Origin of the sequence: Allobosea lathyri, from assembly GCF_900108245.1 — a bacterium.
GTDB lineage: Bacteria > Pseudomonadota > Alphaproteobacteria > Rhizobiales > Beijerinckiaceae > Allobosea > Allobosea lathyri.
This window is the reverse complement of the sequence record NZ_FNUY01000007.1, coordinates 1-53857: the sequence shown is the minus strand read 5'-3', so window position 1 is coordinate 53857 and position 53857 is coordinate 1. Positions and strand designations below refer to the sequence as shown.

Annotated in this window: 58 protein-coding genes (1 of these 58 cut by a window edge); 24 read left to right on the top strand and 34 right to left on the bottom strand. The window is 65.8% G+C overall.

Annotated elements, in window-relative coordinates:
• Together C4S73_RS16780 and C4S73_RS16775 are read left to right on the top strand one after the other, a co-directional pair.
• A protein-coding gene (locus C4S73_RS16780) for a methyl-accepting chemotaxis protein (RefSeq protein WP_103873677.1) crosses the window boundary here: on the top strand, nt 1–1694 show its 3' portion. The gene continues 325 nt to the left of window position 1, outside the view; only the last 1694 of its 2019 coding nucleotides appear in the window; its start codon lies beyond the left edge, outside the window; the stop codon is at nt 1692–1694.
• Nucleotides 1691–2050 (top strand): tRNA-binding protein, encoded by a 360-nt coding sequence (locus tag C4S73_RS16775; protein ID WP_103873676.1) that lies wholly within the window; start codon nt 1691–1693, stop codon nt 2048–2050. Before C4S73_RS16780 ends, C4S73_RS16775 begins: the two co-directional genes overlap by 4 nt.
• Before the next feature lie 159 nt (nt 2051–2209).
• Here C4S73_RS16775 and C4S73_RS16770 read toward each other — a convergent pair whose 3' ends face one another.
• Together C4S73_RS16770 and C4S73_RS16765 are read right to left on the bottom strand one after the other, a co-directional pair.
• Nucleotides 2210–3151, bottom strand: coding sequence for a pyridoxamine 5'-phosphate oxidase family protein (locus tag C4S73_RS16770; RefSeq protein ID WP_103873675.1), 942 nt, complete (start codon nt 3149–3151; stop codon nt 2210–2212).
• Complete coding sequence (locus tag C4S73_RS16765; protein ID WP_103873674.1) at nt 3144–3779, bottom strand: glutathione S-transferase; 636 nt, start codon at nt 3777–3779, stop codon at nt 3144–3146. The genes C4S73_RS16770 and C4S73_RS16765 overlap by 8 nt, the downstream gene beginning before the upstream one ends.
• 100 nt (nt 3780–3879) lie before the next feature.
• On the opposite strand from C4S73_RS16765, the gene C4S73_RS16760 reads away from it, so the two are divergent.
• Nucleotides 3880–4779, top strand: coding sequence for a LysR family transcriptional regulator (locus C4S73_RS16760; protein ID WP_103873673.1), 900 nt, complete (start codon nt 3880–3882; stop codon nt 4777–4779).
• 18 nt (nt 4780–4797) lie between these two features.
• On the opposite strand, the gene C4S73_RS16755 is transcribed toward C4S73_RS16760, so the two are convergent.
• The 3 genes from C4S73_RS16755 to C4S73_RS16745 all read right to left on the bottom strand — a co-directional run bounded on the left by C4S73_RS16755 (nt 4798) and on the right by C4S73_RS16745 (nt 7593).
• Entirely contained in the window at nt 4798–6141 is a 1344-nt protein-coding gene (locus C4S73_RS16755) for an ATP-binding protein (protein ID WP_244595657.1), read from the bottom strand.
• 110 nt (nt 6142–6251) lie between these two features.
• Nucleotides 6252–6980, bottom strand: coding sequence for a response regulator (locus tag C4S73_RS16750; protein WP_103873933.1), 729 nt, complete (start codon nt 6978–6980; stop codon nt 6252–6254).
• Nucleotides 6981–7092: 112 nt separating this feature from the next.
• Nucleotides 7093–7593, bottom strand: coding sequence for a MarR family winged helix-turn-helix transcriptional regulator (locus C4S73_RS16745; protein ID WP_103873672.1), 501 nt, complete (start codon nt 7591–7593; stop codon nt 7093–7095).
• Between the two features lie 196 nt (nt 7594–7789).
• Here C4S73_RS16745 and C4S73_RS16740 point away from each other — a divergent pair, with 196 nt between their 5' ends.
• Complete coding sequence (locus tag C4S73_RS16740) at nt 7790–8677, top strand: branched-chain amino acid aminotransferase (RefSeq protein WP_103873671.1); 888 nt, start codon at nt 7790–7792, stop codon at nt 8675–8677.
• 271 nt (nt 8678–8948) lie between these two features.
• Here the strand turns inward: C4S73_RS16740 and C4S73_RS16735 are convergent, their stop codons facing one another.
• From C4S73_RS16735 to C4S73_RS16705, 7 genes are all read right to left on the bottom strand, one after another.
• On the bottom strand, nt 8949–10034 hold the full coding sequence (locus tag C4S73_RS16735) for a DUF1176 domain-containing protein (protein WP_103873670.1): 1086 nt from the start codon (nt 10032–10034) through the stop codon (nt 8949–8951).
• Nucleotides 10031–10495 (bottom strand): molybdenum cofactor biosynthesis protein MoaE, encoded by a 465-nt coding sequence (locus tag C4S73_RS16730; protein ID WP_103873932.1) that lies wholly within the window; start codon nt 10493–10495, stop codon nt 10031–10033. Before C4S73_RS16730 ends, C4S73_RS16735 begins: the two co-directional genes overlap by 4 nt.
• Nucleotides 10496–10684: 189 nt before the next feature.
• Nucleotides 10685–10936 carry a molybdopterin converting factor subunit 1 gene (gene moaD, locus C4S73_RS16725; RefSeq protein ID WP_103873931.1) on the bottom strand — a complete coding sequence of 84 codons (252 nt, stop codon included), beginning with the start codon at nt 10934–10936 and terminating at the stop codon, nt 10685–10687.
• Nucleotides 10937–10974: 38 nt separating this feature from the next.
• Nucleotides 10975–11586 (bottom strand): CDP-diacylglycerol--glycerol-3-phosphate 3-phosphatidyltransferase, encoded by a 612-nt coding sequence (gene pgsA, locus C4S73_RS16720; protein WP_244595637.1) that lies wholly within the window; start codon nt 11584–11586, stop codon nt 10975–10977.
• A gap of 66 nt (nt 11587–11652) precedes the next feature.
• Entirely contained in the window at nt 11653–13887 is a 2235-nt protein-coding gene (gene uvrC, locus C4S73_RS16715) for an excinuclease ABC subunit UvrC (protein ID WP_103873668.1), read from the bottom strand.
• A 48-nt stretch (nt 13888–13935) separates the two neighbouring features.
• The gene (locus tag C4S73_RS16710) at nt 13936–14355 is read right to left on the bottom strand and encodes a type II toxin-antitoxin system VapC family toxin (RefSeq protein ID WP_103873667.1); all 420 of its coding nucleotides are present in this window, start codon (nt 14353–14355) and stop codon (nt 13936–13938) included.
• A complete protein-coding gene (locus C4S73_RS16705; RefSeq protein WP_103873666.1) occupies nt 14352–14591 on the bottom strand; it encodes a FitA-like ribbon-helix-helix domain-containing protein in 240 nt (79 codons plus the stop codon). Before C4S73_RS16705 ends, C4S73_RS16710 begins: the two co-directional genes overlap by 4 nt.
• Nucleotides 14592–14680: 89 nt before the next feature.
• On the opposite strand from C4S73_RS16705, the gene C4S73_RS16700 reads away from it, so the two are divergent.
• The 6 genes from C4S73_RS16700 to C4S73_RS16675 all read left to right on the top strand — a co-directional run bounded on the left by C4S73_RS16700 (nt 14681) and on the right by C4S73_RS16675 (nt 19870).
• Nucleotides 14681–15697 (top strand): NADP-dependent oxidoreductase, encoded by a 1017-nt coding sequence (locus C4S73_RS16700; protein ID WP_103873665.1) that lies wholly within the window; start codon nt 14681–14683, stop codon nt 15695–15697.
• 223 nt (nt 15698–15920) lie between these two features.
• On the top strand, nt 15921–16760 hold the full coding sequence (lgt, locus tag C4S73_RS16695; protein WP_103873930.1) for a prolipoprotein diacylglyceryl transferase: 840 nt from the start codon (nt 15921–15923) through the stop codon (nt 16758–16760).
• A complete protein-coding gene (locus tag C4S73_RS16690; protein WP_103873664.1) occupies nt 16757–17863 on the top strand; it encodes a class I SAM-dependent methyltransferase in 1107 nt (368 codons plus the stop codon). The genes lgt and C4S73_RS16690 overlap by 4 nt, the downstream gene beginning before the upstream one ends.
• Before the next feature lie 36 nt (nt 17864–17899).
• Entirely contained in the window at nt 17900–18664 is a 765-nt protein-coding gene (gene pgeF / locus C4S73_RS16685) for a peptidoglycan editing factor PgeF (RefSeq protein ID WP_103873663.1), read from the top strand.
• Nucleotides 18665–18780: 116 nt separating this feature from the next.
• Nucleotides 18781–19050 (top strand): hypothetical protein, encoded by a 270-nt coding sequence (locus tag C4S73_RS16680; protein ID WP_244595636.1) that lies wholly within the window; start codon nt 18781–18783, stop codon nt 19048–19050.
• Between the two features lie 190 nt (nt 19051–19240).
• A complete protein-coding gene (locus C4S73_RS16675) occupies nt 19241–19870 on the top strand; it encodes a 2-hydroxychromene-2-carboxylate isomerase (RefSeq protein WP_103873929.1) in 630 nt (209 codons plus the stop codon).
• Here the strand turns inward: C4S73_RS16675 and C4S73_RS16670 are convergent, their stop codons facing one another.
• Together C4S73_RS16670 and C4S73_RS16665 are read right to left on the bottom strand one after the other, a co-directional pair.
• Nucleotides 19871–20617, bottom strand: a complete 747-nt coding sequence (locus tag C4S73_RS16670; RefSeq protein WP_103873661.1) for an SDR family oxidoreductase — start codon at nt 20615–20617, stop codon at nt 19871–19873.
• Entirely contained in the window at nt 20610–21425 is an 816-nt protein-coding gene (locus C4S73_RS16665) for a glycosyltransferase family 2 protein (RefSeq protein ID WP_103873660.1), read from the bottom strand. Before C4S73_RS16665 ends, C4S73_RS16670 begins: the two co-directional genes overlap by 8 nt.
• A gap of 376 nt (nt 21426–21801) precedes the next feature.
• Between C4S73_RS16665 and C4S73_RS16660 the strand changes: the two genes are divergently transcribed.
• Nucleotides 21802–22482, top strand: coding sequence for an outer membrane protein (locus C4S73_RS16660; protein WP_103873659.1), 681 nt, complete (start codon nt 21802–21804; stop codon nt 22480–22482).
• A gap of 308 nt (nt 22483–22790) precedes the next feature.
• Here C4S73_RS16660 and C4S73_RS16655 read toward each other — a convergent pair whose 3' ends face one another.
• From C4S73_RS16655 to C4S73_RS16640, 4 genes are all read right to left on the bottom strand, one after another.
• Nucleotides 22791–23396 (bottom strand): glutathione S-transferase family protein, encoded by a 606-nt coding sequence (locus C4S73_RS16655; protein WP_103873658.1) that lies wholly within the window; start codon nt 23394–23396, stop codon nt 22791–22793.
• 73 nt (nt 23397–23469) lie between these two features.
• Nucleotides 23470–24321, bottom strand: a complete 852-nt coding sequence (locus C4S73_RS16650; RefSeq protein ID WP_103873657.1) for a 23S rRNA (adenine(2030)-N(6))-methyltransferase RlmJ — start codon at nt 24319–24321, stop codon at nt 23470–23472.
• 31 nt (nt 24322–24352) lie between these two features.
• The gene (locus C4S73_RS16645; protein ID WP_103873656.1) at nt 24353–25021 is read right to left on the bottom strand and encodes a ribonuclease T2 family protein; all 669 of its coding nucleotides are present in this window, start codon (nt 25019–25021) and stop codon (nt 24353–24355) included.
• Between the two features lie 9 nt (nt 25022–25030).
• The gene (locus C4S73_RS16640; protein ID WP_146071374.1) at nt 25031–25501 is read right to left on the bottom strand and encodes a hypothetical protein; all 471 of its coding nucleotides are present in this window, start codon (nt 25499–25501) and stop codon (nt 25031–25033) included.
• A 257-nt stretch (nt 25502–25758) separates the two neighbouring features.
• Between C4S73_RS16640 and C4S73_RS16635 the strand changes: the two genes are divergently transcribed.
• Nucleotides 25759–26391 (top strand): pyridoxamine 5'-phosphate oxidase family protein, encoded by a 633-nt coding sequence (locus tag C4S73_RS16635; RefSeq protein WP_103873654.1) that lies wholly within the window; start codon nt 25759–25761, stop codon nt 26389–26391.
• A 201-nt stretch (nt 26392–26592) separates the two neighbouring features.
• On the opposite strand, the gene C4S73_RS16630 is transcribed toward C4S73_RS16635, so the two are convergent.
• On the bottom strand, nt 26593–27726 hold the full coding sequence (locus C4S73_RS16630) for an iron-containing alcohol dehydrogenase (protein ID WP_103873653.1): 1134 nt from the start codon (nt 27724–27726) through the stop codon (nt 26593–26595).
• A gap of 43 nt (nt 27727–27769) precedes the next feature.
• Nucleotides 27770–28657 (bottom strand): DMT family transporter, encoded by an 888-nt coding sequence (locus tag C4S73_RS16625; RefSeq protein WP_244595635.1) that lies wholly within the window; start codon nt 28655–28657, stop codon nt 27770–27772.
• Between the two features lie 158 nt (nt 28658–28815).
• On the opposite strand from C4S73_RS16625, the gene C4S73_RS16620 reads away from it, so the two are divergent.
• The 3 genes from C4S73_RS16620 to C4S73_RS16610 are packed head-to-tail and all read left to right on the top strand — an operon-like array spanning nt 28816 to nt 30085.
• Complete coding sequence (locus C4S73_RS16620) at nt 28816–29136, top strand: metalloregulator ArsR/SmtB family transcription factor (RefSeq protein WP_103873651.1); 321 nt, start codon at nt 28816–28818, stop codon at nt 29134–29136.
• Nucleotides 29136–29693 (top strand): SRPBCC family protein, encoded by a 558-nt coding sequence (locus C4S73_RS16615; protein WP_103873650.1) that lies wholly within the window; start codon nt 29136–29138, stop codon nt 29691–29693. Before C4S73_RS16620 ends, C4S73_RS16615 begins: the two co-directional genes overlap by 1 nt.
• Nucleotides 29690–30085 (top strand): VOC family protein, encoded by a 396-nt coding sequence (locus tag C4S73_RS16610; protein WP_103873649.1) that lies wholly within the window; start codon nt 29690–29692, stop codon nt 30083–30085. The genes C4S73_RS16615 and C4S73_RS16610 overlap by 4 nt, the downstream gene beginning before the upstream one ends.
• Before the next feature lie 18 nt (nt 30086–30103).
• On the opposite strand, the gene C4S73_RS16605 is transcribed toward C4S73_RS16610, so the two are convergent.
• The 4 genes from C4S73_RS16605 to C4S73_RS16590 form a co-directional block, all read right to left on the bottom strand.
• Nucleotides 30104–30619 (bottom strand): winged helix DNA-binding protein, encoded by a 516-nt coding sequence (locus C4S73_RS16605; RefSeq protein ID WP_103873648.1) that lies wholly within the window; start codon nt 30617–30619, stop codon nt 30104–30106.
• Between the two features lie 237 nt (nt 30620–30856).
• The gene (locus tag C4S73_RS16600) at nt 30857–31840 is read right to left on the bottom strand and encodes a TRAP transporter substrate-binding protein (RefSeq protein ID WP_103873647.1); all 984 of its coding nucleotides are present in this window, start codon (nt 31838–31840) and stop codon (nt 30857–30859) included.
• 62 nt (nt 31841–31902) lie between these two features.
• A complete protein-coding gene (locus C4S73_RS16595; protein ID WP_103873646.1) occupies nt 31903–33210 on the bottom strand; it encodes a TRAP transporter large permease in 1308 nt (435 codons plus the stop codon).
• A 5-nt stretch (nt 33211–33215) separates the two neighbouring features.
• Nucleotides 33216–33764, bottom strand: coding sequence for a TRAP transporter small permease (locus C4S73_RS16590; protein WP_103873645.1), 549 nt, complete (start codon nt 33762–33764; stop codon nt 33216–33218).
• Between the two features lie 430 nt (nt 33765–34194).
• Between C4S73_RS16590 and C4S73_RS16585 the strand changes: the two genes are divergently transcribed.
• From C4S73_RS16585 to C4S73_RS16560, 6 genes are all read left to right on the top strand, one after another.
• Nucleotides 34195–37794, top strand: coding sequence for a hydantoinase B/oxoprolinase family protein (locus tag C4S73_RS16585; RefSeq protein WP_103873644.1), 3600 nt, complete (start codon nt 34195–34197; stop codon nt 37792–37794).
• Between the two features lie 193 nt (nt 37795–37987).
• A complete protein-coding gene (locus tag C4S73_RS16580) occupies nt 37988–38683 on the top strand; it encodes an SDR family oxidoreductase (RefSeq protein WP_103873643.1) in 696 nt (231 codons plus the stop codon).
• 105 nt (nt 38684–38788) lie between these two features.
• Nucleotides 38789–39463 carry an RraA family protein gene (locus tag C4S73_RS16575; RefSeq protein WP_103873642.1) on the top strand — a complete coding sequence of 225 codons (675 nt, stop codon included), beginning with the start codon at nt 38789–38791 and terminating at the stop codon, nt 39461–39463.
• A gap of 256 nt (nt 39464–39719) precedes the next feature.
• Nucleotides 39720–40523 carry a 4-hydroxy-tetrahydrodipicolinate reductase gene (gene dapB / locus C4S73_RS16570; protein WP_342210577.1) on the top strand — a complete coding sequence of 268 codons (804 nt, stop codon included), beginning with the start codon at nt 39720–39722 and terminating at the stop codon, nt 40521–40523.
• A 126-nt stretch (nt 40524–40649) separates the two neighbouring features.
• Nucleotides 40650–42332 carry a methyl-accepting chemotaxis protein gene (locus tag C4S73_RS16565; protein WP_103873641.1) on the top strand — a complete coding sequence of 561 codons (1683 nt, stop codon included), beginning with the start codon at nt 40650–40652 and terminating at the stop codon, nt 42330–42332.
• 106 nt (nt 42333–42438) lie between these two features.
• Nucleotides 42439–43530 carry an ATP-dependent DNA helicase gene (locus C4S73_RS16560; protein ID WP_103873640.1) on the top strand — a complete coding sequence of 364 codons (1092 nt, stop codon included), beginning with the start codon at nt 42439–42441 and terminating at the stop codon, nt 43528–43530.
• Nucleotides 43531–43695: 165 nt separating this feature from the next.
• Here the strand turns inward: C4S73_RS16560 and C4S73_RS16555 are convergent, their stop codons facing one another.
• Complete coding sequence (locus C4S73_RS16555; RefSeq protein WP_103873639.1) at nt 43696–44520, bottom strand: anti-sigma factor; 825 nt, start codon at nt 44518–44520, stop codon at nt 43696–43698.
• A complete protein-coding gene (locus C4S73_RS16550; protein WP_103873638.1) occupies nt 44517–45098 on the bottom strand; it encodes a sigma-70 family RNA polymerase sigma factor in 582 nt (193 codons plus the stop codon). Before C4S73_RS16550 ends, C4S73_RS16555 begins: the two co-directional genes overlap by 4 nt.
• A 193-nt stretch (nt 45099–45291) precedes the next feature.
• Here C4S73_RS16550 and C4S73_RS16545 point away from each other — a divergent pair, with 193 nt between their 5' ends.
• The 3 genes from C4S73_RS16545 to C4S73_RS16535 all read left to right on the top strand — a co-directional run bounded on the left by C4S73_RS16545 (nt 45292) and on the right by C4S73_RS16535 (nt 49084).
• Entirely contained in the window at nt 45292–46101 is an 810-nt protein-coding gene (locus C4S73_RS16545) for a DUF4394 domain-containing protein (RefSeq protein ID WP_200828034.1), read from the top strand.
• A 209-nt stretch (nt 46102–46310) separates the two neighbouring features.
• Nucleotides 46311–47831 (top strand): DUF1800 domain-containing protein, encoded by a 1521-nt coding sequence (locus tag C4S73_RS16540; RefSeq protein WP_103873637.1) that lies wholly within the window; start codon nt 46311–46313, stop codon nt 47829–47831.
• Nucleotides 47832–47836: 5 nt separating this feature from the next.
• Complete coding sequence (locus C4S73_RS16535; protein WP_244595634.1) at nt 47837–49084, top strand: DUF1501 domain-containing protein; 1248 nt, start codon at nt 47837–47839, stop codon at nt 49082–49084.
• 380 nt (nt 49085–49464) lie between these two features.
• Here C4S73_RS16535 and leuD read toward each other — a convergent pair whose 3' ends face one another.
• The 8 genes from leuD to C4S73_RS16505 all read right to left on the bottom strand — a co-directional run.
• Nucleotides 49465–50067, bottom strand: coding sequence for a 3-isopropylmalate dehydratase small subunit (leuD, locus tag C4S73_RS16530; RefSeq protein WP_103873636.1), 603 nt, complete (start codon nt 50065–50067; stop codon nt 49465–49467).
• Nucleotides 50068–50126: 59 nt separating this feature from the next.
• Nucleotides 50127–50390, bottom strand: a complete 264-nt coding sequence (locus C4S73_RS28940; protein ID WP_280177609.1) for a hypothetical protein — start codon at nt 50388–50390, stop codon at nt 50127–50129.
• Complete coding sequence (locus tag C4S73_RS28935) at nt 50390–50758, bottom strand: LysE family translocator (protein ID WP_280177608.1); 369 nt, start codon at nt 50756–50758, stop codon at nt 50390–50392. The genes C4S73_RS28940 and C4S73_RS28935 overlap by 1 nt, the downstream gene beginning before the upstream one ends.
• Before the next feature lie 23 nt (nt 50759–50781).
• A complete protein-coding gene (locus tag C4S73_RS16520) occupies nt 50782–51285 on the bottom strand; it encodes a metallopeptidase family protein (RefSeq protein WP_103873635.1) in 504 nt (167 codons plus the stop codon).
• A complete protein-coding gene (locus tag C4S73_RS16515) occupies nt 51285–51530 on the bottom strand; it encodes a hypothetical protein (RefSeq protein WP_103873634.1) in 246 nt (81 codons plus the stop codon). The genes C4S73_RS16520 and C4S73_RS16515 overlap by 1 nt, the downstream gene beginning before the upstream one ends.
• A 27-nt stretch (nt 51531–51557) precedes the next feature.
• Nucleotides 51558–52973: a 3-isopropylmalate dehydratase large subunit gene (leuC, locus tag C4S73_RS16510; protein ID WP_103873633.1), complete on the bottom strand. Its 1416-nt coding sequence runs from the start codon at nt 52971–52973 to the stop codon at nt 51558–51560.
• Nucleotides 52974–53092: 119 nt separating this feature from the next.
• The gene (locus tag C4S73_RS28260; protein WP_160115800.1) at nt 53093–53269 is read right to left on the bottom strand and encodes a hypothetical protein; all 177 of its coding nucleotides are present in this window, start codon (nt 53267–53269) and stop codon (nt 53093–53095) included.
• 249 nt (nt 53270–53518) lie between these two features.
• Nucleotides 53519–53857: transposase (locus C4S73_RS16505; protein WP_146071373.1), on the bottom strand; the 339-nt coding region annotated here is incomplete at its 5' end.

The window sequence follows — 53857 nt, the reverse complement described above, 5'->3', positions numbered from 1 at the left end:
ACGCCAACAAGAAGATCGAAACGACGGATATGAAGCCGCTGAAAGATGCGGACGGAAAGTTCTTCGTCAGGGAGATGGTCGAACTCGCCAAGACCAAGGGCGCCGGCTTCGTCGACTATGGGTGGCTGAAGATGGGCGATAAGGACCCGTCGCTCAAGATTTCCTATGTCGTAGGCGTCCCGCAATGGCAGTGGGCGGTCGGCTCCGGCCTGCATGTGAGCGATGTCGATGCGGCCTTCCGTGGCATGCTGGCCGATGTCGCCAAGGTGCTGATCCCGCTCGGCCTGATCATGATCGGTCTCGTCTTCTTCCTGAGCCGCCGCGCCTCGCGCATGCTGACCTCGCTGGCCGGCACCATGAACGGCCTCGCTGCCGGCAACCTGCAGATGGACATCGCGCATCAGGACCGTCCTGACGAAATCGGCTCGATGGCGCGCGCGCTCGTGGTCTTCCGCGATGCGGCGCTCGCGAAATCCGCAATGGAATCCGACAAGCTGCGCATGGAGGAGGAGGCCAACGGCCATCGCAATGCCGTCGACAGCGAACGTCGGCGCAACGAGGCCGAGCGTTCGGAGCAGGTACGGGCGCAGGAAAGCGTCGTCCAGGCGCTGGGCTCCGGCCTCGAGCGTCTCGCCGAGGGGGACCTGACCTACCGCATTGGCGAGGCGTTCAGCGCCGAATACGTCAAGCTGAAAGATGACTTCAACGAGGCGATCGCCAAGCTGCAGGAGACGATGCGGCAGATCGCGACCAATACCGAGAGCATGAAGGCGGGTTCCGTCGAGATCAGCCAGGCGGCCGACGATCTTGCGGGGCGGACCGAGCAGCAGGCTTCGTCCGTCGAGGAGACCGCGACCGCGCTCGACGAACTCACCGCCACGGTGCGCCAGACCGCCGAGAGCGCGCGGCTTGCCAATCAGGCGACCAGCCAGGTCAAGACCGAAGCCGAACAGTCGACCACGATCGTCCGCGATGCGGTGGTCGCCATGGGCGGGATCGAGAAGTCGGCCGACGAAATCTCGAAGATCGTCGGCGTGATCGACGAGATCGCGTTCCAGACCAACCTGCTGGCGCTGAACGCGAGCGTCGAGGCGGCGCGTGCCGGCGATGCCGGCAAGGGCTTTGCCGTGGTTGCCTCCGAAGTGCGTGCGCTCGCGCAGCGCTCGGCCGAGGCCGCCAAGGAGATCAAGGGGCTGATCACGGCCTCGAACATCGAGGTCGAGAAGGGCGTGACCCTGGTCGGCCAGACCGGCGGCGCGCTGCAGCGCATGGCCGCCGAGATCACGCGGGCAACCGCCTTGGTCGCCGAGATCGCCGGTGCCGCGCAGGAACAGGCTTCGGGCCTGCAGGAGGTCAACTCCGCCGTTGGCGAGATGGATCAGGCGACGCAGCAGAACGCCGCCATGGCCGAGGAATCGACGGCCGCCGCGCATTCGCTGTCGCAGGAGGCTGACCGTCTGGCTGCCCTCGTCGGCCGTTTCCAGCTCGGCGGGGATATCGGCGGGCTGAAGGCGATGGCCAGGACGATGCAGGCCGCTGTAGCGCCGGTCGCCGCCCCCCGCGCGGCCCCGCCGCGCCCGGCCGCGCCCCGGCTGGCGCGTCCCGCCTATAGCGGCGGCGCTGCAACCGCGCGCAAGCTCGATTCAAGCGCGCATGACAAGGCCGCCCATGACAAGGGTTGGGAGGAATTTTGAGCTCGACGTCCGAACCCAGCGCCGCGATCGGCTTCGATGATTTCCTGAAGGTCGACATCCGAGTCGGCACCATCGTCGAAGCTGCTCCCTATCCGGAGGCGCGCAAGCCCGCGCTCAAGCTCGTGATCGATTTCGGCGGCACCATCGGGTTGAAGAAGTCGTCGGCGCAGATCACCCGGCACTACAAGCCGGAGGAGCTGCTGGGCCGGCAGGTGCTCGCGGTGGTCAATTTTCCGCCGCGCCAGATCGGCAAGTTCATGTCCGAGGTGCTGACGCTCGGCGTGCCCGATGCCGATGGCGAGGTCGTGCTGATCGGCCCCAGCCTCGGCGTTCCCGATGGTGGCCGGCTGTTCTAGAATATCGTTTTCGCTCCGAACCTCTGCGTCATCCTGGACAAGCCGCGCAGCGGCGCAGCTCTGGGATCCATCGTAGAATTCCGGCGCCCGCCGATGGATCCCGGGTCGACCTTCGCTGTCCCAGGATGACACCGTGGTTCTGAGCATAAGCGGCATGCGCTAACCCGCCGCCCGCAACCGAGCCTCATCCCACAGGCCCGTTTCCAGCGTGGTCGGCGCATAGTCTGGCGCCGACCAGCGCAGGGCCAGGGCATGCCGGTGGCGCCAGCCACGCGTGACACGAAAGCGCCAGAGCCGCTGCGCTCCTTCCAGCCGCGACAGTTCCGGACCGTCCCAGACGATCTCGGCGATGCCCTGCAATTGCAGCATCGTTCCGCCGGCGAAATCGACGAAGAGCAGGGCCGCGCGCGGCTCGCGAAGCAGATTTCCCAGCGTGTTGAAATAGTTGTTCCCGACAAAGTCCGGCACGGTGAGCACGTCGCCATCCACCCGCACGAAGCCCGGCCGGCCGCCGCGATGGGACATGTCGATCCCGCCTTCGGGATCGTCGACAGCCGCAGCTGCGCTGGCGATGAAAAGCGTATCGGCGCCTGCGATCAGCTCGCGGGCCTCCTCGTCCAGAGCCCTCAGCGGTTCGACCGAACTCGTGACAGCGGCGAGTTCCGGTTCCGGCGTACGGATCTGAATGTATTTCGCGCAATTGCCGAAGCTCTGCGTGACGGCGACTGCGAAGCCACCGTCGTTGCGCCCTATGATCCGGCCATTGGCACGGTTGCGCCGCCGCGTCTCGAACTCGATCCCCAGCAGGCCGACGGGCCGTCCCGCGCGGATAGCCTGCGCTGCCGGATCGTGGGGCGAGGGGAGCGCGTGGACCGACAACGTTGTCGGTGTCGGGCTGACGACGAACCCCTTTTCGCCGGTCAGGACAGTCGCAAGCGGCCAACCTTCGGCATCGGTCACGGCTGCGAACAGCCACGGCAATTGCGCGAAGAAGCTGCGATGCTGATCGGGCATGAGCGCGCGGATGCCGCCGCCGCGCGAGGCGACGCCTGCGCGCGCCTGCGCCTCCAGCTCGCCAGCATGAAAGGGCCCGTCACTCATGGTTCACGACCGGCTGCGGCCAGGGCGAGGGCGGGATCGGCTTGAAGAAGGGCAGCGCCTCGATGCGGGCGATCCACCTTTTTACCGCGGGATAGGGCGTGAGCGCGATGCCCCCTTCCGGTGCATGGGCGACATAGGAATAGCAGGCGAGATCGGCGAGCGTTGGATGGTCCGCCGCGAGGAAGTCGCGGCTGGCGAGATGATCGTTCATGAAGCCCAGCAACTGACGCGCGATCCGCGCGGCGCGGGCGATGTCATCCTTCAGGCCGAACTGGGCGATCAGGCGGGCATTGGCCGGGCCGTGCATGACTTCGCCGGCGGCGATCGAGAGCCAGCGCTGGACGTTTGCGGCCTCGACCGGCTCATCGGGCAGCCATGAACTGCCCGGCGCATAGCGCCTGACCAGATAGACCATGATCGCGTTGCTGTCGGCGAGGGTGACGTCGCCGTCCTCGATCACCGGAATCTGCTGCAGCGGATTGAGCCTGCGGAAGGCCTCGCTCCTGCGCACCTCGGCTGGGGCGGCCTCGTAACGATAGGGGAGCGCCAATGCCAGCAGCAGCAGCTCCACGCGATGGGCGTGGCCCGAGAGGGGCGTGCCGTGCAGGACGATCTGGGGCCGGGTCATGATACCTCTCCAATGAACTGGCGCCAGAATGATCGTTCCCTCGAGATCGCGAAATCTGCTATCTCAAAAACTCAGAATTCCATTGACTGGAACAATTGTCATGGACCGGCTGGACGAACTCGCCATCTTCGTCGCTATCGTCGATGCCGGCAGTCTGGCTGGCGCGGCGCGGCGGTTGCGCCGGTCGCGCCCTGCGGTGACGCGGGCGCTGGCGGCGCTCGAGGAGCGGGTCGGGACGCGCCTGATCGCCCGGACGACACGCCGGCTGACGCCGAGCGATGCCGGTCGCGAACTGGCCGGCACCGCCCGCCGCCTGCTCGCCGATTACGACGCCTCGATCGGCGGTGTCGCTGCTGCCCCCGTCAGCGGCCTGCTGCGCATCACCGCGCCGCTCTCCTTCGGGCGGCGGCATGCCACGCCTCTGGTGGCCGAGTTTCTCGATCGCTATCCGGATGTGCAGGTCGAACTCGTGCTGGCGGACCGCAATCTGGATCTGATCGAGGAGGATCTGCATCTGGCGATCCGGATCGGGCCGCTGGCGAGTTCGCGGCTGGTGGCGCGCAAGGTCGGCGAGGTCCGCCGTATCCTTGTTGCCGCGCCGTCCTATCTTGTCCGCCATCCGGCTCCACAACGACCCGCCGACATCGCCGGCCACGACACGATTGCAAGCGTGGCCGCCGAGCAGACATTGAGCTGGCGTTTCGGCGGACCGGGGCGTGGCGCGAGCGTCGTGCTGACGCCGCGCTTCATCGTCAACGAGGTGGAGGCGGTTCTGATCGCGGCGCGCGCCGGTCGCGGGCTGGCGCGGCCGATCTCCTATCAGGCGGCGGATGATCTTGCTTCGGGCGCGCTCGTGCGGCTGCTGCGGCAATATGAGCCGCCGCCCTTGCCGGTGCAGCTGGTGGTGCCGAGTGGGCGCCATCTCGCGCCCAAGGTCCGCGCCTTCCTCGACCACGCCATCGAGCGCCTGCCGAAACTGGCGCCGATCGGGGTGGAATGAGGCGTGGCCTTCGGCAGTTCAGACCGGCAACCTGACCGTCGCCCTCAAGCCGCCCAGCACCGAATCTGACAGGATGATGTCGCCGCCATGGGCGCGGGCGATGTCGCGCGCGATGGCGAGGCCCAGGCCGGTGCCGCCGCCATCGACATTGCGGGCCTCGTCCAGGCGGAAGAAGGGGCGGAAGACGTCTTCGCGCTGTTCAGGCGCGATGCCGGGGCCGTCATCGTCGACCATCACGATCAGGTAGCGCGCATCATGGGTGGCGCTGATGGCGATGCGGTCGCCGAAGCGGGCGGCGTTGGAGACGAGATTGGTCAGCAGGCGGCGGAAGGCGTCGGGCCTGATCACAACCAGCGGATCGCCATTGACCGTCAATTCGGTCTGGTGGCCCTGCCGCTCGGCATCGGATTTCAACTCTTCCAGCAAGGCGCGGATATCGGTCTCGACCGCGACTTCGCCGGCATCGCCGCGCGCGAAGGCGAGATAGTCCTCCAGCATGCGGCTCATCTCGTCGACATCCTTTTCGAGCGCGTCGATCTCGGATGAGCGTTCGAGGAGCGCGAGCGACAGCTTGAAACGGGTCAGGATGGTGCGCAGATCATGGCTGACGCCGTTCAGCATGGTCGTGCGCTCGCCGATCGAACGCTCGACGCGGCGCTTCATCTCGATGAAGGCGTTGCCGGCACGCCGGACCTCGCGCGCCCCGCGCGGGCGGAACTCGGCGTCGCGGCCCTTGCCGAAGGCCTCCGCCGCATCGGCGAGCTTGAGGATCGGCCGGATCTGATTGCGCAGGAACAGCACCGCGATGGTGAGCAGGATGAGCGACGTCCCGATCATCCAGAGCAGGAAGATATGGCTGTTGGAGGCATAGGCCTGGCTGCGCCGCGTCAGCACGCGCATCACGTTCTTGCCGAGCTTGATCCGGATCTCGATCAGGCTGGAGCGGCCGACGGTGTCGAGCCAGAACGGCCGCGCCACCTGCTGGCTCAATTCGGTCGAGAGCGCGCTGTCGAGCAGCGAGAAAAACGGGCGCGGGCCCGGCGCCGGCAGGTCGGAATCGGGGAGGATGTCGACATCCATGCCGAGCCGCTCCTGTGCGATGCGGGCGAGCACGCTGGCATCGGCATCCTGCGGATAGCTCTCATAGACATCGATCATCATGGCGATGTCGGCGGAAACGGCCGAGGACAGCCGCTGCGTCACCGTCTGCCAGTGCCGCTCCATGAAGACATAGGCGATGACCGATTGCAGCAGCACGACAGGCGCGATGACGATGACGAGCGCACGCGGATAAAGCCCCTTGGGCATGTAGCGCGCGATGGCATGCAAGGGGCGGCCAGCCCGCCGCAGCAGCGGCTTCAAGGAAGTGTTGGCCCGGCCGCACCACTGCGCGGCAGCCGAGCGCAGCCACGCGAATCCGGCACCGGCGGATTGCACCGCCGATGTCCTCCTCTTCTCGGGTTGAACCGGGGTCACGTTCGATCCGTCACCAGGCGGTAGCCGACGCCGCGCACCGTCTGCAGATAAAGCGGGTCGGCAGGATCACGCTCGATCTTGCGGCGCAGGCGGTTCATCTGCACATCGACCGTGCGGTCGTTCGCGGCCGAGCCCTGCGCAGCCAGTTCCTCGCGCGGAACGACCTCGCCGGCACGCTCGGCCAGCGCGGTCAGGATTTCGCGCTCTCGTTCGGTCAGGCGGATCGCCTCCTCGCCCTTGCGCAATTCGCCGCGCGAAAGACCGTAGAGGAACGGGCCGAAGCGGACGAAATCGGGCCGGGTCCCGGACTGGCCGGCATCGACGACGATGGTGCGCTTCAGGATGTTGCCGAGGCGCAGCAGCAATTCGCGTGGCTCGAAGGGCTTTGCGAGATAGTCGTCGACGCCGAGTTCAAGCCCGTTGATGCGGTCCTTGCCGTCGGCGCGCGCGGTCAGCATCAGGATGGGCGTGGTGGAGTCGATGCGGAAGCGGCGGGCGAAGTCGAAGCCGTTCTCGCCGGGCATCATGATGTCGAGCACGATGGCGTCGAAGACCAGATGCGCCAGCCTGGTATCGGCCTCCGCCGCATTGGCGGCCTTGGTGACGCGATAGCCGTTGTCGCCGAGGAAGCGCGCCAGCAGATCGCGCAGGCGCCGGTCATCGTCCACCACCAGGATATGGGGCGCTTCGTCGGGAAGCGGCTTTCGCGCCGGGCGCGCCGTCATATCTGCTGCGACCATATCCGTGCCTTCATCCTTCGCCGGAGCGCGCCCGGCGCGATCTCAGGAACAGGCCTTCAATAGCACAGGGCGGTTCCTCTGGGCCTCCCGCCAATGCTCATAGCGGCTTGGCGAGAAAGCCCTGTACCTTGTGGCGTTCGGAGGCATCGATCAACCCCGCGAGATAACGCGCGATGACCGGTGCCGACTCCGCGCCGACGCCGGCGAGCGCGGCGGTGATGCGTTTCGCCTGCAGCTGATCGAGGCGCAGCGACAGTTCCTGGCCCTTCACCGTGGCGTGGAGATGACGCTGGCGCTTGTCCTGCCGCCCGGTGCGCTGCTCGACATAGCCGGTTTCCACCAGTTCCTTCAGAACCCGGTTGAGGCTCTGCTTGGTGATCTGCAGGATATCCAGCAATTCGGCGATGGTCAGGCCCGGGCGGCGCTGGACGAAATGCAGCACGCGATGATGGGCGCGGCCGAAACCGTAATCGGCGAGGATGCGGTCGGGGTCGCCGACGAAATCGCGATAGGCGAAGAAGAAGAGCTCGATCAGGTCGTAGGGTACGCTGTCGGCCGGCTCCGGCTGCCGGGGCGCATCGATCGGTCGAACTTCCATCCCGGCCTCCGTCTGCTTCAGAATAATTTACGTCAGCATCATTGACATATCTCAGACGTAAGATTACCGGTCAAGGGCGATTGACGACGGAATATGTCGCACTCGCCTGCCGCAGCGCAGTTTTCGACCCACGCTTGCACTCCTCGCCCGGCCATGGCCGTGTGCCCGGAGCAGAAAGACGTCCAGGAGAAACACCATGTCAGTCATTCCTTTCGACCAGCGCGACGGCGTCATCTGGTTCGACGGCAAGCTCGTGCCGTGGAAGGACGCCAAGGTGCACGTACTGACCCATGGCCTGCATTACGGCTCCTGCGTGTTCGAGGGCGAGCGCTCCTATGACGGCGTCATCTACAAGGGCACCGAGCATTCGCAGCGTTTCCACAAATCCGCTGAGATCATGGATTTCACGATCCCCTATTCGGTCGCCGAGCTCGATGCCGCCAAGCAGCTTTGCCTGAAGGAGAACGGGCTGAAGGACGCCTATATCCGTCCGGTCGCCTGGCGCGGTTCGGAGATGATGGCGGTGTCGGGCATCAACAACACCATCCATACCGCGATCGCGGTCTGGGAGTGGCCGAGCATGTTCGACATGGCGCAGAAGCTGAAGGGCATCCGCTTGGATGTCGCCGCCTATCGCCGGCCCGATCCGGCCTGCGCGCCTGTCCACGCCAAGGCGGCGGGGCTCTACATGATCTGCTCGCTGTCGAAGCATAAGGCCGAGCGCGCCGGCTATGCCGACGCGATGATGCTGGATTGGGAAGGCAATGTCGCCGAATGCACCGGCGCCAACATCTTCTTCATCAAGGACGGTGTGATCCACACGCCGCAGGCCGACCGCTTCCTGAACGGCCTGACGCGCCAGTCTGTGATCGAGCAGTGCAAACAGCGCGGCTTCGAGGTGATCGAGCGCCGCATCCGCCCCGAGGAATTGGAAACCTTCAACGAGTGCTTCATCACCGGCTCAGCCGCCGAGGTGACGCTTGTCTCCGAGATCGGACCCTATTCCTTCATCACCGGCAATATGGGCAAGGTGATCATGGAAGACTATTCCGCTGCGGTGAAGCCGCAGTCGAAGGCGGCCTGAACGTCGGGCCGCTATCTCCGCCGTCATGCTCGCCCTCGTGGCGAGCATCCACGTTTTGCACACCGTGACGGGGGGCTAGCGCGTGCGGGTTTCCCGCGGAAACACTGGGTCATCCCGGGCTTGACCCGGGATCCATTCCGGAGCGCTAGCGATCATCGTTCAGGCATGGATCCCGGCTCTGCGCTTCGCTTCGGCCGGGATGACCCGCGTTTTCTGCGGAAACGCAGCAGGCTGCTAGACGGCTTTTCGATCGCATCGGCATCCGGCCGGGCTACTTCACCACCTTCACCTCGCTGCGAAACAGCGTGATCCAGTCGTCGCTGGCGATGCCCCTGCATTCGTCCATGGCCTGGAAGGCCGTCAGCACGAAGCCCGTCTCCGTCCACGCATAATTGCCGCTGGCGCCGCAATCGCCGATGCCGCGCCCTTTGCTGAAGAAGCCGACCTGTCCGGTCGCCGGATCGAAATGCGCGTTCACCAGCACATTGTCGGGCTTGCCATCGATCTGCGGGAACTGGGCCTTACGCGCCTTGGCCACGTCGCTGCCCTGCAAGATCCAGAAGGCGGTCGACAGGTTATAGGCGCCGCGCGAGCAGAGCAGCCCGACGAGCCGCTCCCCGCCCGCCAGCGGCCAGGCGCCTTCGGCGTCGGGCAGATCGTCGGGCGCGTCCTCGCACATATCAGGATCGAGGCGCTTCAGCTGCTTGCGCAGCGCGACCGTCAGCGCCTTTGCAGCCTTCGGCGGGAGGGCAGGCTCGGCTGATCCCTTCGCCGTGATGACGGGCAGGGCTGGGACTGCGGGGACGTTCGTGTTCGCGCCCCTGCGGATCAAGGCTGAGGTCGTATTGAGCCGGCCCTGTTGCTCGTCGATCCAGAGCATGGCGGCGACGGAGCCCGCGAGTGAGACGTCATAGCTTTTGCCGGCGAGCGCAATGCTCAGCTTCGTCGCCTTGCGCGCGGCTGCGATCAGCGCCTCGGTCTCGTCGGGCGAGAGCGCGATCGTCGCGATTTCCTGATCGACCACAGTCGCCGCGAGGCGCTTTCCAGCCGCGGGAAAGGGCGCGCCATCGATCGCAAGATCGGCCGTGAGCGGAGCCTTCAGTTTCTCCGCCCTGATCTTCAGCGACAGGCTGGTTGTGCCGGTCGGCCCGCCCGGGCGTTCCAATTTCAGGAAGGCGATCTGTTCCGCCGCCTCGCCGGGTAGGGAAAGCGCGGCACAGCCCTTGAGATTGTCGCAGCCGGCAATCCAGTCGCGAAAGGTCTTGCTGGCCGGAGCGGCCGTGGCGAATCCGGACAGGCTCAGCGAGAGCGCCGGGGCCAGGGCCGCCTCGAACAAGCGCAGCGTCATGCGTTTCATTCGGATCCGTCCCAGCGCGATGCCGCCGCATCGTCCTCGGCCTTGGCCTCGACCCAGCCGCCGACCGATCCGTCGACGAGATGCTCGCGCTTCCAGAACGGCGCGCGGGTCTTGAGGTAGTCCATCAGGAATTCGGCGGCCTCGAAAGCGGCGCGGCGATGCGCTGAGGCGGCGGCGACCAGCACGATCTGCTCGCCCGGCCTGATCAGGCCATGGCGGTGGATCGCGACCAGCCCTTGCAGCGGCCAGCGCGCGATGGCTTCTTCCGCGACGCGGCTAATCTCGGCCTCGGCCATGCCTGGGTAGTGTTCGAGCTCCAGCGCCGCCAGCGTGCCGCCTTCGTCGCGGCAGAGGCCGGAGAAGCTGACGACCGCGCCGATATCGCGGCGGCCGGCCGTCAGGGCCGCGAGCTCCGCGTTGAGATCGAAATCCTCGCGCTGGATGCGGATGACGGGGGTCATCGAGCGGCTCCGAAACAGCATGACCTGCGCCGGGAACACGCCGTCATCCTGGACAAGCGGCGAAGCCGCGCAGCTCCGGGATCCATCGGAGGGCGCCATGGTCTTGAAATAACCTAGCCCTCCGATGGATCCCGGGACGACCTGCGGTCGCCCAGGATGACGTTGTGTTTCCAGAGCTAGCCAAAAAGATCAGCCGCCGGTCATTGGCGGGAAGAACGCGATCTCGCTCGCGCCGGCCAGCGGCGTATCGGGTTTGACATGGGCATGGTCGATCGCGGCGCGCACGATCGTCTCATTGGCGAAAGCCGCTTCATAGCCCTCGCCGCGCGTCTTCAGCCAGCGCACGAGGTCGAGGATCGTGAGCGTTCCGGCTGGCGGCGAGACAGTTTCCTGCGCCAGGCCGACGCGCTCGCGCACCCAGGCGAAATAGACCAGCTTGATCGCTCGTGTCGCAACAAATGGCTCGACAACAGTCTCGGTCATGGTGCGCGCTCGTCCTCCGCGACGAGATGGCGGACGCCTGCGTTGAAATAGTCCCAGCCGGTATAGATGGTCAGGGCGGCGGCAACCCACAACATCACGATGCCGATCAGGGTGTTCGCGGGCAGCACCTTGTCGCCAGCCGGCCCGGCGACGAGGAAGCCGAGCGCCAGCAGCTGCGCCGTCGTCTTCCACTTCGCGACCTTGCTGACGGGCACGCTGACCTTCAGCTCGGCGAGGAATTCGCGCAGGCCGGAGACCAGGATCTCGCGGCAGAGGATGACGATCGCCGCCCAGATCGCCCAGCCCTTGATCGTCTCGGTGTGGACGAGCATCAGCAGCAGCGCGCAGACCAGCAGCTTGTCGGCGATGGGGTCGAGCATGCGGCCGATCGCCGATTGCTGGCTCCAGGCCCGCGCGATCCAGCCGTCGAGATAGTCGGTGACGGCCGCGGCGACATAGACCGCAAGCGCGATCCAGCGCACCCAATCGTCCTTGGGCCAGAAAAGCAGGCCTACAAGGGCCGGAATCGCGAGGATCCGACCGTAGGTAAGCAGGTTTGGCAGCGACCAGGGGCCACGCCGCCTTATGGCGTCTGGAAGAATCGTCACGGTCAACACCAAAGCAGTGCGGTTGTGACAGCGTCAACACGCAAGGACGCGAGGTCGCGATTACGTTCAAGCATCATGAAAGAATTCATGCACGGCCTTGGCGGTGGCGGCGTTGACGCCCGGCGTCCGCATGAGGTCGTCGAGCTTGGCGCGCTTGATTGCTTTCACGGTGCCAAAATGCAGCAGGAGAGCCCGTTTGCGCGAGGGGCCGATGCCGGGAATCTCGTCGAGCGGGTTCGTCATGGTGTCGCGCTTGCGCTTGGCCCGATGCGTGCCGATGGCGAAGCGGTGCGCCTCGTCGCGCAGGCGCTGGATGAAATACAGCGCCGGATCGCGCGGCGGCAGCTTGAACGGCTCTCTGCCGACCATGTGGAAGGTCTCGCGCATTGCATTGCGATCCTCGCCCTTGGCGATGGCGACAAGGGGAACATCGCCGCCGCCGAGCTCGGCCATGATTTTCCGGGCGGCCTCGAACTGACCCTTGCCGCCATCGACGATGACGAGATCGGGGCGCGAGGGGAAGGCTGCGTCGTCTTCATTGGAATCCGCGGACCGCTCGACGCTGGCCCTCCCCCCGCTTGCGGTGGGGAGGGTTGGGTGGGGGGCAGTGCCGCTCGGCGCTTCGTCGGAGGAAGAGGCGAGCCCTGCTTTCCCGCCCCCCATCCCTAACCCTTCCCCACCGCAAGCGGGGGGAAGGGGATCTGTCGAGGCTCCGTCACCCTCTGGAGCATCCTGCGAGACGGCAGCTTGCGCGGCCTCCTCAGGATGAGGGCTTGCAGGGGCGGCGCCGCCTGCCTCCTTCGCCAGCCGCGCGAACCGCCTTTGCAGCACTTCGCGCATCATGCCGAAATCGTCGCCGGCGATGGTGTCGGCGGAGATGTTGAAGGTGCGGTAATGGCTCTTCATGAAGCCGTCCTTGCCGGCGACGATCATGCCCCCGACCGCGTTGGTGCCCATGATGTGCGAGTTGTCGTAGACCTCGACGCGGCGCGGGGCCTTGGCCAGGCCGAACGCGGCGCCCAGTGCCGCCAGCAGCGATTGCTGGCCGGCATTATCGGCCAGCTTGCGGGAGAGCGCCTCGCGGGCGTTCTTGCGGGCGTGTTCGACGAGGTCGACCCGCTCGCCGCGCTTGGGATTGGCGACCTCGACCTTGCGGCCGGCGCGGGCCGAGAGCGCCTGGGCGATCAGCTCGATTTCCTCGACGGGGTGAGAAAGCAGGACGAGGCGCGGCGGCGGCTTGTCGTCGTAGAACTGGGTGACGACGGAGGCCAGCACCTCCGCCGGGGTCAGGCTCTTGTCGGCGCGCGGAAACAGCGCCCGGTTGCCCCAGTTCTGGTGGTTGCGGAAGAAGAAGATCTCGACGCAGAACTGCCCGGCCTGCTCGTCGATGGCGAAGACATCGGCTTCCTCGACGCCCTGCGTATTGATGTCCTGCCCGGCCTGTACGGCAGACAGCGCCGCCAGCCGGTCGCGGTAGCGCGCCGCCTTCTCGAATTCGAGCTCCTCGGCCGCCTCCTGCATGCGAGTCGAGAGCGTCTGCTTCACGGTCGAGGAGCGACCCGAGAGGAAGTCACGTGCCTGAGAGGCCAGCGCTTGATAGTCGGGAATGCTGATCTCGCCCGTGCAGGGGCCGGAGCAGCGTTTGATCTGGAAGAGCAGGCAGGGCCGCGTCCGGTTCTCGTAGAAGGAATCCGTGCAGGAACGGAGCAGGAAGGCCTTCTGCAGCGCGTCGATGGTGCGCGTCACGGCCCAGACCGAGGCGAAGGGCCCGAAATAATCGCCCTTGCGCTGGCGCGAGCCGCGATGCTTGGCGATCTGCGGCGCCTCATGGTCGCCGCTGAGCAGGATGTAGGGGAACGATTTGTCGTCGCGCAGCAGCACGTTGTAGCGCGGGCGCAGCTGCTTGATCAGGTTGGATTCGAGCAGCAGCGCTTCGGTTTCGGTGCCGGTGGTGACGAATTCCATATTCGCCGTCTCGGCGATCATGCGCGCGACGGCATTGGTGTGGGCCATGCCGCGGGCATAGGCGGTGACCCGGTTCTTCAGGCTCTTGGCCTTGCCGACATAAAGCACTTCGCCCGCGCGATCGAACATGCGGTAGACGCCGGGCTTGTTGGGCAGGTGCTTCGCGAAGCCGGCGATGACCTCGATGCCATGTTTCAGCGCGCCGGGCGCGGTTTCGAGCTCGGCCGCAGGGGCGGGGAGAGGAAGGCTGTCCTCCTCATCCTCGATCTCGTCATCGGGCAGGTCGGGCTGGCCCGAGGGGTCCTGGGGTCCGGTGTGTTGGCGTTCGCGACTCATGGCACGCATGTAGGATGCGCGAAGCGTTTCGTCATGTCAGCAGCCGCTTCATATCGCCCATGGATTGATCACGGGCACACCCGCCGCCTCGAACGGACCCGTATCGCGCGTCGCCACGGTCAGGCGATGGCTGGCTGCGATCGCGGCGATGTAGCCGTCGACCGTGGCTATCGCCTTGCCCTGCGTCCGCGCTTTGGACAGCAACGCCGCATAGGCGCCGGCAGCAGCGCCATCGAAAGCCAGGATCCGTCCCTCGAACAGCGGCAGGACGTCCTGATCGAACCGGGTCTGCAATTGGCTCCGGCGCCGGCCGTCCGGAAGGGTGGCGATGCCGAACAGAAGCTCTGCGAGGCCGATCGCAGGCAGATAGAGCGTCTCGATGGCTTGTGCGTCGAGCCAGCGCAGCACTGACGGGTCGGGGTTTGCTTTCAGCGGTTCGGATACGACATTTGTGTCGAGCAGGATCATTCGAAATCGATCGGCTTCGAGACGAATCTGTCGCGCTCGATCTCAAGATCGATGCCGCCGCTTTCCCTGCCGATTCCAGCGAGCAGCGTACCGAGCCGGACACGCTGCTCCGGCTTCACCGCAGCGTCGAGAATCTGGCGAATTTCCGCTTCCGTGCTTCGGCCGTGACGCGCTGCGCGCAGTCGAAGTGCGCGGTGCGTTTCCTCCGAGATTTGCCGGACGGTGACTGAGGGCATGTCTGGCGTCCTCGCGACGGAGTAGGATTGATATCAATATATCATCAATGATATCATGTCGGCAAGACATCAGCGAGGAACGCAAGCTCATGACAGAAGCGACCAACAGCCGGATCGTCCTTGCCTCGCGGCCCAAGGGCCGCCCCAGCCCGAGCGATTTCAGACTGGAGCAGGCGCCCGTTCCGACGCCAGGCGAGGGCGAGGTTCTGCTGAAAATCCGTTACCTCTCGCTCGACCCCTATATGCGGGGCCGGATGAGCGCCGCGAAATCCTATTCGGCGCCTGTCGAGATCGGGCAGGTGATGGAGGGCGGCACCGTCGCCGAGGTTCTGGAGAGCCGTCATGCCGGCTTCAAGCCGGGCGATATCGTGCTGTCCCATTCCGGTTGGCAGTCCCATGCGCTGGCCAACGGGAAGCAGCTGCGCAAGCTCGATCCTGCCACCGCGCCGGTCACCACGGCGCTGGGCGTGCTCGGCATGCCCGGCTTCACGGCCTATTCCGGCCTGCTGACGATCGGCCAGCCCAAGCCGGGCGAGACGGTCGTGGTCGCGGCGGCGAGCGGGCCTGTCGGCTCGGCGGTTGGCCAGATCGCGCGGATCAAGGGTGCGCGTGCCGTGGGCATCGCCGGCGGCCCCGAGAAATGCGCCTTCGTGCGCGAGACCTTCGGTTTCGATGCGGTGATCGATCACCGGGCCCCCGATCTGGCGGAGCAGCTGGCGGCGGCCTGCCCGGATGGAATCGACGTCTATTTCGAAAATGTCGGCGGCAAGGTCTGGGATGCGGTGTTCCCGCTGCTCAATACCTTCGCGCGGATTCCGGTCTGCGGCCTTGTGGCGCAATACAACAATGAAGGCGAGTTCGAAGGACCTGACCGGCTGCCTGTCGTCATGCGCCAGGTACTCTCAAAGAGCCTGACGATTCGCGGCTTCATCCAGCGCGAATTCATCGCCCAGCGACCGGCCTTCGAGCAGGAGATGCCGCGCTGGATCGCGGAAGGCGCGCTGAAATACAAGGAAGACATCGTCGAGGGGCTGGAGCGGGCACCCGAGGCCTTCATCGGCCTGCTCGAAGGCCGGAACTTCGGAAAATTGATCGTGAAGGTCTGAGCCGGACAGGCCGCGCAAGGCCTTTTCGCTTGACCTGCCGGGCCCGGATTGACCAAGTCCGGGTAACCTTGATCCTCCCCGCCGTCATCCTGGGCGACCGAAGGGAGACCTGGGAGCCATCGTAGAGCGTTCGCCCTATGATGGATCCCGGATCGGCGCCGCTTCGCGGCTTGTCCGGGATGACGCGCGGAGGGGGGTCGCCTTCCTGCCGGACGCCATGCTCATGCCCACCTTCGTCCTTGCCTTTCCGGTGATCGACCCGGTTGCGCTGCAACTCGGCCCACTCTCGATCAAATGGTACGGCCTGGCCTATGTCGTCGGGCTGCTCGGCGGCTGGTGGTATGCGCGCCGGCTGGTCTCGAATGACAGTCTCTGGGGCGGCCGGGCGCGTCCGAAGGCCGAAGAGCTGGACGACATGCTCCTGTTCGTCACCTTCGGGGTCGTGCTGGGCGGGCGCCTCGGCTTCGTGCTGTTCTACGATCTCGAACGCTATCTGGCTCGGCCGCAGGACATTTTCGCGATCTGGCAGGGTGGCATGTCCTTCCATGGCGGGCTGATCGGCGCGGCGACGGGGCTTTGGCTGTTTGCGCGCCGACGCGGCTATCCGGCGCTGAGCGTGTTCGATCTCAATGCGGCGGTTGTGCCGATCGGCCTGTTTCTCGGTCGCATCGCCAATTTCATCAATGCCGAGCTCTGGGGCAGGCCGGCGCCGGACGTGTCATGGGCGATGGTGTTCCCCAATGCCGGGCCGCTGCCGCGCCATCCGAGCCAGCTCTACGAGGCTTTCGCCGAGGGCCTGCTGCTGTTCGTCCTGCTGACGATCGTCGTGCGGCTGGGCGGCTTCAAGAAGCCCGGCCTCGTCGCCGGGGTATTCGGCATGGGCTATGGCGTCGCGCGCATCGTCTGCGAGTTTTTCCGCGAGCCCGATCCGCAGCTGGGCTTCCTGTTCGGGCGGAGCGTCAACGCGCTGAGCGGCGGCATCACCATGGGCATGCTGCTCTCGCTGCCCCTATTCTTCGCCGGGCTGTTCCTCGTGCTGCGTTCGCGTCGGGCGGTGGCGTGAGCGGGCTGAAGGCCGAGCTCGTCCGCCTGATCCAGGACGAGGGGCCGCTCAGTATCTCCCGCTATATGGGCCTGTGCCTCGGCCATCCCCGCCATGGCTACTACATGACGCGCGATCCCTTCGGCGCGCAGGGGGATTTCACCACGGCGCCCGAGATCAGCCAGATGTTCGGCGAGATGGTCGGGCTCTGGGCGGCCTCGGTCTGGCAGGCGATGGGCGCGCCTGCGGCCTTGCGATTGATCGAACTTGGTCCGGGGCGAGGCACGCTGATGGCGGATGTGCTGCGCGCGGCGAAGGTGGTTCCAGGTTTCCCGGCCGCGCTTTCCGTACATCTCGTCGAAACCAGCCCGGTCTTGCGCGAGGTGCAATCCAGAACCCTTGCCGGCAAGGCCGAGCCGGTCTGGCATGACACGATCGCCAGCGCGCTTGACGGGCCCGCGATCGTCCTCGCCAGCGAATTCCTCGACGCGCTGCCGCTCGACCAGTTCGTGATGACGCCGCAGGGCTGGCGCGAGCGGCTGGTCGGGCTCGATGATCGCGGCGAATTGGCTTTCGGCTTGTCAGCCTCGGATGCAGGCCTCGCGCTCGACGCGCCCGAGGGCGCTCTGTTCGAGCAGCCGGCGATGGCGCTCGATATCGTCGCCGGCATCGCGCGGCACCTTGCCGAATTCGGCGGGGCCGGGCTTTTCATCGATTACGGTTCTGTCCGGTCGGGTTTCGGCGATACGCTGCAGGCGATGAAGAGCCACAGCTTCACATCGCCGCTCGCCGAACCCGGCGAAGCAGACGTGACTGTTCACGTCGATTTCGCCCGTGTCGGCCAGATGGCGCTGCGGTCGGGCGCGGCGACCCACGGCCCGGCTACCCAGCGTGATTTCCTGCTGAGACTGGGGCTGGCCGAACGCGCGCAGGCGCTGTCGCTAAAGGCTGATCCCGAACAGGCGGCTGCGATCGCGGCCGCTTTCGACCGGCTGATCGCGCAGGAAAAAGACGAGGCCGGCGCCCCCGGCATGGGCGATTTGTTCAAGGTTCTGGCGATATCTCATCCCCGCCTGCCGCCGCTGCCCGGATTTAACCTTCATCGGCTGCCAGAGCAGGTCTGACGACAGCGGTGGAATGCCGCGAAACTGGACGGGCCCATGTTCATCACCTCTCCCGATCTCGCTGCCGAGCCCGGCATCCGCCACGCCTTCTTCACGCGCGAGGGCGGTGTATCGACCGGGATCTATGCGTCGCTCAATGGCGGGCTGGGTTCGTCCGATTCGCCTCAGGCGATCGTCGAGAACCGGGCGCGCATGGCAGGTCATCTCGATGTCCGACCCGAGAACCTCGTCAGTCTCTACCAGGTGCATTCCGCCGATGTGGAGGTCGTCAACGGCCCCTGGCAGGGCGACAAGCCTAAGGCCGATGCCATGGTCAGCGTGGCGCCCGGCGTCGCGCTTGGCGTGTCCAGTGCCGATTGCGGGCCGATCCTGTTCGCCGATTCCGAGGCGCGGGTCATCGGCGCCGCCCATTCCGGCTGGAAGGGCGCCTTCACCGGCGTCGTCGCCTCGACTGTGACCGCGATGGAGAAGCTTGGCGCGCGGCGCGAGCGGATCGTCGCCGTGCTCGGCCCCACCATCAGCGCCAGCGCCTATGAGGTCGGGCCCGAGTTCATCGAGCGCTTCAAGGCATCGAATCCGACCTATTCGCGCTTTTTCGCAGGCTCCGAGCGCCCCGCCCATGCGATGTTCGACCTGCCGGCGTTCATTGCCCTGCGGGCGCAGGAGGCCGGAATCGGCCGCTTCGTCGATCTCGGCCTGTGCACCTATGGCGATGAGCAGCGCTTCTTCAGCTATCGCCGCACGACGCATCGGGGTGAGCCGGACTATGGCCGGCTGATCTCGGCGATCACGCTGGCCTGATCTGCAAAAGGCGAGCGCCCGCCCGGTTTCCAGCGGGAGTTGCATCGGCACGCAGGCGGAGTCATCGTCCCAAGGCCACATGACGTGGTTTTGGGGGTAGCATGGAACAGATTTTGATGAATCTCGTTGCCGGCGCGATTGGCGGCAATGCGGCGGGCAAGGCCTCTCCAACCTTCGATCTCGGGACATTGGGTAACACGATCTCCGGCCTCGTCGGCGGCGGTGTTCTGGGCCAGCTCATTCCGCTCGTGCTGCCTGCGCTGGCGACGGCGGTGCAGGGCGGCGGCTTCAGCGTCGGAAGCATTCTCACGAATCTGATCGCCGGCGGCGCCGGCGGCGCCATCCTGACGGCCATCATCGGCGCGGTGAAGAACAAGGCCGCTTGAGCACATCGCGGCTTCAACCGCCTGACTGGGAGGCGCGACCGGCATCCGCCCGGCCGCGTTTCCGGCCATACCGCGCACTGCGGCAGCATGCGCGCCTGATGTCATCGGCATGCGGCCAGATGGCGTGGCGTGGTCCGGTCGACTGCGCTATCCCTCGCCGATGCTCTCGAAGGCTATGCAAAGGTCCGACATGCCGCGCCAGATCGACTACTTCTTCACCCTGATGTCGCCCTGGACCTATCTTGGTCATACGTCCTTCGTGGCGATGGCGCGGCGTCATGGCTGCAAGCTGGTCTATCGGCCGACGCCGTTGCGCATGGTCTTCGATGAGACCGGCGGCCTGCCGCTGCCCAAGCGCCATCCGGTGCGCCAGCGTTATCGGATTCTCGAAATGCAGCGCTGGCGCGAGAAGCGCGGCCTGCCGCTGGTGCTGTATCCCAAGCACTTCCCCTTCGACGTCGCGCTGGCAGACCGTGTCGTGATCGCCATCACCGAGGCGGGAGGCGATCCGTCGGCCTTCGTCGGCGATGTGCTGGCCGGCATCTGGGCGCGCGACGAGGATCTGTCGCAGCCCGAGCTGATCGGCAAGATCGCGGAAGCCGCCGGGTTCGACGGCGGGGAGTTGCTCGCTGCCGCGAGGAGCGAGGCGATCCTCGAGCACTATGCCGCCACGATCAATGTGGCGGTCGAGGCCGGCGTCTTCGGCGCGCCGAGCTATGTGCTGGATGGCGAGGTGTTCTGGGGGCAGGACCGGCTCGAACTGCTCGACGATGCGTTGACGACCGGGCGCGCGCCCTATCGCGACGACGCGCCGGCCTGATCAGTCGACGATATCGGGCGTGCGCCAGCCGAGATGCTGGCCTGCATCGACCGCGATCATCTGGCCGGTGACGGAGCGCGCCTGCGCGAGATAGAGCACGGCTTCGGCGATCTCGGTCGCATCGACCTTGTGCTGCAGCAGCGTGGCAGCTGCCTCCTGCTCCATCCGCGCCGCGCCGTCGCGCGCATTCGGCAGGGTCGGCCCGGGACCAACCGCATTGACGCGAATCCGCGGCGCCAGCGCCTGGGCCATGGTCTGCGTCGCGGTCAGCAGCGCGGCCTTGGTCAGCGTGTACGAATAATATTGCGGGGTCAGTTTCCAGACGCGCTGGTCGATGATGTTGACGATCGCGCCATCGCGTCCTTCGGGCAGGCGGTTCGCCATGGCGCCCGCCAGAACCGACGGTGCGCGCAGATTGACCGAGAACTGGCGGTTCCAGCTGGGTATGTCGAGCGTGCGCACATCGTCGGCGACGAAGATCGAGGCGCTATTGACGAGCAAGGTGACCGGCCCCAGCGCCGCTTCCGCCGCCGGGACTATCAGGTCGACCTCGGCGGGATCGGCCAGATCACCGGCGATCACGGCGGCACGCGCGCCGCGCTGCCGCAATTCGGCCGCGAGCGCCTCGGCCTCTTCGCGCGCGCCGCCATAATGGATCGCGACTGCATAGCCGGCGTCCGCCAGCCGCTCGACGATGGCGCGGCCGATGCGCCGCGAGCCCCCCGTCACCAGCGCAACCTCAGACATCGCGCGATTCCCGATTCGCCGGTGGCAGGGCGGCTTTCGGCGGCGAGCGGCGCTGCAACCGTCGCTCCCAGTGTTTGGCGACGCGCAGGTAGCGGTAGAACGCATAGTTCATCGCGGTCATGAAGCCGTAGACGCCGCGCAGGCCGTGCCGGCGGCCGAAATAGGCCTTGATGAAGTTCGCCGGGAATTCGACGACGAGCCGGAAGGCCGAGACTGTCACGCCGCGCTGGTCGAGGTCGTCGGCCTGCGCGTCGCTATAGGCGTTGAGCTTTTCCATCTGCTCGCCCAGCGAGCGAACCGAATAATGGTGCACCGTACCCTTGAGGCGGCCGATTCGGGCATCTGGATCGAGATCGACCCGGTCATGAACCGGGGAGGGCGAATAGCGGCCCTTGGCCTTGCGATAGAGTCGCACGGGCGCGAGCGCGTAGGCGAAGCGATGCGGCGCCTGCTCGCCGGGGAAGATTTCGGCGATTCTCAGCTTATAGGCGTCCGCTCCTGGTCCGTTGCCTTCGAAAAGCGCGGCTATCTCGGCAGCGAGGTCGGAGGGCAGGACTTCGTCGGCGTCGAGATTGAGCATCCAGTCGTGGCGGCAGAGGTCTTCCGCGAACCGCTTCTGCGGGCCGTAGCCCGGCCAGGCATTGAAGACGACTCGGGCGCCCAGCTGCTCGGCAACGGCTTGCGTTCCATCGGTCGAACCGGAGTCCACGACGATGATATCGTCGCTCAAACCACGCGCGGCCATGATCGTCCGCCCTATGCGATCGGCCTCATCGCGCGCGATTATGAAAATCGAGATAGGTGGCATTCGTCACGTCTCGTTTCGCTTCAAACATAATGGCTTATGCATGCGTGGCGTGGTTCGGCAAGGCGGGAGAAGAATTCGATCGATCGCAATGGAACCCTACGGGAGTAGTCGCGTTAGTGAGGCGGCACGCTGGGGGGAGGTCAGGGGTAGTCTCGGTATTATTAGTATTCGATTTACCATTCAGCGTGCTTTAACGTTCGTTAATCCGTCTTTACTCTTTGGCCTGGGTTATCGCATTCGTGCCGCATTTCTGCCGCGGTCTGCAAGGCAGTTGTGCTTCTGGCGCAACAGACAAAGCTGGGTAATGCTCTTATACAGGGTCTATCGAAATCACCGCCGGGCTCGACCGGCATGAGCGACGTCTAAGGAGTCTATTATGAAGAAGTATCTGCTTTCGAGCGTCGCGGCACTTGGCCTCGTCGCTGCCGGCGCCGCCTCTGCCGCTGATCTGCCGTCCCGCAAGGGCCCGGTCGTTGCCCCGATCTACGCTCCGATCTTCACCTGGACCGGCTTCTACGTCGGTGCCAACGCCGGTTACGCCTGGGGTCAGATCGACTCCACCAACCTCGGCGTCATCCCGCAGTTCAAGGATCCCGACGGCTTCGTCGGCGGTGGCCAGATCGGCTACAACTACCAGATCGGCCAGTGGGTCGTCGGCCTCGAGGCTGACTTCCAGGGCGCCGACCTGAAGGCCACCACCGGAGCCCTGAACGGCTTCAGCGCTTCGAACGAGCTGAACTGGTTCGGCACCGTTCGTGGCCGCGTCGGCTACGCTTTCGACCGGTTCCTGCCCTACGTCACCGGCGGTTTCGCTTATGGCCAGGTCAAGAACAAGATCACTGCCCCGACCTTCGTGTTCAGCGACGACAACGTTCAGTACGGCTGGACGCTCGGTGCTGGCCTGGAGTACGCCTTCACCAACAACCTGTCGGCCAAGGTCGAATACCTCTACGTCGATCTCGACAAGGAGTCGGTCAACGTTCCCGGCGGCACCTTCACGGGCAAGGTCGAGACCAAGTTCTCGGTCGTCCGCGCTGGCCTGAACTACAAGTTCTAGTCTTTTCCCCTCACGGGGTTGGACATGACCCGGTGGCTTCGGCCACCGGGTTTTTTGTTGCCTGCAATCCCGTCATTGGTTTGGCACGAAAAATCCAGAGGTCTTGCGGACCCCTGGATTTGTAGCTGCGCGAACGATGATGCCGGTGGCTTGAAGGGCTGATACCAGCGGCTTTAATGTCGATCGGTGCGTCGCTATTGCGTCATTGCGAGCGCAGCGAAGCAATCCAGAGCGGCAGCGCTCGACGACCCCTGGATTGCTTCGCTGCGCTCGCAATGACGACAGGGGAGCCTCAAAGCCCGTTGGTATCAGCCCTTGAAGCGCGTCGTCTCGAAAGCCGGGACCTTGGCGGCGAAGGCGTCGAGCCAGGCGACGAGCCGGGGGTGAGTCGTCCGCCAGCTGCCTTCGAAGCGCAGGTCGAGATAGCCGAGCGCGCAGGCGAGTGCGATCTCGCCGACCCGCGGCTTGTCCGGATAGGTCGGCGGTGCGGCCTCCAATGCGGCGAGCGCGCGCGAAACCTTGCCGGCCTGATGCGCGACCCAGTCGGCATTGCGTCCTTCTACCGGCCGGAAGCGGGTCTCATAGACCTGCAGCAACGCAGCGTCGCAAAGGCCATCCGCGAGAGCCTGCAGGCGCAACTGGGCAAAGCGGGCTTCGCCGGCCGGAATGAGGCGGCTCTCGCCGGCGAGATGGTCGAGATAGTCGACGATCACGCGCGAATCGAACAGCGTCGTGCCGTCTTCCAGCACCAGTGTCGGGATCTTGCCGAGCGGATTCTGCTGGCGCAGGGGCTCAGCGGGATCGTTAGTGTCGGTGGCGGCGATTTCGATGCGGTCGATCAGGCCGAGTTCGAGCGCTGCGATCTTGACCTTGCGGCCGAAAGGAGAGGCGGGAGACGAGCGCAATACGAGCATCGGGAGGTCCTTTTAGGCCATGGGCAGTTTGAACATCGGGGATGTGGGATTTGTGCGGAAGAATCGCCGTCCGTCAGCCGTCCGGGCGAATCGGCTCGCATAGGTAGCGTGGGCTCGGCCCCTGGGCGAGACGCTCGGTGAGGGCCGGCAGCAGAATGCGGGCCTCATCCGTCAGCAGCCAGGGCGGATTGATCACAAGCATGCCCGTGGCAGTCAGTCCGCCGGCGGCTTCGGGACGATCGACGTCGATCTCCAGCCGCAGGAGGCGGCCAATTCCCGCCGCGAGAATCGCCGTGATCAGATTCTCGACGGCACGCCGGTCCTTGATCGGATACCAGAGCGCATAGATCCCGGTCGGCCATTTGCGGTGGGCGGCGATGAGCTCCGTCTCCAATGTCGCGAACTCGTCCTTCTCCTCGAAGGGCGGGTCGATCAGCACGACCCCGCGCCGCTCTTTTGGGGGCACATTGCCGCGAAGCGCGTTCCAGCCATCGATCGCGAGGGCCTTGCAGCGTGGATCACGGCCGATGACCTGAACCAGCTTCTTGTGAGTCTGGGGGTGGAGTTCGGCGGCGATCAGCCTGTCGTCGGCACGCATCGCGAATTGGCAAAGCCAGGGAGAGCCGGGATAGGTGTCGGCCCCGTGAAGCGCGCGGGCGCCGGCCAGGCCGTCGCGCCACGGCTTCAGCAGCGCCTCGACCGCTGGCGACAGCGGCGACCGGTCGATCCGGGCCACGCCATCCTTCCATTCATGGGTGCGCAGCGCCTCTTCGGAGCCGAGATCGTAGCGACCGGCCCCCGCATGCGTGTCGACGACCCGGTAAGGCGTCTCCTTGGCGCCGAGATGGCTGAGGATGCGCATGAGGATGACATGCTTGAGCACGTCGGCGAAGTTTCCGGCATGGAAGCCGTGGCGATAATTCATGACACGCTCTTACGTGTCTTTGACGCGCCTGTCAGCGTGGAGCCGTGACCGTGATTTCGCGCGATCGGCAGCCGGAGCGATCGACCTCCTGGCAGGTGCGGAAGCCGCGCAGGTCCTTGCTGAGGCAGATGCGGACCTCCTGAAGCACGCCGCGCTTGCAGGCGACCGACATCATATCGGTGCGCAATCCGGGATTCGCGTCGACAAAAGCGCGTTCGAGGTCGATCGCGGTCCAGTTCTGATCGCGATCCGCCTTTGCGAGCGAAGGCGGGATCACGATCTTCTCGCGGGCGCGCCGGACGTCGTCGAAATAGTCGCTCGGGCTCGATCCGGAGCAGGTGCCGTGCTTGCGCCATTCATAGCGGGCGAGGCTCTCGGTCGGAAACAGGCCCTGCGCCTTCTCCATAGCGATTCGCGAGGGCGTGCGACCGGCCGGACCGCAATCGCTGGGGTAGCCGCGCTCGTTCTGGGGCCAGAGCCCGTGGACGACGAAGCGCAGGCCCGCGCCTTCGGAGCATTGCTCGCTATTGCGCGGGCGGTCGCCATCGAGCTCGCAGAAGCCGGGCGACCAGGACAGCGCGAGAACGTAGAAGTCGAAATCGCCCGGCGAGCCGCCACGCTGATAGCGCCCTTGCGCCTGCGCTCCGCCGAAGAGCAGGCCGAGAAGCACAAGCGACAGGCAAGCGCGCAAGAGCGCCATCAGGCGGTTTTACCGCTCGGGGCCGGGGCGGGCCATCTGGCAGTCGGGCGCATAGCTGCGGTGGCGGTCGAGCCCGCTGACGCACCAGTTGACGTTCCAGGTCAGGCCGAAGAGCCCGAGATTCTCGCGCACCGAATAGTCGACGCGGTGCAGCGTGCCGTCGTTCAGCTGGACGCGGCCGGTGCAGAAACGGCGCGGAATGAAATCATCGCCCCATGGCCGGTAGCCGATCGGCCGGATGCGGTCATAGCTGACAGCCTGGAGCGGCCCCCAGAACTTGCTTTCGCGCGAGTTGAACCAGCTGGTGATCTCACCGAGCACGGCTGGGTCTTCGCAGGCTGGCAGGTTGCCATACATCGGGATGATGCGCTCCTCGGCCCGGTCGGGCGGAGCGACATAGCGGCCACTGGCGGCCAGGGCGGAGAAGCCGGCCAGGCAGGCGACCGAGAGAAGGGCGGTTCGCAGCAATGTGCGGCGCATCGGATCAAGCCTCATAAAGGAGGGCGAATATGGCGAGCACGATGGCGGGCGGCGGAGTGGGGGTCAAGACGATTGAGCCCGCCGCATGCATCCTGCAGCGTTCTGTTGCATTTCGATCCGAGGATTTGCGGCGCGGAGGGCGCATCGGCCATGCTTTCGTGCCTTGTGGTGTGGCCGGCCGGGACTGGCATTGTCCGGCTCGATTGGCGAGACTGGCGCAAATGCCGGAAACCGGCAGAGCTCGATGGGAGCCTGACATGACCACATTCGACGATCCCGTGGCCCATATCGATGACCCTGACGAGCTGCGCGCCCATATAGGCGCGGTCAATCCTCTGGCCGAGCGCAAGGTCCTGCCGGCACTCGACCAGTTCTGTCGCGACTTCATCGCGCTCTCGCCCTTCCTTGTGCTCGCCAGCGTGGACAGGGCCGGAGCCGCAGATGCGAGCCCGCGCGGCGATGCCCCGGGCTTCGTGCGGGTGCTCGACGACAAGACGCTGCTGATTCCCGACAGGCGGGGCAACAACCGGGTCGACACCTTCGGCAATATCATCTCTGCGCCGAGCGTCGGGCTGATCTTCATGGTGCCCGGCATCAACGAGACCCTGCGGGTCAACGGCAGGGCCCGCGTGACGCGCGATCCGGCGCTGCTCGAGCCGTCGATCGTGCAGGAGCGGGTGCCGACGATCGGTCTGCTCGTTTCAGTCGACGAAGTGTTCTTCCACTGCGGGAAGGCCTTGATTCGCTCGAAGCTGTGGGATCCTTCGACGCAGGTCGAGCGCAACCGCTTCCCGACGCTGGGCCGGATCGTCGCGGAGCAGACCAAGGCGATCGGCGTCGCCGAGGCCGAAGCCAATCTGGAAGAGGCCTATCGCAGCCGGCTGTATTGAGTGGCGAGCTGTTGCCGCCGAGTGCGCCAAGGTGAGTACGCAATCTGGCTCGGACCCGCGCGCCGTCATCCCGGACAAGCGGCTTTAGCCGCGCAGATCCGGGATCCATCATGAGGCTCGACGGCGCTCTACGATGGATCCCGGATCTCCGCTCCGCTGCGTCCGGGATGACGGCGTGTTTCAGAGCATGACTGTCCGGACCTAGCCGAAGGAGGCTTCCAGCATCGCCGCATAATCTGCGGCGGTGGCGGCGCGCGGATTGGTGGCGCTGGAGTGGTCCTTCACGGCGGCCTCCGCGATCGCGGGAATGACGCTGCGCGGCACGCCCATGGCCGACAGGCTCTGCGGCATGCCGAGGCGGCCCGTCAATTCGGCGAGCCAGATCGCGAGGTCGGTATCGGGCGCGAGGCCGAGCGTGCGCCGGATCTCGGCGTATTTCGCCTGGGCATCGGGCGCATTGAAGCGCAAAATGGCCGGCAGCAGCACGGCATTCAGCGTGCCGTGATGGAGCGAAACCTCCTTCAGCCCGCCCAGTGGATGCGACAAAGCGTGTACGGCGCCCAGGCCCTTCTGGAAGGTCATGCCGCCCTGCAGCGCGGCCATCATCATTTCCTTGCGCGCCTCGCGGTCCGAACCGTCCTTCACCGCGCGCTCGATATGGGCGACGGCACGCTTCAGGCCGTCGAGTGCGATCGCCTCGGCGGGCGGGTTTTCGCGTGGGCTGAGATAGGTCTCGATGCAATGGGTCACGGCGTCCATGCCGGTCGCGGCAGTGAGCCAGGCCGGCAGGCCAAGCGTCAGCTCGGGGTCGCAGATCGCCAGCCGCGGGATCAGATGCGGCGAGATGAAGCCGAGCTTGCGGCCGTCCGTGAGGGTGATGAGTGCCGCGCGACCGACCTCGCTGCCGGTGCCCGATGTGGTGGGGATGGCGATCACCGGCGCGACGCTGGCCGTGATCCTGGGGATGCCGCCGAGGATCGCGGCGTAGCTTTCCAGCGCGCCGTCATGGGTTGCGAGCAAGGCGACGCCCTTGGCGAGATCGATCGGCGAGCCGCCGCCGATGGCGACGAGCCCGTCGCAGCCATGCTGGCGATAGAGCGCCAGCGCCGCCAGAACCGCTTCCTCGGTGGGGTTGGTCGGCGTGTCCTCGAAGACCGGCGCGGAGGCCAGCGCTGCCGCCTGCTTCTGGACGGTGCCGACTATGCCGGCCGCGACGATGCCCTTGTCGGCGATGATCAGCGGCCTGGTCACGCCGATTGCGGTGAGGTCGGCCCCGATGCCGGCGATCTCGCCGAAACCGAACTTGACGGTGGTGAGGTAGGTGATCAGGGCCATGGCGGGTTCTCGTTTCGCGGGGAGTGGAGCTTCGCGCAGCGCGCTACGGAAGATCAAGCGGCTCTGGCGGCGCGCCTGACCTGCGTTCCAATATGAGCAGGGCGATGCCGGCTGCGATGATCAGTGCGGCTCCGACCAGCATCGTCGTGGTCGGCCAGTCGCCGAAGATGAGCCAGCCGAACAGCAGCGCCCAGACGATCAGAGTGTATTGATAGGGCACGACAACGGAGGCCTCGGCCAGCTTCAGCGACCGCGTCACGCAGAGATGCGCGACCATGGCGATGATGCCGAGCAGGCCGAGCAGCGCGGTGTCGGCGAGGCTTGGCGTCACCCAGCCGAAGGGCAGCAGGACGAGCCCCATGATCAGCGCGCCGAGCGTCTGCCAGGCGACGAGGGTGACGTCCGGCGTGCCGCGCAGCTGCCGCCCGGCGATCATCATCGCCGCGAAGAGGAAGCTGCCGAGTAGGGCAACCAGCGCCGGCATCGACAGGCTGGCGCTGCTTGGATTGAGCGCGATCGCAACGCCGATAAATCCGGCGGCAACTGCAAGCCAGCGCGCGAAATCGACCTTCTCGCCAAGCAGGAGTGCCGCCAGGATCACCGCCCAGACCGGGGCGGCGAGCCAGATCGTCATGGTGTCGGCGAGCGGCAGATAGGATACCGCCAGATAGAACAGGGCGACCTCGCCGGAGCCGAAGGCGACGCGCAGCGCCTGCAGCCAGGGCCGTTCGGGCTTCAGCGTCCGATGCAGGCCCTGCTTGAAGACGAAGGGTACCAGCACGACCAAGGCGGCAGTGCTGCGCAGGAGCAGCAGCTGGCCGACCGTGTAGGTCGCGACCAGCCATTTGCCCATCACGTCGTTGATCGAGAACAGCAGGATGCCGAACAGCATCATCAGGATGCCGGCGAGGGCGTTATTGCGTGAAGGCATGGCTGGCGTGGCGGTATCCGGAACGGTTCGCTGCTTTCGCGCATGCCTCATCCTGAGGCAAGTGCCGCAGGGCGCGGCACCGCCCGCGCTGGACGCAGTCGAGGTTGGGACTTTATTTCTGGATTGACTTAATTAAGCTAACGGCGAATTATTGGGGCATGGACCGTTTCATTGCCCTTGCCGATCCCACGCGCCGCCGCATCGTCGAGATGCTCGGCGAGGCCCCGCTTGGTGCCGGCGAGATCACCGCGCGGTTCAGCATCAGCGCTCCCGCAATCTCCCAGCATCTCAAGGTGCTGAAGGAAGCCGGGCTGGTCAGCGTGGAGGTGAGGGGGCAGCGGCGGATCTACCGGCTCGATCCTGCCGGGCTCGATGCGTTCGACGCCTGGGTGCGCAAGGTCCGGGGCTTCTGGGGCGCTCGGCTCGATGGGCTGGAACAGGAACTGGAAAAACCCGTTTCGGGTGAGGGAGAGGCGTGATGAGCGAGTATGGCGTGGTCCTGGAAAGCGGTGCGGTCCGGTTTGAACGGCTGGTGCAGGGGCCGATCGAGCGGGTCTGGGCCTATCTCACTGAATCCGACAAGCGCAGCACCTGGCTGGCCGGCGGCGAGTTCGACCTGAGAGTCGGCGGCGAGACGAAGATGTTGTTCAAGCATTCCAACATCACCGACGAGGCCCCGCCTGAGGCTTATCGCGAGATGAACGAGAACGGTTTCCTGAGCGTCGGCACGATCACCCGCTACGAGCCGCCGCATGTGCTCGGCTTAACCTGGGATGATGGCGGCAATCCGCCTTCGGAGGTTACTTTCGAGCTGACGCCAAAGGATGGAAAGGTGTTGCTCGTCCTGACCCATCGCAAACTCGCCGACACAAAGGCGATGCAGAGCGTTTCCGGTGGCTGGCACGTTCATCTCGGCATTCTCGAGGATATTCTGGCCGGGCAGCCGCGGCGTGCCTTCTGGGCCAATCATGCGAAGCTGGATGCCGAATACGCGGCGCGTTATGCAACGTCGGACGCGACGGACGGTGAGCCATGACGATCAGCGCTGCGACGTTTCTGATGTTTGAGGGCCGGGCCGAGGAGGCGCTCGCCTTCTATGTCTCTGTCGTGCCGGGCAGCGAAATCCTCTCGATCAACCGTTATGGGGCTGGCGGGCCGGGGCCCGAAGGCTCGGTCATACTGGCTACTGCTACGATCGCCGGCATGCCGGTGATGGCCAGCGACAGCTTCGTGAAGCATGATTTCAGCTTCACGCCGTCGGTTTCGTTCTTTCTGACCTGTTCGGACGAGGCGGAGATCGAGGAGCTTGCAACAGCGCTGGGCGATGGCGGCCAGTTCCTGATGCCGCTTTCGAACTATGGTTTCAGCCGCCGTTTCGGCTGGCTGAACGATCGCTTCGGAGTGTCGTGGCAGCTCAATCTGCCCTGAGCGGCGCGCGCCGGTGATTCACAGGCTCGCTGCTGCTCGCGCCGCCTGATCATACTGCCCCGAAAGCGAGCGCATCGTGGCGGCGATCTCGGATAGGCGTGCCGGCTCCATGCCGGTCGCGAGCACCGACTTGACCAGAAGCTGTTCGCGGATTTGCGCGTAACGCTTGCAGGCATCCTCGCCGGCCGGCGTGACCGCGACGGTCTTCTCCTTGCCCTTGCGACCGCCCTTCAGGAGCTTCAGCCGTTCGAGCTTCTTGAGCGAGTAGTTCACGACATGGGTGTCCTCGATATTGAGGACGAGGCAGATATCGGCGAGGCGCTTGGGCTTTGCCCGGTGATTGACGTTGTGCAGCACGAGCACGTCGAGCGGCGACAGATCGGGCACGCCGGCGGCGGCCATGCAGCGCACCATCCAGCGATGAAAGGCATGCACGGTCATGCTGAGCGCGAATTCAAACTCCGACGCGGCCGGCATCGCGCCCGAGGCGAGGTGGCCGGAGGAGACGATCGGGCCGAGGTCGTCAATGGACATGGAGGGAATGGGCACGATTTACACCGAAAAGGCGCGGGGAACCCCTCTCCTGTAAGGAGAGGGGCAGGGGTGAGGTGTAGGTCCTTGGACCATTTGGGTTTTTGGACCACGTGGGTTCTTGGGGCGGGGCCGGTGAGGTCTCAGCCGAAGTGTCAAAGCGGCCGACACCTCACCCTGCCCTCTCCTTACAGGAGAGGGTTCCCCGCGCCTTTACGTCGAGACCGGGTATTCTACTCGTCACATTTTCTTATAGGCGTCGACGACGGCCTGGCCGTCCGCGCCGGCCTTCTTCAGCCAGTCGGCGGTGAGCGTCTCGCCGGCCTTCTTGAAGCCTGCCGCCAGGGCCGGCGTGGGCGCCTGCACCTTCATGCCCTTTGATTTGAGCTCGTTCAGATACCAGTTGGTCTTGTCCTCCCAGGCCTTCCAGCCGCGCGCCTCGGCTGCGGCGGACGCCTTGAGGATTGCCTCCTGCGTCGGCTTGTCGAGCGCGTCAAAAGCCGCCTTGTTGACGAAGGTCGCATTCTTGGGGATCCAGGCCTGGACGTCGTAGAAATTGGTCAGCGACTCCCAGACCTTGCTGTCATAGCCGGTGCCGCCCGAGGACATGAAGGAGTTGACCACACCGGTCGCCAGGGCCTGCGGCAGTTCGGCGGCCTGGATCGTGACCGACTGCATGCCGAGCAACTCGCCCAGACGCGTCGTGCCGACATTGTATGAGCGCCATTTCAGGCCCTTCATGTCCTCGATCGTGTTGATCTCCTTCTTGGTATAGACGCCCTGGGGCGCCCAGGGGACCATGAACAGGAGCTTGACGCCCTGGCTGTCGAGCTTCTTCTCGACGGCGGCCTTCGAGGCTTTGTAGAGCTTCATCGAGTCGGCGAAGCTGGTCGCCAGGAACGGCACCACGTCGATGCCGAAGATCGGGTCCTCGTTCTCATGGACCGACATCAGCACTTCGCCCATCTGCGCTTGGCCCGTCTGGACGGCGCGCTTGATCTCCGGCGCCTTGAACAGCGAGGCGTTGGCATGGACCGTGATCGCCAGCTTGCCGCCGGTCGCGGCCTCGACATCCTTCGCGAAGGCGACGAGGTTCTCGCTGTGGGGATTGTCGGCCGGATAGGCGGCGGGCAGGTTCCACTTGGCCTGTGCCGCGGCGCCGGTTGCGCCCAGCGCCAGCGTGCCGGCGGCGACGCCGATCGCGAGCAGGCTGCGGATCGTCATTCTTTTTGTAAAGCTCTGGCAGGTCATCGAGTTTTCTCCGTTCCCTTGTTGTTGATGCGGCATCATTTCGGAAAGGCGAGTTCGGGTAAATACATCACGATCTGCGGGAAGATCGTGATGATCGCCACGGCGGCGACCAGCAGAAAGAAGAACGGCAGGGCGGCAAGCGCGACGGTATTGGAGTCCTTGCCCGACATGGTCTGCAGGACGAAGAGGTTGAAACCCACCGGCGGCGACACCTCGGCCATCTCGACGATCAGCACGAGGAAGATGCCGAACCAGACCAGGTCGAAGCCGGCCGTCTTGATCATCGGAATCACGATCGCGGTCGTCAGCACGATCATCGAGATGCCGTCGAGCGCCGTGCCGAGCACGATGTACATCACGGTGAGCGCTGCGATCAGCGCATAGGGCGACAGGTGCAGGCTATCGACCCATTCGGCCAGCGCCAGCGGAATGCCGGTATAGGCCATCGAGGTCGACATGAAGGAGGCGCCGGCCAGGATCAGCATGATCATGCAGGTGATCCGGGTGGTGCCCATCACGCTCTGCCAGAAGGCGTCCCGGGTCAGTGTGCCCGACCACCAGGCGATGCCGAACGAGCCGAGGACGCCCCAAGCCGCGCATTCGGTCGCGGTCGCCCAGCCCAGCAGCAAGGAAAGGAAGACCAGCGCGATCAGCAGCATGCAGGGAATGAGCTGGGTCGATTCCCGCAGCTTTTCGCGGAACGGCATCGACGGCTCGCGCGGCGGCGCTTTCGACGGGTTCAGCAGGTGCCAGATGGCGATATAGCCGGAATACAGCACCATCACGAGCAGGCCGGGCAGGAAGCCGGCGAGGAAGATCTGGATGATCGAGACGTTGGCGGCGACCGCATAGACCACCATGGTGATCGAAGGCGGGATCAGGATACCGAGCGTCCCGGCACCGGCAAGCGAGCCGAGCGCGAGCTTCTCGTCATAGCCGCGCTTCTTCAGCTCGGGCAGGGCGATCTTGGCGACGGTGGCGCAGGTCGCGGCCGAGGAGCCCGAGACGGAGCCGAAAATGCCGCAGGCGAGCACATTGACATGCATCAGCCGGCCGGGAAGCCAGTTCAGCCAGGGCGCGAGGCCCCTGAACATCTCCTCCGAGAGCTTGGTCCGGTAGAGGATTTCGCCCATCCAGATGAAGAGCGGCAGCGCGGCAAGCGTCCAGGAGGCGCTGTTGCCCCAGATCGTCGTCGCCAGCACGGAACCGGCCGGAATGCCGCCGCCGACGAACTGCATGGCGACCCAGCCGCAGGCCATCAGCGAAATGGCGATCCAGACGCCGCCGGCGAGAAAAACCGTCAGCAGGAGCAGCAGAAGGCCGGAAATCTCGATCATCGCCATGTCGCTCAGACTCCGCTCGCCATGGCGCGTTCGACGATTTCCTCGTCCGATTGCGCTGGCGGCTTTTCGTAGCGGGGTTCGAGGCCGCGCAGGACGACATGGACGAACTCGTCGACGAAGGCGATGAACAGGATCACCAGCCCGCCGGAATAGCCGAGCTGCGGGATCCACATCGGCATCGCCACGACGCCGCCGGCGACATCGTTGAAGGCGTAGGACTGCCAGGTCATGATGACCGCGTGCCAGGCGAAGAAGCCGACGAAGCCGAGGCCGAGCACCAGCGAGAAGGTCTCGAAGACCCAGCGCGTGCGGCCCTTGAACCGGTCGATCAGCAGGCCGACGCGGATCATGTCGCCTGACTTGAAGGTGTGGGCGAGGCCCAGAAACGCCATCGCGGCCATGCACCAGGAGGTGAAATCATCGCCGGCCGGAATGTTGAAGCCGATCTCGCGGCCGAGCGACAGCGCCATCATCAGGACGAAGATCGCGATGAGGAACATCCCGGCGGCATAGCCGGAGAAGAGATAAAGCGCGTCGAGCGAGCGGCGGATCATGGCCGGGCTCCCGACATGAACGGTTCGCTTCCCTCAACCCGCGCCGTCATCCCGGGCGACCGAAGGGAGACCCGGGATCCATTCCGGAGCGCCTGCCGGTAAAGTTCGGGAATGGGTCCCGGGTCTGCGCTACGCTTCGCCCGGGATGACGGCGCTTTTTTCGCGAATGTCCAAGCCGCTGAAAGCATGGACTCCTCAAGGTGAGGGCTGTGTTCTGAGTAGCTGCCGCCACGCCGCATCTGCCCGATTGCCAGAACCGCATCCGTCATCGCATCCTCCCTATTCAAGCCAGCCTGGCCCCTCAGCCATGTTCCAGCCACAATCAGGATCGTAGCCGGCGAATCCGCCTTGTCAACAAGTCATCGACGATTTATCGATGAAACGTCAGATAGCTTCTGCCCGCAGGCCGGAGCCAAGGGGAGCACTCGCTATGACGACGGGGCGTTGGGACTTCTGGATCGATCGTGGCGGCACTTTCACCGACGTGATCGGCCGCGATCTCACAGGCAAGCTTCACGCCAGGAAGCTGCTGTCCGAGAATCCGGGCGCCTATCGCGACGCTGCCGTGCAAGGCATCCGCGACCATCTCGGCCTGAAGGCCGGCGAGGCGATCCCCGCCGGGCTGGTCGGCGAGGTCCGCATGGGCACGACTGTCGCGACCAATGCGCTGCTGGAGCGCAAGGGCGACCGCACGCTGCTGGTCACGACCAAGGGGTTCAGGGACGCGCTGCGCATCGGCTACCAGGCGCGGCCCGATATTTTCGCCAAGGAGATCATCAAGCCCGAGCAGCTCTATGACGATGTCGTGGAGATCGACGAGCGCGTGCTGGCCGATGGCGAGGTCGAGCGCGTTCCCGACGAGGCGGCGATCCGCAGCGCGCTGCAAGCCCAGTTCGATGCCGGTTTCCGCGCCGTCGCCATCGTCTTCATGCATGCCTATCGCTATCCCGCGCATGAGCAGGTTGCAGCCCGCATCGCCCGCGAGATCGGTTTTCCGCAGGTTTCCGTCAGCCATGAGGTCTCGCCGCTGATCAAGCTGGTCGGACGTGGCGATACCGCCGTGGTCGATGCCTATCTCTCGCCGATCCTCGGCCGCTATGTCGCGCAGGTCTCCGAAGAACTCGACATCGCCCGCACCGGCGCGCGGCTGATGTTCATGATGTCCTCGGGCGGTCTCACCGCAGCCGAACTCTTTCAGGGCAAGGATGCCATTCTCTCAGGCCCCGCCGGCGGCGTCGTCGGCCTTGCCGAAACCGGGCGCTCGGCCGGCTTCGCTGAGGTTATCGGCTTCGACATGGGCGGGACCTCGACCGACGTCGCCCATTTCGACGGCGAATATGAGCGCGCCTTCGAGACCGAGGTCGCGGGCGTGCGGATGCGCGCGCCGATGATGCTGATCCATACGGTTGCGGCCGGCGGCGGCTCGGTCCTGCATTATGACGGCGCGCGTTTCCGCGTCGGGCCGGATTCAGCCGGCGCCAATCCAGGCCCCGCCGCCTACCGCCGCGGCGGCCCGCTTGCCGTGACCGACGCGAACGTCATGGTCGGCAAGCTGATCCCGGGCTATTTCCCGTCGATCTTCGGCGAAAGCCATGACCAGCCGCTCGATGTCGAGATGGTCAAGGCGAAGTTCGCGACGCTCGCGGCCGAGGTCGGCGACGGGCGCTCGGCCGAGGAGGTCGCCGACGGCTTCATCCAGATCGCGGTCGCCAACATGGCCGAGGCGATCAAGAAGATCTCGGTCCAGCGCGGCTATGACATCACCCGCTATGCGCTGAATTCCTTTGGCGGTGCGGGCGGGCAGCATGCCTGTCTCGTAGCCGACGCGCTGGGCATCAAGACGGTGCTGCTGCATCCCTTCTCCGGCCTGCTTTCGGCCTATGGCATGGGGCTCGCCGAAATCCGCTCGACGCGGACGGCCGCGCTCGATGTGCCGCTCGATGGCGAGGCGAAGGCGGCGATCGCTGCGGTTTCCGACAGGCTTGCGGCCGAGACGCGCACTGAGCTGACCGGGCAGGGCGTGCCCGACGATGTGATCGCGATCCATGTCAGGGCTCATATCCGCTATGCCGGCACCGACACGGCCATCGCGATCGCGGCGGGAACGCGGGACGAGATGAGGCAGGCCTTCCAGCTCGCTCATAAGGCGCGTTTCGGCTTCATGGACGAGACCAAGGCGCTCGTCGTTGAGGCGGTCGAGGTCGAGGCCGTCGGCGGCGGAGCCAAGTTCGAGGAGGCCTCGGCGCCCGAGACCGCAGGCGAGCCGGTTGCTGCCGAGCGCACGCGGCTGTTCTCCCGGGGGCAGTGGCATGAGGCCGCGATCGTGCGGCGCGAGGCGATCAGCCCCGGCCAGAGCGTGGCGGGGCCCGCTATCATCATCGAGCCGAATCAGACCGTGGTGGTCGAGGAGGGCTGGAGCGCCCGTCTGACGCCCAAGGATCACCTCGTGCTGGTGCGGGCCAAGGCGCTCGTCCAGAACGCGGCGATCGGCACCAAGGCCGATCCCGTCATGCTCGAGATCTTCAACAACCTGTTCATGTCGATCGCCGAGCAGATGGGCGTGACGCTGCAGAACACCGCCTATTCCGTGAACATCAAGGAGCGGCTGGATTTCTCCTGCGCCGTGTTTGACACCACTGCATCACTGGTCGCCAACGCCCCGCATATGCCGGTGCATCTGGGATCGATGGACAAGTCGGTCGAGACCGTCATCAAGAACAATCCGGTGATCAAGCCGGGCGACGTGTATTGCCTGAACGCGCCCTATAATGGCGGCACGCATCTGCCCGACATCACCGTCTGCACGCCGGTCTTCGACGACGAAGACAAGGACATTCTGTTCTGGGTCGCGAGCCGCGGCCATCATGCCGATGTCGGCGGCGTCGCGCCCGGCTCGATGTCGCCGCTGGCGACGCATATCGAGGAGGAAGGCGTCTATATCGACAATTTCAAGATCGTCGATCAGGGCCGTTTCTGCGAGGAGGACCTCGTCAAGCTGCTGACCGGCGCGCGCTACCCGGTTCGCAACGTCGTTCAGAACGTCAACGATCTGAAGGCGCAGATCGCGGCCAATGAGAAGGGCGTGGCTGAACTTCGGAAGATGATCCGCTCCTTCGGGCTCGACGTCGTCCAGGCCTATATGGGCCATGTCCAGGACAATGCGGCCGAGAGCGTCGCGCGGCTCCTGACAAAGCTTCACGATGCCGAATTCACCTATCCGATGGACCAGGGCTGCGCGATCAAGGTCAAGATCACGATCGACCGCGACAAGCGCGAGGCGACCGTCGATTTCACCGGGACCTCGCCGCAGCGCGAGGATAATTTCAACGCGCCGGCTCCGGTGACGCGCGCTGCGGTGCTCTATGTCTTCCGCGTCATGGTCGATGACGCGATCCCGATGAATGCCGGTTGCCTCAGGCCGATCCGGATCATCGTGCCGGAAGGGTCGATGCTGGCGCCGCATTATCCGGCGGCTGTCGTCGCCGGCAATGTCGAGGTCAGCCAGGCCGTCACCAACACCTTGTTCGGCGCGCTGGAGGCGATGTCGGCTTCGCAGGGCACGATGAACAACCTGACCTTCGGCAATGACGAGTACCAGTATTACGAGACGATCTGTTCGGGCTCGCCGGCGGGGCCTGGTTTCAACGGGACGTCGGGCGTGCATGTCCACATGACCAATTCGCGCCTGACCGATCCGGAAATCCTGGAGACGCGCTTCCCCGTCGTGCTGGAGGATTTCCACATCCGCGCCGGCTCTGGTGGGCGCGGCGAATGGAACGCGGGCGACGGCACCAGCCGCACGATCCGGTTCCGCAAGGCGATGGACTGCGCGATCCTCGCCTCGCATCGGAAGGTCCGGCCCTTCGGCATGAAGGGCGGCGAGCCCGGCGAACTCGGCCGCACCCTCGTCAGGCGGCTTTCGGGCGTGGTCGATGAGTTGAAGCCGAGCGACCAGACCTTCCTGGAAGCGGGCGAGGCCGTGACCGTGATCACGCCGACGGCGGGTGGCTATGGCAAGCCGAAAGGCTGAGCCTCTCCGTCATGGTCGGCCTTGTGCCGACCATCCACGTCTTCCAGCGCCGAGCGCTATGACCAAGACGTGGATGCTCGCCACAAGGGCGAGCATGACGGGGTTGCGCTTCCTGCCGCCTCCATGACGGCCGGTGGGGTTGGCAAGAGCAACTGGGCGTACCTAACTGCAGTCTCCAACACGGAGACGCCCCATGCCCCAGACCTGGATGATCACCGGCGCCAATCGCGGCATCGGCCTTGCGCTGACCATCGAACTCGTGCGCAGGGGCGAACATGTCATCGCAGCCGCCCGTGATCCCTGGGGCGGGGCGCTGTCTGAAATCGCCGCCGCCCATGTCGGGGCGGTGACGCCGCTCGAACTCGATGTCACCTCCGATGCGAGCGTCGCGGCGGCCAAGACGGCGCTTGCCGGCCGGCCGATCGACGTTCTCCTCAACAATGCCGGAATCTATGGCTCGCGCGAGCGGCAAAGCGCGTTCGACATGGATTTCGACGGCTGGCGCGAGGTCTTCGAGGTCAATGTCTACGCGCCACTGCGCATCGCGCAGGCCTTCCTGCCGAATGTCGAGGCCAGTACGGGCCGCAAGATCGCGACGATTTCGAGCCGGATGGGCTCGATCGGCGGCAATCCGTCCGGCAACATCGCCTATCGCTCGTCCAAGGCGGCGGTGAACATGGCGATGGTGGCGTTCGGCAATGCGGTGAAGGACAGCGCGATCAGCGTGCTGCTGTTCCATCCCGGCTGGGTCCAGACCGATATGGGCGGCGGCGGGGCCGATATCGCGCCGAGCGAAAGCGCAAGCGGCCTGATCCGCACGATCGATGCGTCCGGCATGGCACAGACCAACAGCTTCCGGACCTGGAAGGGCGAGACGATTCCCTGGTAGCCAGGTTCGCACTGGACCAATCCGGCCCTTCTGACGCAATCTGAGCGTAATGTTGCCCGGACAGTGGCGACGAACGCAGCCTTTCGGTGGCGCAGGGGGAAATCGATGTCGGAACTCGCGGGAACGCTCGATCTGGGTTTGCTGAAGCAGCGGCTGTATTCGGCCGTCCTGTCCGATGTGCTCGACCAGCTCGGAGCGCCCAATCAAGCGTTGAAGCCTTTCGTGCGCCCGCTCGACGATGCCTCGATCCTGTGCGGTTTCGCGCGCACAGGTCTCTACATGAAGCGCTATCACGTTCAGGAGGGGCACAACCCCTACGCGCTGGAGATGGACCTGATTGACAGTCTCAAGCCCGGTGAAATCGCCGTTCTGGGCTGCGACGGACCGACGGATAGGATCGCGCCTTGGGGCGAGCTCCTGACCACGGCCTCGATGGCGCGCGGCGCTGCGGGCTGCCTCACGGACGGGTTGGTGCGGGATGTGCGCCGTATCCGCGAACTCGCATTTCCGCTGTTCCACGGCGGCATCGGCCCGCTCGACACCAAGGGCCGTGCCGAGATGATGGCGATGGACGAGCCGATCGAGGTCGCCGGCGCGCGGGTCGAGCCCGGTGACTTCATCTTCGGGGATGCCGATGGCGTCGTCGTCGTGCCGGCGCGCCTGGCCGAGGAGGCGATAGCGCTGGCGCTCGCCAAGATCGAAGCCGAGGACACCACGCGCGAGGAGTTGCTGGCGGGCGCGAGCTTGCGTTCGGTCTTCGAGCGGCACGGCGTTTTGTAGCCGCGGCTTTCGCAGGCCCCTTCACATCGGGACCCGTTGACCTCGACGAACATCGTTCCCCCGCGCTACAGCATCGGACCGAATATCGTATTCGGTCCGATGCTGTAGCGCTTTGATTCTGCATCGACTTTTCTCGAAAACCGCATTCCACTTTTCGGGCCGATGCTCTAGCTTTGACGCATCCATCCAGTGTAGCGGCCAGGGCGCGCACCGCAACGCGCCGGCCTGCCCATCGTGCCGTCAGGAGCCTTCGATCATGATCCGCATCACACTTGCCGGTTGCACCGGCTGGGTCGGCAAGGCGCTCGTCGCAGCGATCGCCGCCGCGCCGGACCTCGAACTGGTCGCGGGCGTCTCGCGCAAGGCGGCCGGGCGCGATCTCGGCGAGGCGGCGGGCCTGCCCGCCAACGGCTTGCCGGTGTTCGCTGGCCTGGCGGATGCGCTGTTCGTGCCGTCCGATGTGGTGATCGACTATACCAAGCCCGACAGCGTGAAGGCCAATGTGCTCGGCGCGATTGCGGGCTCCCGCCATGTCGTCGTCGGCGCGTCCGGCATGACCGCGGAGGATTATGCCGAGATCGACGCCGCCGCGCGCGAGGCCGGCGTCGGGGTACTCGCCGCCGGCAATTTCTCGATCACCGCCACCCTGTTGCGGCGCTTCGCCCGCGAGGCCGTGCGCTATGTCCCCGATGTCGAGATCATCGACTATGCCTCGCCCTCCAAGCCAGACACGCCGTCGGGCACCGGGCGCGAGCTGGCCGAGACGCTTGCAGCCGAACGCATGGCCGCGACCTCCAAGCCCGTGGCGGAACTCGGCGGCGTGCGCGAGACGCGCGGCGGTGCCATCGGGGCGCCGCATCCGGTGCAGGTGCATTCGCTGCGGATGCCCGGCTTCGTGCTGTCCTGCGAGGCGGTCTTCGGCCTGCCCGACGAGCGGCTGGTGATCCGCCACGATGCCGGCACCTCGGCTGCGCCCTATGTCGGCGGGACCCTGCTGGCAGCGCGACGTGTGGCGGAAAAGGCGGGTCTGAGGCGCGGGCTCGATAGCCTGATGACGTGATGGCGATGACCTTACGTTACGATCTGTATCCGGCTAAGATATTGATTTGTATTGTTTTTGCCTGACGCGTTAACCCGCCGTTCGTTCGTATCTGCGAAACCCTCGCCTAGTTTGGCTGGGGTGACGATGGCAATGCGCAGGTTGGGTTTGACGGCGAAGATCACCCTGCTCTTCGCCCTGCTCGGCATCGCCGCCGGGATAGGCCTGGTCAGTGCCGTGCGGGGTCTCGATGCGGTGCACAGCATCGACAAGGAGGCCTTTGCCAGCGTCGCTCTCGCCAACAAGGCGTCCCTGCTGGCCGATCGCGTCGCCCATGCCTCCCTGCTCAGCCACTTCTACGACGATGCCAGCGCGAAGAATGTCGCCGACGGGCTCGACCAACTCGACGGGGCCATCGAGCTGGTCGATTCGGCGCGGGCCAGTCTGATGTCCTCGCTGCCGGCTGCGATGCGGCAGGCCAATCCGACGCTTGATCCCAGCATCCGCACGTTCATCGATTTCCAGAAGGACATCGTCGATATCGGCCGCCGCGTCTCGGCCAAGGCGGCGCAGCTCGAGGCCGGTGCGGAGGCGGCCCGCCTGAATGTGCGCCAGATCCTCGCGACGACATCGACGATGCGGGACGATCTCGGCCACCAGGCTGGCCGCGCGACCGAACGCGCAACCGCATTGGCGGAGCAGGTGCGCCAGCAGACCATCACGGTGGCCGCGCTGTTGCCGCTGGCCGGGGGGCTGCTGGCGATCCTGTTGCTGCGGACGCATCTGACGCGGCCGTTGCGCGAATTGATGGATGCGATCGCGCTCGCGACCTCGTCGGACGAGCTGATCGAGGTGCCGCATCGGCAGCGCAAGGATGAGATCGGCCAGCTGGCGCGAACGGTGCGCGCGCTCAGCGAGGTCCGCGCCACGCTGACGACGCGGGAGGCCGAGGCCGATCTTGCGCAACAGCACCAGCAGGAGCGCTCGCAGGAGCTGGAGCGTATTGCCTGGGATTTCGAAGAGCGCATTGGCGTCCTGCTCCGCGAGATCGCCGGTTCGAGCGAGATGCTGCGCGCGGCGCTGCAGGATTCCGCCGTTCGGGCCCAGCAGGTTTCGGAGAGCACTGCGACGGCGGCAGCCGCGGTGCGCGGCGCCGGCTCGGAAGCGAACGCCACGACCGAGGCTGCACTGCGGCTCGAGGAAATCGTCGGCCAGATCAATGCCGAGATTCGCCGGGTGTCGGTGATGGCGACCGCGGCGACGCAGGAGGCGGCCGGTACAGCCACGCTCGTCGGCCGCCTTACCGAGAACGCCTCGAAGATCCGTGATGTGGTTGGGATTATCGAGGCGGTCGCGCGCCAGACCAATCTGCTGGCACTGAACGCGACCATCGAGGCGGCGCGAGCCGGTGTCCATGGCCGTGGCTTTGCTGTCGTCGCCAGCGAGGTCAAGGCGCTCGCGGGCCAGACGGCGGAAGCGACGGCCCAGATCGTCGGGCGCATCACCATGGTCAATACGGCCCTGTCCGACGCGGCCAATGCCGTCTCGACCATTGCGGTCAGCGTCGGGGCCGTCGAGCAGGCCAGTGCCGAGATCTCGACCATGGTCGACTCCCATGCCGAATTGCTCGGCTCGCTCGGCGACACCGTCTCGCGCATTTCGCATGTGACGGGGACTGCGGCGGGCGCCATGTCCGAGATCGCAAACGTCAATGTGCAGACGGTTGCGCAGGCCGACATGGGTGCATCGAGCGCCGGTGAGCTCGACCTGCGCATCGCTGCGCTGCAGAGCGAGGCCGTCGAGTTCGTCCGCCGCCTGCGCGCGGCCTGATGGCGCCGCGCCATCGCGTTGCGGGCGATAACGCGCTTGCCATCGGCGCGCGACTCGGCCCCATCTGCGGCATGTCCCTGTCCGCTCCCTTGATGAACCGCAGCCGATGAACTGGTCCCCGCAACAGGATGCCGCCCTCAGTGCGGTTGCGCGCTGGCTCCAGACCGGCGAGCCGCAGCTGTTTCGCATGTTCGGTTATGCCGGCACCGGCAAGACGACGCTGGCGCGCCATATCGCCGAGGCTGTCGATGGCGATGTCGTTTTCGCCGCCTTCACCGGCAAGGCTGCTCTCGTGCTGCGCAACAAGGGTTGCGAGGGCGCGCAGACGATCCATTCGCTGATCTATCGCTCGCGCGGTGTCGAGGAGGAGAGTCCGACCTTCGTGCTCAACCGCGAGAGCGTCGCCGCCAAGGCGAAGCTCATCATCATCGACGAATGTTCGATGGTCGACGAGGATCTGGGCAAGGACCTCCTGTCCTTCGGCACGCCTGTGCTGGTGCTGGGCGACCCGGCCCAGTTGCCTCCGGTCAAGGGCGGCGGCTTCTTCACCGAGGTCGAGCCCGATGTGATGCTGACCGAGGTGCATCGTCAGGCGGCCGACAACCCGATCGTGCGGATGTCGATGATCATTCGCGAGGGCGGGCGGCTCGATGTCGGCGATTACGGCCCAAGCCGCGTCATCCGCCGCGCGGACGTGAATCCGGAGCTGGTGATGGGCTGCGACCAGGTTCTGGTCGGCATGAACAAGACGCGCCGGAACTACAATGCCCGCATTCGCCAGCTGATGGGCCGCACCGAGACCGTGCCTGTCGCGGGCGAAAAGCTGGTCTGCCTGCGCAACGACAAGAGCAAGGGCCTGCTCAATGGCGGTTCATGGATCGTGCAGGAGCTGAAGACCTCGAAGAAAGGGCTCGTCACCATGCGCGTGACGCCCGAGGACGACACCAATGGCAAGCCGGTGAAGGTCTCGGTGCTGCCGAACTTCTTCGACGGCACCGAGGAAGAGGTGCCATGGGAGCTGCGCAAGCACACCGACGAGTTCACCTTCGGCTACGCACTGACCGTGCATAAGGCGCAGGGTTCGCAATGGAACGACATCGTGCTCTTCGACGAGAGCTTCGCTTTCCGCGAGCATCGTGCGCGGTGGCTCTATACTGGGCTGACGCGGGCGGCGGAAACGATCACGGTGGTGGTCTGAGGGGGCTGATTTCACTCAGAAACACGCAGTCATCCCGGGCTTGACCCGGGATCCATTCCGGAGCGCTTGCGATTGATGTTCAGGCATGGATCCCGGGTCTCCGCTACGCTGCGCCCGGGATGACCAACCGAGACCGTCCTGAACGCGCAACGCTCCAGCCGAAACTCACAGCGCCTGCGATGTCGTGCCCTTGGCGACGATCGGACCGGTCGGGCGGCCTGTCGGCGAGCCCGTCGCGTTCTCGATCGTGATCTCGAAGAGCTGGTCGCGCCCGAGAGGCAACTGGTCGAGCCGCAGTGGCGTCGAGCGCGCGCGGTCGATCAACCCGACCGAACGCGGGCCGACGGCGCGGTCCCAGAGCGTCCAGATTTCCAGCGCCTTGCCTTCGGGCACATGGATGTTCTGCAGCGGCACCATCTCGACGCGGCCATCGGCGAAGGTGTTGACCACGGCTGCCGCAACGCTCGCCTCGGTCAGCAGCACGGCGACCAGAACGGGCTGACGCTTGGCCCGGTCGAGGGCTCCGACAAGGCCGACAGCGAGAACGATCGCCGCGAGCGCGCCGGCCAGCGCCGCTCCGCGCCAGACGAACAGGCTGTTCCACCAATCCGCGAAACGGCCGCCGGCCGTTTCCATCTGCCTGGCGGCGGTGCCCACTTGCCTGCCGGCGGCTGCCTCTATCTGCCTGCCGGCGGCTTGCCCCTGCCGCAAAGCGGGTTCGACCCGCGCCTGCGCGCTCTGGGCGACGGCGATGATGCCGGCCTCGATGCGAGGCCAAAGGGTGGGCGAGGGCGGAATCAAGGGCGCTGTCGCATCGATCGGCGCCAGGTGGACGCGCCAGCGCTCGACGACGCGAGCGAGGTCGTGATCCTCCTCCAGCCGGCGCTCGAAGGCGGCGCGTTCGGCACCTTCGATCAGGCCCATCACATATTCGCCGGCTAATGCGTCGCGGTCGTCGGGCGTCGAGGATCTGTCAGGAGGCTGGCTCATCCAAGGCACTCCTTGAGTGACATCAGCGAGCGCCTGATCCAGGATTTCACCGTGCCGATCGGCATGCGCAAACGGCCGGCGATTTCGCCATGGGTCAGGCCCTGGACGAAGGCCAGCAGGACGATGCTGCGCCGCTGCGGCGGGAGCATCTCCAGGCAGCCATGCAGGGCCTTGGCGTCGCTCAGCTTGGACATGACGGTTTCTGGATCGTCCTCTTCACTCGCCGTTTCCTCGGCGATCGGCCTGTCGCTCGTTTCCGTCCGCTTCTCGTCCCGCAGGATCGAGAGCGAGCGGTTGCGCAGGATCGCGTAAATCCAGGTCAAGCCGCCGCCGCGCTGTGGATCGAACCGCGCGGCATGCCGCCAGATCAGGATGAAAGCGTCCTGAACCGCCTCCTCGGCGAGCGCACGACGCTTCAGCAATCGCTGAGCAACACCCACCATACGCGGCGACTCCGCATCATAGATGCGCTTGAGCGCCGATTTATCTCCGGAGGCACAGGCAAGCAGCGCGATCTCGATATCCCTGGCCTTGTCTGCATCCCTGGCCTTGTCTGCTCGCGCGGCGTCGCTCGCCATTCCTGTCTCCCTCATGGGCCAGATGTCCCGCCGGTCGCCCCCCAGCGAGAGGTTACATGCCAAAACTGGCCGTGGATGCAGGGAATTTCTTTATTTTTTGCCGCGCATCCGGGCTTTCCCGCTCCGCTTATCCGATCCGAGTGCCGCTAACCGAAACCGGTTGGGCACCGGCAGATCAACCGGAGGAAAAGACATGACCAAAACCAAGCGGATCAAGACCACGCGTCTGGCCCTGATTGCCTCGACGATGCTGGCGACGTCACTCGCCGCTCCGCTGGCCGCACAGGCCGGCATGCTCGCCGCGCTCACCGGCGACGACACCCTGACGATGATCGACACCGCGACACAGAAGGCCGGCAAGTCGATGAAGGTGACCGGCATCAACGGCAAGATCGCGGGCATCGATGTCCGCCCCGCCGATGGCATGCTCTACGCGCTCACCACGGACGGCACGATCTACACGGTCGACACCACCGGCAAGGCGACGATGAAGTCCAAGATGGACACGGTGCTGGCCGCCAGCGCCATGGCGACCGTCGATTTCAATCCCGTCGCCGACCGTCTCCGCGTCATCGGCTCCGATGGCACCAACCTTCGCGTCAATGTCGATGACGGCAAGGTCACGGTCGATGGCAAGCTGAAATTCGCCGAGACCGACATGCATAAGGGCGAAGCGCCGATGATCGTCGCGGGCGCCTACACCAATTCGGTGAAGGGCACCAAGGAGACCGCGCTCTACGACATCGACGGCAAGATCGGCGGCCTCATCAAGCAGGCTCCGCCCAATGACGGCGTGCTCGGCGCAGTCGGCAAGCTCGGCGTCACCCCGAAGGCGATCGCCTTCGATATCGAAACCGCCGCCGATGGCACGAACACCGGCTGGCTCCTGGCGGATGGCGCCCTGCACAAGGTCGACCTCGCCACAGGCAAGGCCTCTATGGTCGGAAAGGTCACTGGGCTCAGCGCGCCGGTGCGTGATGTCGCGGCGTTGCCGGTGATGTAAGCTCGGAGCGACCTGACCGGCCATCTGGGAGGGCCGCCGCTTCCTCGGGAGCGGCGGCCTCTTTTTTGAGCTTTTCGCCCGGTTTCGATCCCCTTTTCCAGCGCGATTTTCGATGCCGTCCAATTGTCCCTGTTCCGCTCCGGAATTCGCCATAGTTCTGCGTCCAGCTTGGCGTGCGGTCGTCGTCGATCGCGGCCGGAGACGACAGCATGGCGAGCCCATCCGTGTTGAGAACAAACAGCCTGGGTCTGCAGCGTTTCGGCCTCGGCTTCAGGTTGGGCCAGCCGCCGGGCGCCCGGGGCGAGGCGCGGGAGTTGTTGCTCGCCGAGATCGAGCGCGGCACCGTCGCGCAGCCCACCAATCTGCCCTTCGCAGGCTCGGCCGAAATCGGCGCGGCGCTCTATGCCTTCGAGGATCAGGAGAAGAGCGAGCGTGAGGCCAGACGCGTGCTGGCGCAGAATGCGGCCGCGCCAAATGCTTCGGTGCCCAACGCAGCGGGGCAGGGGGCGCAAATCGCCACTGCGCCGCCGGGCGCGCAAGTCGGCACTGCGCCGCCGGGCGCGGCGAGTTCTGTTCAAAACCAGATGCCGCAGCCGAGCAAGCCACCGAACGAACCCGCGCTGCCCTACAAGACCTATCGCGACGAGGTTCTGGCGCGCGTGCTGCTTGCCCTGGAGCCCGATGGCGGAATTGGCGAGCGGCTGGTGCAGTTCTGGTCGAACCATTTCTGCATCGGCGCCACCAAGAGCAACATGACCCGCATCATGGCCGGCGCCTATGAGCGAGAGGCGATACGCCCGCATGTTTTTGGCCGCTTCGAGGATATGCTGGTCGCGGCCGAGAGCCATCCCGCCATGCTCGACTTCCTCGACAACCGGCTCTCGATCGGGCCGGGCTCGCCGGCCGGCAAGCGACGCGGGCGCGGCCTCAACGAAAACCTCGCGCGCGAAATCCTGGAACTGCACACGCTCGGCGTTTCCGGTGGCTATGGCCAGATCGACGTCACCAATCTCGCGCGCATCATCACCGGCTGGACCGTGGTCGGGCGCGAAGGCGGGCTCGGCGCGCCCGGCTCGTTTGCCTTCAATGCCGGGCTGCACGAGCCCGGCGAGCCGCCGCTGCTCGGCAAGCCCTATGGTCAGCCCGGACAGGAAAAGGGCCTCGCCGCCTTCTCCGATCTGGCGCGCCACCCTGCCACGGCCGATTTCGTCGCGATCAAGCTGGTCCGCCATTTCGTCGCCGACGAGCCGCCGCCCGCTCTGGCGCGCGACCTCGCGACGGTCTTCCGAAGGACCGATGGCGACCTCAAGGCAGTTTCGCGCGCGCTGCTGGAATCCGACGTCGCCTGGGAGGCACAGCCCACCAAGATCCGCACGCCGCAGGAATTCCTGATTGCTGCGTATCGGGCGCTGGGGCGCAAGCCCGATAGCGGGCAGATCATTGGGCCGCTCGGCGTGATGGGCCAGCCGTTCTGGCAACCCTCCGGACCCAATGGCTATCCCGATACCAACGATGCCTGGGCTTCGGCGGAGGGCATCAAGACCCGCATCGACGTCGCCGCCAATTGGGGCCGGCAGGCGGCGGGCAGCGTGCCCGATCCACGCGCGCTGGCTGAGGATGCGCTCGGCCCGCAAATCTCGGCCGAGACCCGGCAGGCGATCGCGCGCGCCGAAAGCAAATCGCAGGCGCTGGCGCTCCTGCTGATGTCGCCCGAATTTCAGCGGAGGTGAGGCGCATGTCCGACACTGACGACGATTGCGAACGGATGACGGCTTCGCGCCGGGCGGTGCTCGGCGCGGCCGGCGCCCTCTTCGCCTGGTCCTTCGTGCCGAAATTCGCCTATGCGGCGGCGGGCAGCCGCGATCCGCGCTTCCTGCTCGTGGTTCTGCGCGGCGCGCTCGACGGGCTTTCCGCCGTGCCGCCGATCGGCGATCCCGATTATCTCGGCCTGCGCGAGGGCATCGCGCTCGCCAAGGATGGGCCGGATGCGGCGCTGCCGCTCGACGGCTTCTTCTATCTCCACCCCGCGATGCCCAATCTCGCGCGGCTCTATGCGTCGGGCCAAGCCAGCATCGTGCACGCTGCGGCCACCGGCTATCGCGAGCGCTCGCATTTCGACGGGCAGGACGTGCTGGAGAGCGGGCAAGGCGGGCCGGGCCGAACCGAGAGCGGCTGGCTCAACCGGCTGATTGCGAGCCTGCCGCAGGGCGAGGCGGTCTCGCGCCACGGCGTGCTCGGCGTCGGCGTCGTGCCGCCGCTGGTGGTGCGCGGCCAGGCTCCCATTCTGGGCTGGGCACCGCCACGCATGGCGAGGGCCGGTCCCGATCTGATGCAGCGCCTCGGCGATCTCTACGGCGAACGCGATCCCGGTCTGGCGCGCGCGCTGGCCCAGGCGATCGAGACCGAGGGCATCGCGCAACGGCGCGGCATGGCCGGCGATACCCGTGGCGGCGGCGGGCCCGACAGTATCGAGGGGATGAAGCGCATCGCCGAGGGAGCGGCCGGTCTGGTCGGCGCCGACGACGGCCCGCGCATCGCGGCGCTCGCCTTCGAGGGTTGGGACACCCATGCCAATGAGGGCGGCGCCAAGGGTCGTCTGGCGCAGTTGCTGGGCGGGCTCGACGGCGCGCTCGCCACCTTCGAGCAGGGCCTCAAACCGGTCTGGAAGGATACGGTGGTGATGGTGGTCACCGAGTTCGGCCGCACGGCAAAGGTCAACGGCACGGTCGGCACCGACCATGGCACGGGCACGGTGGCTTTCCTGGTCGGCGGCGCGGTCAAGGGCGGGCGCATGATCGCGGACTGGCCGGGCCTGCGGCCGGAGCAGCTCTACGAGAAGCGCGACCTCAAGCCGACGACGGATATCCGCGCCGTGGCCAAGGGGGTCGTCTCCGAGCTGTTCGGGCTGTCGGGGCCGGTGCTGGCGGAGAAGGTGTTTCCGGGCACGGGCGAGATCGCGCCGATGCAGGGGATCGTGGGGTAGGGCTTTCCCTTCTCCCCTCGCGGGAGAAGGTGGCGCGCAGCGCCGGATGAGGGGGCGCCGTGCCCTGTCCGATCAGCTGTACGAGGGCGCTAAACCGGTATTCGTCGAGCGCCCCCTCATCCGTCTCGGCTTCGCCGAGCCACCTTCTCCCGCGAGGGGAGAAGGGAAGCAGCGCTCAAGCCCATTCGCGCCGATGCAGGGGATCGTGGGGTAGGACTTTCCCTTCTCCCCTCGCGGGAGAAGGTGGCGCGCAGCGCCGGATGAGGGGGCGCCGTACCCTATCCGATCAGCTGTACGAGGGCGCCAAACGGTATTCGTCGAGCGCCCCCTCATCCGTCTCGGCTTCGCCGAGCCACCTTCTCCCCCGAGGGGAGAAGGAATCAAGCCCACTCGCGCTTGGCGAGCTTTTCCTCGAAGGCATCGATCTTCGCGGCCTTCTCCATGGTCAGGCCGATATCGTCGAGGCCGTTCATCAGGCAATGCTTGCGGAACGGGTCGATGTCGAAGGTCACCGTGCCGCCATCGGGGCCCTTGATCTCCTGCTTTTCGAGATCGACCGTCAGTGTGGCGTTGGAGCCGCGGTCGGCGTCGTCGAAGAGCTTCTCGAGGTCCTCGGGCGAGACGACGATCGGCAGGATGCCGTTCTTGAAGCAGTTATTGTAGAAAATATCGGCGAAGGACGTCGAGATCACGCAGCGGATGCCGAAGTCGAGCAGGGCCCAGGGCGCATGCTCGCGCGAGGAGCCGCAGCCGAAATTGTCGCCGGCGACCAGGATCTCCGATTTGCGGTAGGAGGGCTGGTTCAGCACGAAGTCGGGGTTCTCCGAACCGTCATCCTTGTAGCGCATCTCCGAGAACAGCGCGGTGCCCAGCCCGGTGCGCTTGATCGTCTTGAGGTACTGCTTGGGGATGATCATGTCGGTGTCGACATTGATCACTTTCAGCGGGGCCGGCGTCGAGGTCAGGGTGGTGAAGGGCTGCATGGCAGGGCTCCTATTCGGTGCTTTTGGCTATGAATTCGTGACGTGGGCGACAACGCGGCTCACAGCTGCGACGTCAGGAGTTTGAAACTGGCAAAGGCGAAGAAGGCGGCAAGGCAGGCTTCCGCCCGGCGCCTGATCCTGCGATAGCCCGCGATCATCGGGGCGCTCGAAAACAGGATGGCGTATCCCTGATTGATCAGCAGCGAGATCAGCAGACAGCCGATGATGATGGCGTAGACGATCGCCACGGGCGCATCGGGACGCAGGCCGAGCGCGATGATCGCCGTCCAGCTCAGGATCGCCTTGGGATTGGTGAGGTGCATCAGGTAGCCGCGCAGATAGTGCGGTGGCCGGAAACGGCGGTTTTCGGTGGCGGCATGTCGGCGCGCATGGCCGAGCGCGCCGAGCGCCAGGCCAGGAACAGCAGATAGAGACCGCCGACGATCTTGATGGCGTAGAGCGCGCCGGGATGGGCCACGACCAGGGTCGAGACGCCGATCGCGGCCAGGATGCCCCAGGTCAGCGAGCCCGTGGTAACTCCCAGCGCCAGCGTCAGCCCGGCGCGGCGGCCACGTTCCATCGAGGTCGCCATGACCGCGAGGTTGCTGGGGCCGGGGCTGGCGACAGCGAGGAAGAAGGCCGAGTAGACCAGGGCCAGATCCGGCAGATGGCGGATCAGATCGTCGATCATCGTTGATGGCTCCGCCGCATAGTTTATCGCTCCGCCGCAGCTTCGATGGCTTCCATGTCTTCATCGGAAAAGCCGAAATGATGGCCGATCTCGTGGACAAGGACATGGGTCACGATCGCGCCCAGGCTTTCATCGTTCTCCGCCCAGTAGTCGAGGATCGGGCGACGGTAGAGATGGATCGTGTTGGGCATCTGGCCGGTCTGCGGGGCGTAGCCCTGCTGCGGCAGGCCGATGCCGGTGAACAGGCCGAGGATGTCGAAGGGGCTCTCGGCTCCAAGCTCCTTCAGCACATCGTCCTCGGGAAACTCCGTGACGTTGAAGATCACGTCGCTGCAAAGCGCGCGGAACTCCTCCGGCAAGCCGTCGAAGGCCTCCTGAGCCAGCAGCTCGAACTCCGCCACGGACGGCGCCTTCGCGCCATCCCAGCTGAAGCTCGACGACGCCTCCGCGTGAGCGCTCGCGCTGGCCGAAGACGTGCTCGCGGAGGCCTTGATCGCAGAGGCCTTGATCGACGGTACGCTGCCCATCACCAGATCTTCAGTTGGTAGCCAAGCCAGTAGGCGAGGGCGATGACCGCAAACAGGGACAGGGTGCGGCCGATGCGCCGTCCCCAGAGTTCGATCTTGTCGCCTTCGGGCGCGTCGCTGCCGGAGAAATGGTCGGCGGCGCGTCCCATGGAGGAGCCGAGGAAACTCTCATGGTCGCGCTTGACGCGCTCCAGAGTGTCCTTGGCCTCCTTGGCGCGGGCGGCTTCGCGGGGATCGTTCGCCATGCTCGTGCTCCCCGCTCGGCCTCGATCTCAGCCCAGCTGCCGGACGTCGACGAAATGGCCGACAAGCGCCGCGGCTGCCGCCATCTGCGGCGAGACCAGATGGGTGCGGCCCTTGAAGCCCTGGCGACCCTCGAAATTGCGGTTCGAGGTCGAGGCGGCGCGCTGGCCCGGCTTGAGCTGGTCGGGGTTCATGCCCAGGCACATCGAGCAGCCCGGCTCGCGCCACTCGAAGCCGGCGGCGAGGAAGATCTTGTCGAGCCCCTCGGCCTCGGCCTGCTGCTTCACCAGGCCGGAACCCGGCACGATCATCGCATAGTCGAGCGAGCCGGCGATCTTCTTGCCCTCGACGATCTTGGCCACTGCGCGCAGATCCTCGATGCGGCCATTGGTGCATGAGCCGATCCAGATCACGTCGAGCGGGATGTCGATCATCTTCGTGCCGGCGGTCAGGCCCATATAGTCGAGCGCGCGCTGCTTGGAGGAGCGCTTGGTCTCGTCCTCGATCAGGGCCGGGTCGGGGACGGCGCCCGCCACCGAGATCACGTCCTCGGGGCTGGTGCCCCAGGACACGATCGGCGGCAGGTTGTTGGCGTCGAGCCTGACGATACGATCGAAATGCGCGCCCTCATCGGTGTAGAGCGTCTCCCAATAGCGCTGGGCTGCGTCCCAGGCCGCGCCCTTGGGCGCCTTGGGGCGGCCGTTGAGATAGGCATAGGCCTTCTCGTCGGGCGCGACCATGCCGGCGCGGGCGCCGCCCTCGATCGACATGTTGCAGACGGTCATGCGGCCTTCCATCGAGAGCGCGCGGATGGCCTCGCCGGCATATTCGATGACCGAGCCCGTGCCGCCGGCAGTGCCGATCTCGCCGATGATCGCCAGCGTGATGTCCTTGGCGGTGACGCCCTTGGCGACCGTGCCGTCCACCTGGACGAGCATGTTCTTGGCCTTCTTCTGGATCAGCGTTTGCGTCGCCAGCACATGCTCGACTTCCGAAGTGCCGATGCCGTGGGCCAGCGCGCCGAAGGCGCCATGGGTCGAGGTGTGGCTGTCGCCGCAGACGATCGTGGTGCCGGGCAAGGTGAAGCCCTGCTCGGGGCCGACGATGTGGACGATACCCTGGCGGATATCGAGCTCATTGAAGTATTCGACGCCGAAATCCTTGGCGTTCCTGGCGAGAGCCTCGACCTGGATGCGGCTTTCTTCTTCCGCGATGCCCTTGGAACGGTCGGTCGTGGGGATGTTGTGGTCGACCACGGCCAGCGTCTTGTGGGGCGCGTGGACCTTGCGGCCGGTCATGCGCAGACCCTCGAAGGCCTGCGGGCTGGTGACCTCATGGACGAGGTGGCGGTCGATATAGAGCAGGCAGGTGCCGTCCTCCTGCCGGTCGACGATGTGGTCGTCGAAGATCTTGTCGTAGAGCGTGCGGGGGGTGCTGGACGTCATGACGTGGAGCCTCTGTCGGATATCGAAATGTCGTGCGGATATCGAGATGTCTTAGTCGGGGCCGGCTCAGGCCGGAGGGCGCAGCGCAACGGCCTGTCGCTGGCCAAAACAGGCCGGTCTCAGGCGCGCGTAAGGCCTGCGGCGATCGACGCCGTGAAGCGTCCGAAGAAGCGCCAGGGCAGCCGGGCGTGGTCGTCGAGCGCGACGAAGTCCTGCGTCGTCGGCAGGGCAGGCAGATGGCCTTCACCCTGGACGGCGCAGACGCGCAGCATCGATCGATTGGAACGCAGTGACATGGCCGAGTGTCTAGCAGTTCTAAGGTGGCGCGACAATCGCGATCCGGCGCTGCGAGACGGGCCCATTCGAGAGCCGGCCGCGCGTGGCGCGCATGCGTCATTGAGGCACGGCAGCGGAGATCGTCTCATCTCTCCCTCAGCCCTCATCGTGAGGAGCAGTCGTGAACGATTCAGTTGGTGGCATTTCGCATCGAAAGGCGCCGTCATCCCGGACAAGCCGCGAAGCGGCGCAGATCCGGCAACTGTGTTTCATCGTGGCTGGAAGGAGCGTTTGTCGCGCAGGACGGCGTTTGCGGTGACGAGGATTTTTCGGGCGATGGCGATGAGGGCGACCTTTGCGGGTTTTCCGGCGGCAGTCATGGTTTTGTAGAGGGTCGCGAAGCGCGAGCGGGAGCGGATGGTTGCGACGGCGGCCATGTAGAGGGCCTGTCGCAGGCGCGGTCTGCCCCCGGCAATGGCGCGCTTGCCGCGGAAGGCGCCGCTGTCGCGGTTGAGCGGCGCGAGGCCCGCCAGAGCGGCGATGGTCTTGGGCGAACGCTGGCCGAGCTCGGGCATGAGCGCGAGCAGGGTCGGACTGGTGACCGGTCC

Excerpts from the sequence above, each read along its gene's own strand:
- C4S73_RS16770 (WP_103873675.1), bottom strand. The coding sequence starts at position 3,151 with ATGAGTGACGGGCCCTTTCATGCTGGCGAGCTGGAGGCGCAGGCGCGC.
- C4S73_RS16765 (WP_103873674.1), bottom strand. The coding sequence starts at position 3,779 with ATGACCCGGCCCCAGATCGTCCTGCACGGCACGCCCCTCTCGGGCCAC.
- C4S73_RS16760 (WP_103873673.1), top strand. The coding sequence starts at position 3,880 with ATGGACCGGCTGGACGAACTCGCCATCTTCGTCGCTATCGTCGATGCC.
- C4S73_RS16750 (WP_103873933.1), bottom strand. The coding sequence starts at position 6,980 with ATGACGGCGCGCCCGGCGCGAAAGCCGCTTCCCGACGAAGCGCCCCAT.
- C4S73_RS16745 (WP_103873672.1), bottom strand. The coding sequence starts at position 7,593 with ATGGAAGTTCGACCGATCGATGCGCCCCGGCAGCCGGAGCCGGCCGAC.
- C4S73_RS16740 (WP_103873671.1), top strand. The coding sequence starts at position 7,790 with ATGTCAGTCATTCCTTTCGACCAGCGCGACGGCGTCATCTGGTTCGAC.
- C4S73_RS16735 (WP_103873670.1), bottom strand. The coding sequence starts at position 10,034 with ATGAAACGCATGACGCTGCGCTTGTTCGAGGCGGCCCTGGCCCCGGCG.
- C4S73_RS16730 (WP_103873932.1), bottom strand. The coding sequence starts at position 10,495 with ATGACCCCCGTCATCCGCATCCAGCGCGAGGATTTCGATCTCAACGCG.
- uvrC (WP_103873668.1), bottom strand. The coding sequence starts at position 13,887 with ATGAGTCGCGAACGCCAACACACCGGACCCCAGGACCCCTCGGGCCAG.
- C4S73_RS16710 (WP_103873667.1), bottom strand. The coding sequence starts at position 14,355 with ATGATCCTGCTCGACACAAATGTCGTATCCGAACCGCTGAAAGCAAAC.
- C4S73_RS16705 (WP_103873666.1), bottom strand. The coding sequence starts at position 14,591 with ATGCCCTCAGTCACCGTCCGGCAAATCTCGGAGGAAACGCACCGCGCA.
- C4S73_RS16700 (WP_103873665.1), top strand. The coding sequence starts at position 14,681 with ATGACAGAAGCGACCAACAGCCGGATCGTCCTTGCCTCGCGGCCCAAG.
- lgt (WP_103873930.1), top strand. The coding sequence starts at position 15,921 with ATGCCCACCTTCGTCCTTGCCTTTCCGGTGATCGACCCGGTTGCGCTG.
- pgeF (WP_103873663.1), top strand. The coding sequence starts at position 17,900 with ATGTTCATCACCTCTCCCGATCTCGCTGCCGAGCCCGGCATCCGCCAC.
- C4S73_RS16680 (WP_244595636.1), top strand. The coding sequence starts at position 18,781 with ATGAATCTCGTTGCCGGCGCGATTGGCGGCAATGCGGCGGGCAAGGCC.
- C4S73_RS16675 (WP_103873929.1), top strand. The coding sequence starts at position 19,241 with ATGCCGCGCCAGATCGACTACTTCTTCACCCTGATGTCGCCCTGGACC.
- C4S73_RS16670 (WP_103873661.1), bottom strand. The coding sequence starts at position 20,617 with ATGTCTGAGGTTGCGCTGGTGACGGGGGGCTCGCGGCGCATCGGCCGC.
- C4S73_RS16665 (WP_103873660.1), bottom strand. The coding sequence starts at position 21,425 with ATGCCACCTATCTCGATTTTCATAATCGCGCGCGATGAGGCCGATCGC.
- C4S73_RS16660 (WP_103873659.1), top strand. The coding sequence starts at position 21,802 with ATGAAGAAGTATCTGCTTTCGAGCGTCGCGGCACTTGGCCTCGTCGCT.
- C4S73_RS16655 (WP_103873658.1), bottom strand. The coding sequence starts at position 23,396 with ATGCTCGTATTGCGCTCGTCTCCCGCCTCTCCTTTCGGCCGCAAGGTC.
- C4S73_RS16650 (WP_103873657.1), bottom strand. The coding sequence starts at position 24,321 with ATGAATTATCGCCACGGCTTCCATGCCGGAAACTTCGCCGACGTGCTC.
- C4S73_RS16645 (WP_103873656.1), bottom strand. The coding sequence starts at position 25,021 with ATGGCGCTCTTGCGCGCTTGCCTGTCGCTTGTGCTTCTCGGCCTGCTC.
- C4S73_RS16640 (WP_146071374.1), bottom strand. The coding sequence starts at position 25,501 with ATGCGCCGCACATTGCTGCGAACCGCCCTTCTCTCGGTCGCCTGCCTG.
- C4S73_RS16635 (WP_103873654.1), top strand. The coding sequence starts at position 25,759 with ATGACCACATTCGACGATCCCGTGGCCCATATCGATGACCCTGACGAG.
- C4S73_RS16630 (WP_103873653.1), bottom strand. The coding sequence starts at position 27,726 with ATGGCCCTGATCACCTACCTCACCACCGTCAAGTTCGGTTTCGGCGAG.
- C4S73_RS16625 (WP_244595635.1), bottom strand. The coding sequence starts at position 28,657 with ATGCCTTCACGCAATAACGCCCTCGCCGGCATCCTGATGATGCTGTTC.
- C4S73_RS16620 (WP_103873651.1), top strand. The coding sequence starts at position 28,816 with ATGGACCGTTTCATTGCCCTTGCCGATCCCACGCGCCGCCGCATCGTC.
- C4S73_RS16615 (WP_103873650.1), top strand. The coding sequence starts at position 29,136 with ATGAGCGAGTATGGCGTGGTCCTGGAAAGCGGTGCGGTCCGGTTTGAA.
- C4S73_RS16610 (WP_103873649.1), top strand. The coding sequence starts at position 29,690 with ATGACGATCAGCGCTGCGACGTTTCTGATGTTTGAGGGCCGGGCCGAG.
- C4S73_RS16605 (WP_103873648.1), bottom strand. The coding sequence starts at position 30,619 with ATGTCCATTGACGACCTCGGCCCGATCGTCTCCTCCGGCCACCTCGCC.
- C4S73_RS16600 (WP_103873647.1), bottom strand. The coding sequence starts at position 31,840 with ATGACGATCCGCAGCCTGCTCGCGATCGGCGTCGCCGCCGGCACGCTG.
- C4S73_RS16595 (WP_103873646.1), bottom strand. The coding sequence starts at position 33,210 with ATGGCGATGATCGAGATTTCCGGCCTTCTGCTGCTCCTGCTGACGGTT.
- C4S73_RS16590 (WP_103873645.1), bottom strand. The coding sequence starts at position 33,764 with ATGATCCGCCGCTCGCTCGACGCGCTTTATCTCTTCTCCGGCTATGCC.
- C4S73_RS16585 (WP_103873644.1), top strand. The coding sequence starts at position 34,195 with ATGACGACGGGGCGTTGGGACTTCTGGATCGATCGTGGCGGCACTTTC.
- C4S73_RS16580 (WP_103873643.1), top strand. The coding sequence starts at position 37,988 with ATGCCCCAGACCTGGATGATCACCGGCGCCAATCGCGGCATCGGCCTT.
- C4S73_RS16575 (WP_103873642.1), top strand. The coding sequence starts at position 38,789 with ATGTCGGAACTCGCGGGAACGCTCGATCTGGGTTTGCTGAAGCAGCGG.
- dapB (WP_342210577.1), top strand. The coding sequence starts at position 39,720 with ATGATCCGCATCACACTTGCCGGTTGCACCGGCTGGGTCGGCAAGGCG.
- C4S73_RS16565 (WP_103873641.1), top strand. The coding sequence starts at position 40,650 with ATGGCAATGCGCAGGTTGGGTTTGACGGCGAAGATCACCCTGCTCTTC.
- C4S73_RS16560 (WP_103873640.1), top strand. The coding sequence starts at position 42,439 with ATGAACTGGTCCCCGCAACAGGATGCCGCCCTCAGTGCGGTTGCGCGC.
- C4S73_RS16555 (WP_103873639.1), bottom strand. The coding sequence starts at position 44,520 with ATGAGCCAGCCTCCTGACAGATCCTCGACGCCCGACGACCGCGACGCA.
- C4S73_RS16550 (WP_103873638.1), bottom strand. The coding sequence starts at position 45,098 with ATGGCGAGCGACGCCGCGCGAGCAGACAAGGCCAGGGATGCAGACAAG.
- C4S73_RS16545 (WP_200828034.1), top strand. The coding sequence starts at position 45,292 with ATGACCAAAACCAAGCGGATCAAGACCACGCGTCTGGCCCTGATTGCC.
- C4S73_RS16540 (WP_103873637.1), top strand. The coding sequence starts at position 46,311 with ATGGCGAGCCCATCCGTGTTGAGAACAAACAGCCTGGGTCTGCAGCGT.
- C4S73_RS16535 (WP_244595634.1), top strand. The coding sequence starts at position 47,837 with ATGTCCGACACTGACGACGATTGCGAACGGATGACGGCTTCGCGCCGG.
- leuD (WP_103873636.1), bottom strand. The coding sequence starts at position 50,067 with ATGCAGCCCTTCACCACCCTGACCTCGACGCCGGCCCCGCTGAAAGTG.
- C4S73_RS28940 (WP_280177609.1), bottom strand. The coding sequence starts at position 50,390 with ATGCACCTCACCAATCCCAAGGCGATCCTGAGCTGGACGGCGATCATC.
- C4S73_RS28935 (WP_280177608.1), bottom strand. The coding sequence starts at position 50,758 with ATGATCGACGATCTGATCCGCCATCTGCCGGATCTGGCCCTGGTCTAC.
- C4S73_RS16520 (WP_103873635.1), bottom strand. The coding sequence starts at position 51,285 with ATGGGCAGCGTACCGTCGATCAAGGCCTCTGCGATCAAGGCCTCCGCG.
- C4S73_RS16515 (WP_103873634.1), bottom strand. The coding sequence starts at position 51,530 with ATGGCGAACGATCCCCGCGAAGCCGCCCGCGCCAAGGAGGCCAAGGAC.
- leuC (WP_103873633.1), bottom strand. The coding sequence starts at position 52,973 with ATGACGTCCAGCACCCCCCGCACGCTCTACGACAAGATCTTCGACGAC.
- C4S73_RS28260 (WP_160115800.1), bottom strand. The coding sequence starts at position 53,269 with ATGTCACTGCGTTCCAATCGATCGATGCTGCGCGTCTGCGCCGTCCAG.